The 57671-nt window shown below is 59.7% G+C and carries 54 protein-coding genes, 2 tRNA genes and 1 riboswitch (1 of these 57 running past the window's edge); of the genes, 36 read left to right on the top strand and 20 right to left on the bottom strand.

Translation table 11 applies throughout. The annotated features are described in order from the left end of the window. The 8 genes from EII30_RS05140 to thrB all read left to right on the top strand — a co-directional run. Positions 1-2611, top strand: the 3' portion of a protein-coding gene (locus tag EII30_RS05140) for an RNA helicase (RefSeq protein ID WP_124886260.1). 47 nt of this gene lie to the left of the window's left edge; the window shows 2611 of its 2658 coding nt (coding positions 48-2658); its start codon lies off the left edge, out of view; its stop codon occupies positions 2609-2611. A 52-nt stretch (positions 2612-2663) separates the two neighbouring features. Further along, positions 2664-3617, top strand: a complete 954-nt coding sequence (locus tag EII30_RS05135) for a Ppx/GppA phosphatase family protein (protein ID WP_124886259.1) — start codon at positions 2664-2666, stop codon at positions 3615-3617. Between the two features lie 125 nt (positions 3618-3742). After that, positions 3743-3817: transfer RNA gene (locus tag EII30_RS05130), tRNA-Gln, on the top strand. Between the two features lie 108 nt (positions 3818-3925). Continuing rightward, a complete protein-coding gene (gene argS, locus EII30_RS05125) occupies positions 3926-5587 on the top strand; it encodes an arginine--tRNA ligase (RefSeq protein WP_124886258.1) in 1662 nt (553 codons plus the stop codon). A 2-nt stretch (positions 5588-5589) separates the two neighbouring features. Continuing rightward, entirely contained in the window at positions 5590-6363 is a 774-nt protein-coding gene (locus EII30_RS05120; RefSeq protein WP_158608666.1) for an LmeA family phospholipid-binding protein, read from the top strand. Beyond that, positions 6360-7787, top strand: coding sequence for a diaminopimelate decarboxylase (gene lysA / locus EII30_RS05115; RefSeq protein WP_124886256.1), 1428 nt, complete (start codon positions 6360-6362; stop codon positions 7785-7787). Before EII30_RS05120 ends, lysA begins: the two co-directional genes overlap by 4 nt. A gap of 57 nt (positions 7788-7844) precedes the next feature. Then, positions 7845-9152: a homoserine dehydrogenase gene (locus EII30_RS05110; protein ID WP_124886347.1), complete on the top strand. Its 1308-nt coding sequence runs from the start codon at positions 7845-7847 to the stop codon at positions 9150-9152. Positions 9153-9254: 102 nt separating this feature from the next. Next, positions 9255-10205: a homoserine kinase gene (gene thrB / locus EII30_RS05105; RefSeq protein ID WP_124886255.1), complete on the top strand. Its 951-nt coding sequence runs from the start codon at positions 9255-9257 to the stop codon at positions 10203-10205. 265 nt (positions 10206-10470) lie between these two features. On the opposite strand, the gene EII30_RS05100 is transcribed toward thrB, so the two are convergent. Further along, positions 10471-11187, bottom strand: coding sequence for a hypothetical protein (locus EII30_RS05100; RefSeq protein ID WP_124886254.1), 717 nt, complete (start codon positions 11185-11187; stop codon positions 10471-10473). 43 nt (positions 11188-11230) lie between these two features. Between EII30_RS05100 and EII30_RS05095 the strand changes: the two genes are divergently transcribed. The 3 genes from EII30_RS05095 to EII30_RS05085 all read left to right on the top strand — a co-directional run bounded on the left by EII30_RS05095 (position 11231) and on the right by EII30_RS05085 (position 14928). After that, positions 11231-12316 carry a hypothetical protein gene (locus tag EII30_RS05095; protein ID WP_124886253.1) on the top strand — a complete coding sequence of 362 codons (1086 nt, stop codon included), beginning with the start codon at positions 11231-11233 and terminating at the stop codon, positions 12314-12316. 32 nt (positions 12317-12348) lie between these two features. Next, a complete protein-coding gene (gene prfA, locus EII30_RS05090) occupies positions 12349-13428 on the top strand; it encodes a peptide chain release factor 1 (protein ID WP_124886252.1) in 1080 nt (359 codons plus the stop codon). 120 nt (positions 13429-13548) lie between these two features. Further along, entirely contained in the window at positions 13549-14928 is a 1380-nt protein-coding gene (locus EII30_RS05085; protein WP_124886251.1) for a nitrate/nitrite transporter, read from the top strand. 122 nt (positions 14929-15050) lie between these two features. Here EII30_RS05085 and epsC read toward each other — a convergent pair whose 3' ends face one another. Beyond that, positions 15051-15614 (bottom strand): serine O-acetyltransferase EpsC, encoded by a 564-nt coding sequence (gene epsC, locus EII30_RS05080; protein WP_233569295.1) that lies wholly within the window; start codon positions 15612-15614, stop codon positions 15051-15053. Between the two features lie 44 nt (positions 15615-15658). After that, complete coding sequence (gene cysK, locus EII30_RS05075) at positions 15659-16594, bottom strand: cysteine synthase A (RefSeq protein WP_124886249.1); 936 nt, start codon at positions 16592-16594, stop codon at positions 15659-15661. A gap of 148 nt (positions 16595-16742) precedes the next feature. Here cysK and EII30_RS05070 point away from each other — a divergent pair, with 148 nt between their 5' ends. The 14 genes from EII30_RS05070 (at position 16743) to EII30_RS05005 (ending at position 29132) form a co-directional block, all read left to right on the top strand. After that, a complete protein-coding gene (locus EII30_RS05070) occupies positions 16743-17744 on the top strand; it encodes a HemK/PrmC family methyltransferase (protein WP_124886248.1) in 1002 nt (333 codons plus the stop codon). A gap of 18 nt (positions 17745-17762) precedes the next feature. Continuing rightward, complete coding sequence (locus EII30_RS05065; protein ID WP_124886247.1) at positions 17763-18452, top strand: L-threonylcarbamoyladenylate synthase; 690 nt, start codon at positions 17763-17765, stop codon at positions 18450-18452. A 3-nt stretch (positions 18453-18455) separates the two neighbouring features. After that, positions 18456-19613: an MraY family glycosyltransferase gene (locus EII30_RS05060; protein WP_124886246.1), complete on the top strand. Its 1158-nt coding sequence runs from the start codon at positions 18456-18458 to the stop codon at positions 19611-19613. Continuing rightward, positions 19610-20131, top strand: coding sequence for a hypothetical protein (locus EII30_RS05055; RefSeq protein ID WP_124886245.1), 522 nt, complete (start codon positions 19610-19612; stop codon positions 20129-20131). Before EII30_RS05060 ends, EII30_RS05055 begins: the two co-directional genes overlap by 4 nt. Before the next feature lie 205 nt (positions 20132-20336). Further along, positions 20337-21149 carry a F0F1 ATP synthase subunit A gene (atpB, locus tag EII30_RS05050; RefSeq protein WP_233569294.1) on the top strand — a complete coding sequence of 271 codons (813 nt, stop codon included), beginning with the start codon at positions 20337-20339 and terminating at the stop codon, positions 21147-21149. Positions 21150-21202: 53 nt separating this feature from the next. Beyond that, positions 21203-21427: an ATP synthase F0 subunit C gene (atpE, locus tag EII30_RS05045; RefSeq protein WP_124886243.1), complete on the top strand. Its 225-nt coding sequence runs from the start codon at positions 21203-21205 to the stop codon at positions 21425-21427. A gap of 39 nt (positions 21428-21466) precedes the next feature. Beyond that, entirely contained in the window at positions 21467-22027 is a 561-nt protein-coding gene (locus EII30_RS05040) for a F0F1 ATP synthase subunit B (protein WP_124886242.1), read from the top strand. Beyond that, positions 22027-22803 (top strand): F0F1 ATP synthase subunit delta, encoded by a 777-nt coding sequence (locus tag EII30_RS05035; protein ID WP_124886241.1) that lies wholly within the window; start codon positions 22027-22029, stop codon positions 22801-22803. Before EII30_RS05040 ends, EII30_RS05035 begins: the two co-directional genes overlap by 1 nt. 49 nt (positions 22804-22852) lie before the next feature. Next, the gene (gene atpA, locus EII30_RS05030) at positions 22853-24481 is read left to right on the top strand and encodes a F0F1 ATP synthase subunit alpha (protein WP_124886240.1); all 1629 of its coding nucleotides are present in this window, start codon (positions 22853-22855) and stop codon (positions 24479-24481) included. A 74-nt stretch (positions 24482-24555) separates the two neighbouring features. Continuing rightward, positions 24556-25440: a F0F1 ATP synthase subunit gamma gene (locus EII30_RS05025; RefSeq protein WP_124886239.1), complete on the top strand. Its 885-nt coding sequence runs from the start codon at positions 24556-24558 to the stop codon at positions 25438-25440. Positions 25441-25462: 22 nt separating this feature from the next. Further along, entirely contained in the window at positions 25463-26911 is a 1449-nt protein-coding gene (gene atpD / locus EII30_RS05020; protein ID WP_124886238.1) for a F0F1 ATP synthase subunit beta, read from the top strand. A 2-nt stretch (positions 26912-26913) separates the two neighbouring features. Continuing rightward, entirely contained in the window at positions 26914-27174 is a 261-nt protein-coding gene (locus EII30_RS05015; RefSeq protein WP_124886237.1) for a F0F1 ATP synthase subunit epsilon, read from the top strand. A gap of 70 nt (positions 27175-27244) precedes the next feature. Further along, positions 27245-28039, top strand: coding sequence for a YaaA family protein (locus tag EII30_RS05010; RefSeq protein WP_158608665.1), 795 nt, complete (start codon positions 27245-27247; stop codon positions 28037-28039). A 208-nt stretch (positions 28040-28247) separates the two neighbouring features. Continuing rightward, positions 28248-29132 (top strand): PP2C family serine/threonine-protein phosphatase, encoded by an 885-nt coding sequence (locus EII30_RS05005; RefSeq protein ID WP_124886235.1) that lies wholly within the window; start codon positions 28248-28250, stop codon positions 29130-29132. A 41-nt stretch (positions 29133-29173) separates the two neighbouring features. Here EII30_RS05005 and EII30_RS05000 read toward each other — a convergent pair whose 3' ends face one another. Both EII30_RS05000 and EII30_RS04995 read right to left on the bottom strand, forming a co-directional pair. Further along, positions 29174-30193 (bottom strand): asparaginase, encoded by a 1020-nt coding sequence (locus EII30_RS05000; protein WP_233569293.1) that lies wholly within the window; start codon positions 30191-30193, stop codon positions 29174-29176. 3 nt (positions 30194-30196) lie between these two features. Continuing rightward, positions 30197-31540, bottom strand: a complete 1344-nt coding sequence (locus tag EII30_RS04995) for an aminotransferase class III-fold pyridoxal phosphate-dependent enzyme (protein ID WP_124886234.1) — start codon at positions 31538-31540, stop codon at positions 30197-30199. A 146-nt stretch (positions 31541-31686) separates the two neighbouring features. Between EII30_RS04995 and metG the strand changes: the two genes are divergently transcribed. The 5 genes from metG to EII30_RS04970 all read left to right on the top strand — a co-directional run bounded on the left by metG (position 31687) and on the right by EII30_RS04970 (position 37541). Next, complete coding sequence (gene metG, locus EII30_RS04990; RefSeq protein WP_124886233.1) at positions 31687-33264, top strand: methionine--tRNA ligase; 1578 nt, start codon at positions 31687-31689, stop codon at positions 33262-33264. 6 nt (positions 33265-33270) lie between these two features. After that, a complete protein-coding gene (locus EII30_RS04985) occupies positions 33271-34173 on the top strand; it encodes a TatD family hydrolase (RefSeq protein ID WP_199731576.1) in 903 nt (300 codons plus the stop codon). Beyond that, complete coding sequence (rsmA, locus tag EII30_RS04980; protein WP_124886232.1) at positions 34166-35122, top strand: 16S rRNA (adenine(1518)-N(6)/adenine(1519)-N(6))-dimethyltransferase RsmA; 957 nt, start codon at positions 34166-34168, stop codon at positions 35120-35122. The genes EII30_RS04985 and rsmA overlap by 8 nt, the downstream gene beginning before the upstream one ends. A 104-nt stretch (positions 35123-35226) precedes the next feature. Continuing rightward, complete coding sequence (locus EII30_RS04975; RefSeq protein WP_124886231.1) at positions 35227-35889, top strand: SDR family oxidoreductase; 663 nt, start codon at positions 35227-35229, stop codon at positions 35887-35889. A 119-nt stretch (positions 35890-36008) separates the two neighbouring features. Further along, positions 36009-37541 carry an APC family permease gene (locus EII30_RS04970; RefSeq protein WP_124886230.1) on the top strand — a complete coding sequence of 511 codons (1533 nt, stop codon included), beginning with the start codon at positions 36009-36011 and terminating at the stop codon, positions 37539-37541. Between the two features lie 102 nt (positions 37542-37643). Here the strand turns inward: EII30_RS04970 and EII30_RS04965 are convergent, their stop codons facing one another. After that, positions 37644-38078: a DUF3054 domain-containing protein gene (locus tag EII30_RS04965; RefSeq protein ID WP_124886229.1), complete on the bottom strand. Its 435-nt coding sequence runs from the start codon at positions 38076-38078 to the stop codon at positions 37644-37646. Then, complete coding sequence (locus tag EII30_RS04960) at positions 38075-38977, bottom strand: inositol monophosphatase family protein (protein ID WP_124886228.1); 903 nt, start codon at positions 38975-38977, stop codon at positions 38075-38077. The genes EII30_RS04965 and EII30_RS04960 overlap by 4 nt, the downstream gene beginning before the upstream one ends. Positions 38978-39095: 118 nt before the next feature. Here EII30_RS04960 and EII30_RS04955 point away from each other — a divergent pair. Further along, a tRNA-Lys gene (locus tag EII30_RS04955) sits at positions 39096-39171 on the top strand. A 13-nt stretch (positions 39172-39184) separates the two neighbouring features. On the opposite strand, the gene EII30_RS04950 is transcribed toward EII30_RS04955, so the two are convergent. The 13 genes from EII30_RS04950 to purU form a co-directional block, all read right to left on the bottom strand. Then, positions 39185-40141 carry a hypothetical protein gene (locus EII30_RS04950; protein WP_124886227.1) on the bottom strand — a complete coding sequence of 319 codons (957 nt, stop codon included), beginning with the start codon at positions 40139-40141 and terminating at the stop codon, positions 39185-39187. 219 nt (positions 40142-40360) lie between these two features. After that, a complete protein-coding gene (locus tag EII30_RS04945) occupies positions 40361-41245 on the bottom strand; it encodes a metal ABC transporter permease (protein ID WP_124886226.1) in 885 nt (294 codons plus the stop codon). Positions 41246-41252: 7 nt separating this feature from the next. Beyond that, complete coding sequence (locus tag EII30_RS04940) at positions 41253-42176, bottom strand: metal ABC transporter permease (RefSeq protein ID WP_124886225.1); 924 nt, start codon at positions 42174-42176, stop codon at positions 41253-41255. Further along, the gene (locus EII30_RS04935) at positions 42173-42928 is read right to left on the bottom strand and encodes a metal ABC transporter ATP-binding protein (protein ID WP_124886224.1); all 756 of its coding nucleotides are present in this window, start codon (positions 42926-42928) and stop codon (positions 42173-42175) included. The genes EII30_RS04940 and EII30_RS04935 overlap by 4 nt, the downstream gene beginning before the upstream one ends. 43 nt (positions 42929-42971) lie before the next feature. Continuing rightward, positions 42972-43889, bottom strand: a complete 918-nt coding sequence (locus EII30_RS04930) for a metal ABC transporter substrate-binding protein (RefSeq protein WP_233569292.1) — start codon at positions 43887-43889, stop codon at positions 42972-42974. A 143-nt stretch (positions 43890-44032) separates the two neighbouring features. Then, entirely contained in the window at positions 44033-44713 is a 681-nt protein-coding gene (locus EII30_RS04925) for a metal-dependent transcriptional regulator (protein ID WP_124886222.1), read from the bottom strand. 84 nt (positions 44714-44797) lie between these two features. Continuing rightward, positions 44798-46708: an ABC-F family ATP-binding cassette domain-containing protein gene (locus tag EII30_RS04920; RefSeq protein WP_124886221.1), complete on the bottom strand. Its 1911-nt coding sequence runs from the start codon at positions 46706-46708 to the stop codon at positions 44798-44800. Between the two features lie 136 nt (positions 46709-46844). Then, positions 46845-47453, bottom strand: a complete 609-nt coding sequence (locus tag EII30_RS04915) for a PepSY domain-containing protein (RefSeq protein WP_124886220.1) — start codon at positions 47451-47453, stop codon at positions 46845-46847. A 228-nt stretch (positions 47454-47681) separates the two neighbouring features. Beyond that, complete coding sequence (gene ppk2, locus EII30_RS04910) at positions 47682-48737, bottom strand: polyphosphate kinase 2 (protein ID WP_199731575.1); 1056 nt, start codon at positions 48735-48737, stop codon at positions 47682-47684. A gap of 185 nt (positions 48738-48922) precedes the next feature. Then, complete coding sequence (gene rarD, locus EII30_RS04905; RefSeq protein WP_124886219.1) at positions 48923-49960, bottom strand: EamA family transporter RarD; 1038 nt, start codon at positions 49958-49960, stop codon at positions 48923-48925. Further along, on the bottom strand, positions 49960-50427 hold the full coding sequence (locus tag EII30_RS04900) for a GNAT family N-acetyltransferase (RefSeq protein ID WP_124886218.1): 468 nt from the start codon (positions 50425-50427) through the stop codon (positions 49960-49962). Before EII30_RS04900 ends, rarD begins: the two co-directional genes overlap by 1 nt. 75 nt (positions 50428-50502) lie before the next feature. Next, a complete protein-coding gene (locus tag EII30_RS04895) occupies positions 50503-50877 on the bottom strand; it encodes a YrdB family protein (protein ID WP_158608664.1) in 375 nt (124 codons plus the stop codon). A gap of 35 nt (positions 50878-50912) precedes the next feature. Continuing rightward, complete coding sequence (purU, locus tag EII30_RS04890) at positions 50913-51773, bottom strand: formyltetrahydrofolate deformylase (protein ID WP_124886216.1); 861 nt, start codon at positions 51771-51773, stop codon at positions 50913-50915. 37 nt (positions 51774-51810) lie between these two features. After that, a riboswitch (ZMP/ZTP riboswitch) is annotated at positions 51811-51912 on the top strand. 32 nt (positions 51913-51944) lie between these two features. On the opposite strand from purU, the gene glyA reads away from it, so the two are divergent. From glyA to tyrS, 5 genes are all read left to right on the top strand, one after another. After that, a complete protein-coding gene (gene glyA, locus EII30_RS04885) occupies positions 51945-53222 on the top strand; it encodes a serine hydroxymethyltransferase (RefSeq protein ID WP_124886215.1) in 1278 nt (425 codons plus the stop codon). A 61-nt stretch (positions 53223-53283) separates the two neighbouring features. Beyond that, a complete protein-coding gene (locus EII30_RS04880) occupies positions 53284-54168 on the top strand; it encodes a bifunctional methylenetetrahydrofolate dehydrogenase/methenyltetrahydrofolate cyclohydrolase (RefSeq protein WP_124886214.1) in 885 nt (294 codons plus the stop codon). Positions 54169-54254: 86 nt separating this feature from the next. Beyond that, positions 54255-54779 (top strand): adenine phosphoribosyltransferase, encoded by a 525-nt coding sequence (locus tag EII30_RS04875; protein WP_255409818.1) that lies wholly within the window; start codon positions 54255-54257, stop codon positions 54777-54779. Positions 54780-54900: 121 nt separating this feature from the next. Further along, positions 54901-55740 carry a mycothiol synthase gene (mshD, locus tag EII30_RS04870; protein WP_158608663.1) on the top strand — a complete coding sequence of 280 codons (840 nt, stop codon included), beginning with the start codon at positions 54901-54903 and terminating at the stop codon, positions 55738-55740. Between the two features lie 21 nt (positions 55741-55761). Next, positions 55762-57075 (top strand): tyrosine--tRNA ligase, encoded by a 1314-nt coding sequence (gene tyrS / locus EII30_RS04865; protein ID WP_124886212.1) that lies wholly within the window; start codon positions 55762-55764, stop codon positions 57073-57075. Positions 57076-57671 lie beyond the last annotated feature (596 nt).

Raw genomic sequence — 57671 nt, 5'->3', positions numbered from 1 at the left:
AACCGAACAGCTCTTCGGGTTTCTTGAGTGGGTTAGCGAGATCCGCGGGCTTGAGCCATACCCGGCGCAGGAGAGCGCGCTAACCTCCCTCGCCCAGGGTAACAACGTTATCCTCGCAACCCCGACCGGCAGCGGTAAATCACTCGTCGCGCTCGGTGTCCACTTTTACGCGATGGTGAGAGGGGAACGCGGCGTCTACACCGCGCCAATTAAAGCGCTGGTGAGCGAGAAGTTCTTTGAGCTGGTCGCACAGTTCGGTGCCGCAAACGTCGGCATGGTGACGGGTGACAGCGCCATCAACCCGGACGCACCGATTATCTGCTGCACCGCCGAGATTCTCGCCCACTACGCGCTCGCCGATGAGGCCGCGCACGGCTTCACCCACATTGTGATGGACGAGTTCCACTACTACGGTGACTACGATCGCGGCTGGGCGTGGCAGGTGCCGCTGCTTTTGGCGAACCGTGCACAGTTCCTGCTGCTGTCGGCAACGCTCGGAGACACAACCGAGCTCGCCGCCGACCTGCGGCAGCGCACAGGGCGTGAAACCGAGCTGATCGGCGGTATGCAGCGACCGGTTCCGCTCAGCTACAGCTACAGTGTTAAACCCGTTGACGAGGCAATAAAAGAGGCGATCGCAGAGCATAAAGCACCTATCTATGTGGTGCACTTTAGCCAGCTGCAGGCGATCAGCAGGGCGAAGGAGCTCGCGAAACAGCTGGGTAGCACGCTGGTTAGCGGATCCACCCAGGACGGCACAGAACGCGCTGCGGCGCTGAAGCAGGAACTGTCGCAGTTTAGGTTTGCGAAGGGCTTTGGGCAGACGCTGCAATCGCTGCTTTTGAAGGGCATTGCCGTGCACCACGCCGGGCTGCTGCCGAAGTATCGCAGGCTGGTTGAGCGGCTCGCACAGCAGGGGCTGCTCCGGGTTATCTGCGGCACAGACACCCTCGGGATCGGCATTAACGTCCCGATCAGAACAGTTTTCTTCACCGATTTGGCGAAGTTTAGGGGCGGGAAGGCGCACCGGCTATCCGTTAGGGAGTTTCAGCAGATCGCTGGCCGGGCGGGCCGGGCCGGGTTTGACACCGCCGGTGATGTTATCGTCAGCGCGCCCGAGTATGTGATCGAGAACGCGCAGGCGGCGGCGAAGCGGGCCGCGCAGCTCGCGAAAAACCCGAAGAAAAAGATCAAGGTTGTCACCAAGAGCGCCCCCGCCGGAGCGATTAAGTGGAGTGAAAAAACCGTTGAAAACCTGAAAAGCGGTGAACCGGAGACGCTGCGCTCGCGGTTTAAGATAACACACAGTATTCTGCTCAGCATTCTCAGCCGCGGTGAGACGCGCGAGGGTGAGCTGCTGCGGTTTGTGCGCGGGTTCATTTTTAACTCGCACGAGCCCGAAGCATCCCGCTTCGACCACGCCAGAACCGCGATTGCGATCTATAAAACCCTGCGTGAGGCGGGCATTTTGCGGATCGAAACAACCACCTCCGGCAGGCTGCTGCGGCTCAGCGATGCCGCAGGCAGTCAGTTCGGTAGTGCGCTCGCACTCAACCAGCCGCTCGCGCCGTTTGCGGTTAGCGCGATTATGCAGCTTGACCGGGATGATCCGCAGCACGCACTCGACACGGTGTCGATTATTGAGGCGGTGCTGGAGGATCCACGCCAGGTGCTGAACGCGCAGCGGGATTTGCTCGTGAAACAGCTGCTGGCGGAGTTGAAAGCCGACGGAGCCGAGTATCATGAGCGGATGGCGCAGATCGGTGAGGTGACGCACCCGCAGCCGCTGCGAGACGAGCTGGAGGAGCTGTTTAGCGAGTATGTGAAAGAGTCGCCGTGGGCGGCGGAGCACAGCCTCAGCCCCAAGTCGATTGTCCGTGACATGCTCGAAAACGCCTACAACTACCGCGACCTGATCAACCACTACTCGCTCGCGAACTCCGAGGGTGTTGTGCTGAGGTATCTCAGCGACGCCTATAAAACACTGCTGCGCACCGTTCCCGAGGGCGCGAAAACCCAGCAGCTGCGCGAAATAATCGACTGGCTGGGGGAGATGATTAAGCAGATCGACTCCAGCCTGATCGCCGAGTGGTCGACAATGCAGGCGCTTGAGTCGGGTGAGTTGAACCCGGATGCCGCGTCCGATGCGTTGGCAGCCCCGCCGGAGACAACAGAGCTCAGCGAGACGCGAGCGTTCTTGGTGATGCTGAGAAACGTCAGTTCTCGGGTGTTGACGGCGGCCGCGTTTGAGCAGACCGAGCTGCTCGTCAGGCTCTCAAACCCGGAAACAGACAGCCGCGTCAGCAACGACCCGAGCCTGCTCGCCCGCGCAACACAGCTTGGCGCGATGGGGCGGCGTGCCTGGGATGAGGCGCTTGATGCTTACTTTGCGGAGTATGACGAGATCCTCATCGACCAGCGCGCGAGAGACCCGAAGCTGCTAACCATAACCCGCGACGGGGAGACGTGGCTTTTACGGCAGACAGTGCCGGATCCGCAGGCAAACAACGATTGGGCAATCTACATCAGCGTTGACATCCCGGCGAGTAACGCGGCGGGGGAGCCGGTTTACACGGTCACCGCGATGACCGACAGCGGCGAGCCCGGCTAGCGTTTTGGCGGGTTTGCAGCCTTTTAGCAAGCAACCCGAGTAGTGTTTAACTATGCGACTTGGCGTTATTGATGTTGGATCAAACACTGTTCACCTGCTCGTTGTTGACGCACACCCCGGTGCAAGCCCCGTGCCGTACCACTCACAGCGTTCACTGCTGCGGCTGATGCGCTACCTTGACGCCGACGGCGCAATCACCGCCGAGGGCACCGAGCTGATTGTTTCGTCAATCGACGAGGCTGTGAAGGCGGCCAATGAGATCGGCGTTGACGACCTGATTTGCACGGCGACCTCCGCGATCCGCGAGGCAAAAAACGGCCAGGAGGTGCTGGAACGGGTTGCGAAGGTGACGGGCGTTGCGCCGCAGGTGCTCTCGGGCGATGACGAGGCGCGGATCACAATGCTCGCCGTGCGACGCTGGCTCGGCTGGTCGGCGGGTGAGATTCTGCTGTTCGACATCGGCGGCGGCTCGTTTGAGATCGCGCAGGGGGCGGACGAGTACCCCGACGCGCAGGTTTCGCTGCCGCTCGGAGCGGGGCGCGCCACGAAGCTCTTTATCCCGGAGGATCCACCCGGTCACGCCGCTGTTTCTGCGCTGCGCAAACACGCCCGCAAGGAGTTTACGCGGGTGCGTGACGAGCTGTTTGCCAAGCGCCCCAAGCCGAACCGGGTGGTCGGCACCTCAAAGACGATCCGCTCACTCGGCAGGCTCGTCGGTGGCACCGCGAAGGCGCAAACCGGTGAGCTCGCCCAGCTGCACTACCAGGATCTAAAGGAGTGGGAGCCGTTTTTACGGGAGATGCCCTCAAACGTGCGCGAGTACCTGCCGGGTGTCACCCCGGAGCGCGGCTACCAGCTGATGGCCGGCGCGGTGCTGCTGCGCACCGCCATGAAGGTGTTTGAGGTTGAAACCCTAAATATCTCACCCTGGGCACTGCGCGAGGGCATTGTGCTGCGCTATATTGACCAGCTCGATGGGCGGGGCGCGGATCCGGTAAACCTGTGACGGTCGGATATTTCCTGCCGTTTCTGGGTCACCGGCGCGCTCGCCGGATTGATTTTGCAAATCCGCAAGACATTCGGTATAGTTAAATTTCGGTAATCCTCCCGGTTAACTCCGGCGAATGCCATTGGGATATGGTGTAATTGGCAACACGGCTGATTCTGGTTCAGTTGTTCTTGGTTCGAGTCCAGGTATCCCAGCCACTTTCTCTAACACTCGCTAACGGGCTGTTTTGTTTAATCCGGCGACTGTTTTCTGCGCCGCTGTACCCGCTAGGCACCGCGCTGTTAAGCAATGTAAAATAGGGTGCTGTGACTCCTGAACAATTAGCCGTTGAAATACACCGCATCATTACAAACATTGCTGAGGCAGCGGACGCTGAGCTGAGCCTAACACCGGAGGCGCTGCAGCCGGAGCGTCCACGCAACCGTGAACACGGTGACTGGGCATCAAACGCGGCAATGAAGTTCGCGAAACCGCTCGGCACGAATCCGCGCCAGCTGGCTGAGCAGATCACCGCTGAGCTGGTGAAACTGCCGGAGGTTGCGGCGGCTGAGATTGCTGGGCCGGGCTTTATTAACGTGACGCTGAACGCGGCAGCCGCGGGGCAGATTGTGCAGACGATCCTCTCCGAGAGAGCAAACTACGGCACCAACCAGCAGCTTGCGGGCAGGTCAATCAACCTGGAGTTTGTGAGCGCGAACCCGACCGGTCCGCTGCACCTCGGCCACACCCGCTGGGCGGCGCTCGGTGACTCACTCGCGAGACTTTTGAAGGCCGCGGGCGCCAACGTTACAAGCGAGTACTACATTAACGACGCGGGCTCGCAGATGCAGAAGTTTGGTCGCTCGGTGCTCGCCGCGGCGCTTGGTCAGCCGGTGCCGGAGGACGGCTACCCGGGCGAGTACATTCAGGTGCTCGGGGCGAAGGTGAGGGAGCTGATCCCGAACCTTGCGGAGCTGGATCCTGCCGAGCAGCTGCACGAGGTGACTGAGCGCGCCTACGAGCTGCAGCTGGAGGAGATTAAGCAGTCGCTTACAAACTTCAACGTGCACTTCGACGTCTGGTTCTCGGAGCGGAGCCTGCACGCTGCGGGTGAGGGCGGATCCGCCAGCAAAATCGCCGAGGCTGTTGAGCAGCTTGACCGGCTCGGGCACGTTTTCGAGGCTGACGGCGCTGTTTGGGTGCGCACATCCAGTTTCGGTGACGATAAAGACCGGGTTGTGACCCGTGGAAACGGCGTTTTCACCTATTTTGCCGCCGACGTTGCCTACTACATTAACAAGTCACAGCGCGGGTTTGACGAGAAGGTTTACCTGCTCGGCGCCGACCACCACGGCTACATTGGCAGGCTCCGCGCGATCGCCAGTGTTTCCGGGGAAAACCCCGATGAGACGCTGAGTACCCCGATCGGGCAGCTGGTTAACCTGAACGGCGCGAGACTTTCGAAGCGCGCTGGCAACATTATTGAGCTTGATGATCTTTTGCAGTGGCTGGGGTCTGACGCGCTGCGTTTCTGGCTTGCGCGCTACCCGGCGGATTCACCACTGTCGCTCGACGGCGAAAAACTGCGCAGCCGCACCAACGACAACCCGGTTTTCTATGTGCAGTATGCGCACGCGAGAACCTGCTCGGTTGATCGGAACGCCGAGGCAGCAGGCCTTGGGCGGGAGCCGTTTGATCCGCAGCTGCTAACCCACGCGAGCGAGACCGAGCTGCTCGGTAAGCTGCAGGAGTATCCGGCGATTGTTGCGGGCGCCGCGAAACTGCGTGAACCGCACCGCATCGCCAGGTATCTGGAGGAGCTCGCGGGCACCTACCACCGCTGGTATGACCAGTGCCGGGTGCTGCCGCAGAGCGGTGAGCCGCTGACGGCGCTGCACTCGACAAGGCTCAGCCTGAACGATGCAACACAGCAGGTTATTCGCAACGGGCTTGCACTGCTCGGCGTTAGCTCACCGGAACGGATGTAATCGTGGCCGCGGCAACCCCCAAACGGAGTAACCGGTTTATTATTGTCACCGGTATTTTGTTGGCGCTGCTGGTGCTGCTGGCAGCCTGCCTGGAGTTTATCGCGAGAACCGTGCTGCCAAACGCCGCGGCGGTTGCGATTAAGGACCAGCTGGATTTGCCGGACACCGCAAAGGTTGAGGTGAAAACCAGCGGCTTCCTGCTGCCGCAGCTGGTTTCGCAGCGGCTAACCAATCTGACGGTGACGGTTCCCGAGTATCCGCTGTCAGACACCGAAACCACAACGGTTATTGCCGAGGTTGGCGCGGTCGCACTAGACCCGACCTCGGCGCCGCTCGACAACACCAGGGTTAGTGCGGAGCTAACAAACAGCCAGCTGCAGGCACAGCTGCTCGCCCAGACCGGGATCAGTGGTGTCACCGAGGTGCTTGACGGCGCGGTGAAGCTTGAAACCACAACAGAGTTCTTCAACCAGCAGCTGGCTATCTCCGCTGTTTTCGGTCTCACCGCAGAAAACAACGCGATCACACTAACAACCCAGGATGTTGCCGCGGTGCCAGACCAGGGCGCTGACAATTTGCTGCAGTTTGTGACGCCGGAGCTGCTTTCTGCCGCGTTGCCAACCCAGCAAATCTGCGTCGCCGAGAGCGTGCCCGCGGGCTTCAGCCTAACCGAGCTGATCACCGACACCGTCGAACAGAAACTGATTGCGACATTCCAGGTGGATCCGCAAATCACCCAGAATGCCAGCCTGCGCGCGAGAGGAAGCTGCCAATGAACGGTGAAGATACACTGCTGACAGGGCTGTTTCCAAACAGCGCAGCGAGGTGCGGGGCGGCGGATCACGCCACCGAGGCGGCTGAGAACACCGACGCGGCTAAGAACACCGGCGAAGCTGAGATCGCGGGCGTGAAACTAACCGAGCTCGCTGAGCAGTACGGCACACCGCTCTACCTGCTCGATGTCGCCGAGCTGAAATCAACCGCCGAGCGCACCGTTGCCGCGCTCACCGGCGAGTTTGCCAGGGTGGGGGCGTCCGCGAAGCTCTATTATGCCTCCAAGGCGCTGCTGAACCAGCCGGTTGCCAGGTGGGTGACCGAGGCGGGTATGCACCTTGACGTGGCAAGCGGCGGGGAGCTCGCGGTTGCGCTCGCGGCCGGGGTTGATCCCGCGCTGATCGGTGTGCACGGCAACAACAAGTCCCGGGAGGAGCTTGCCGCGGCGGTAACCGCGGGGGTTGGTTCGATTGTTGTTGACAGCGCCGAGGAGGTGCGGATCCTGCAGGAGACCTGCTCTGAGATTGGCGGGCGCGCAACCGTGATCCTGCGGGTTAACAGCGGTGTGCACGCGGCAACCCACGGCTATCTTGCGACAAGCCACGAGGATCAAAAGTTTGGTGTGTCAAAATCCCAGGCAGCCGAGCTGGTTGCGGCGATTAACGCCGCCTCGCAGCTTGATTTTCAGGGGATCCACTGCCATATCGGGTCGCAGATTTTTGACACGGCCGGGTTTAAAGAATCCGCCGACAGAATGGTTGAGATCGCTGCTGAGCTGGCGCAGCTGGCTGAGGTCAGTGAGCTGAACCTCGGCGGTGGCTTCGGGATCGCCTACACCCCGGAGGAGCTGCCGCAGGTGCCAGATATTGCGGCTCTCGCGGCGGAGCTAGCGGATATTGTTGCCGCGGCGTGTGAAAAACGCGGACTGAAAATACCCGCTGTTGCGTTTGAACCAGGCCGGTCGATTGTCGGCAAGGCGGGTGTAACCCTCTATCGCGTTGGTGTGACAAAAACGGTTGAGCTGACCGGCAGCGACAGCGAGGCGGATCCGGCAGACCTGGGCTATAAAACCCGACGCTACATCAGCGTTGACGGCGGCATGAGCGACAACGCGAGGCCCGCCCTCTACGGTGCCGACTACACGGCGGTGCTCGCCAACCGGGTCAGTGACTCGCCGCTGACGCTCTCACGCGTTGTCGGCAAACACTGTGAGTCGGGCGATATTGTGATTAACCGGCAGCTTTTGCCAGCAGACATAACCGAGGGTGACCTGCTCGCGGTTGCGGCAACCGGCGCCTACTGTTGGTCGCTCGCGAGCAACTACAACTATCTGCCAAGACCCGCGATTGTCGCCCTGGAGGACGGCTCACACCGGGTGATTGTACGGCCGGTAACGGTTTCTGACCTGGTAATGCTCAGCCAATAAACACCGCCGCTACAGTAAATTTGAACTAGTAAGAATAACGAGATGATCGGAGAGACATTGTCTGAATACCGCCACCTGAGTGTTGCCCTGCTGGGAAGCGGATCCGTTGGATCCCAGGTTGCCAGGCTGCTGCTGGAGGAGCAGCAGGAACTCGCCTCCCGTGTCGGAGCTAAACTCGAGCTGATCGGTATTGCTGTGCGTGACACCGCGGCGAAGCGCGACGTTGAGCTGCCGCAGGAGCTGTACACAACCGACGCCGCCGAGCTGATTAAGAAGGCCGATATTGTTGTCGAGCTGATGGGCGGAATCGAACCGGCAAAGAGTCTGATCCTGGAGGCGCTGGAGCAGGGCGCTGACGTTATCACCGCGAACAAGGCGCTGATCGCCGCTCACGGCCCGGAACTGCACGCCGCAGCCCGCCGCGTTGGCGCGCAGCTCAGCTACGAGGCCGCCGTTGCTGGCGCGATCCCGATTCTTCGTCCGCTGCAGGAGAGCCTCGCGGGCGACAATGTGAAGCGTGTGATGGGTATTGTCAACGGCTCCACCAACTACATTCTTGACCGGATGGATCGCTTCGGCGACACCCCGGAGGCGGCAATGCAGGTGGCGAGCGACCTCGGCTATCTGGAGGCGGATCCAACCCTCGACGTTGAGGGCTATGACGCGGCCTCAAAGGCTGGGATTCTCGCGCGGATCGCGTTCCACACCGATCTGCCTGAGGGTGCCGTCTACCGTGAGGGCATCACCGCTATCACCGCGGACGATGTGGCAACCGCGAAGGCCGCAAACCAGGTGATTAAACTGCTCGCCGTTGTTGAGCAGGCAACCGGCGCGGACGGCGCAGCTGGCGTTTCCGCGCGCGTCACTCCGGTGCTGATCTCCCGCGAGCACCCGCTCGCTGCTGTGCACGGCGGCAAGAACGCAATCTTTGTTGAGGCTGAGGCAGCCGGTGAGCTGATGTTCTACGGCGCCGGCGCTGGCGGTGTTGAAACCGCCTCCGCTGTTCTCGGTGACCTTGTTTCGGCTGCGCGCCGTCACGTTGCCGGCGGCCCGGGCCTGACAACCCCGAGCTACGCAGACCTGCGGGTGCTGCCGATTAGCGAGGCAGAGACCGCCTACCAGATTATTCTTAACGCGGTTGATCAGCCGGGTGTGCTCGCCGCGATTGCTCGGGTGTTTGCCGATAATCAGGTGTCGGTTGCCGCGATCCATCAGAGTCTGCCGGAGGAGCTTTCGGGCCTCGCCAAACTGGTTATCACAACCGCTGAGGCGCGTGAGGAGGCGCTGCAGACAACCGTTGCGGAGCTGCGCGCGCTCGACGTGGTGAGTGAGATCGTTAGCATTCTGCGGGTTTTGCACGCCTAAACAGCGGGGTGCCAGCGGCGGTTAGTTATCGCAGATCGCTAACCGCCGAGGGCCGAAACAGCAGACCGGCACAGACAGAAAGACCGATACAGGCAGAAAAACATGACGCAGACAGATTTGGCTAAAAACCCTGCACACTTCCGGGTGCACGTGCGGGTTCCGGCGACCAGCGCCAACCTCGGCCCGGGCTTTGACACGCTCGGGCTCGCGCTCGCCTACGGTGACGAGATCACCGCCGAGCTGACCGACACGCCCGGGATCCGGGTTAACGTCAGCGGGGTTGGCGAGGGAGAGGTGCCGGGCGACGAGTCGAACCTGGTCGCAAAATCGCTGCTGCATGTCTTTCAGAGCCTGCGGGTGGATCCGCCAACCGGCCTGCTGCTAAACGCCACCAACCGGATTCCCCACGGCCGCGGCATGGGCTCATCGGGCGCGGCGATTGTCGCGGGTGTGAAACTCGCGGAGGGGCTGCTGAAACTGCTCCATGGGAAGCAGCTGACCGAACAGCAGCTGCTCGAGTTCGCAACCGAACTGGAGGGGCACCCCGACAATGTGGCGCCGGGGCTGTCCGGTGGGCTAACCATTGCCTGGATGAGCGGATCCACCCCGCGCTCTAAAAAACTCGCCGTTCACCGCGGTGTTTCGCCGCTTGTGCTGGTGCCGAACTTCCGGGTTTCGACCGAGCACGCGCGCAGTCTGCAGCCGGAGGCGGTGCCGCACTCGGACGCTGTGTTTAACGTCTCCCGATCGGCGCTTTTGATTGCGGCGCTGACGCAGAGCCCGGAGCTGCTGCTGGAGGCAACCGAGGATAAACTCCACCAGGACTACCGCGCGGAGGCAATGCCTCAAACCCGGCAGCTGATTGAGCAGCTGCGGCAGGTAGGCTTTGCGGCGGTTGTTTCGGGGGCTGGCCCGTCAGTGCTGGTGCTCGCTGACGGACCGGCGAAACGGGCCGAGGCTGCGGACTTCGTAGCTGAGAATGCGCCTGATTGGCAGCGGAAAATACTGGCTGTTGACATCGAAGGTGCTACAGTAGAGATTAGCCCTGTTTAAACAGCACACGAACACTGCTCAGTAATCGCAGCTGTCTCGGGCAACAGTTGTTAAATTTCGCGTCGCGAGAGAACACAGCTGATCTTTAAAGCAAATCGCTTAACCTTGCACGCTCGTGCAGTTAGCGCGTGAACCCTCAAGCTGAGGTAGTTTTTCACGCGACAATCTTATGAGAGGACTTCAATAATGGAGCAAAACGAAAACACAACCGCTGAGAAGGGCGAATCAGTAGCCCCGAAGCGTCGCCGCGTTGGCCGTCGCGCAATCAGCGCAACCGTGCCATCATCAATCCCGCAGACAGCGCCGCTGGTTCCGCCAGCCGTTGGTGACGGCGAGCCGGAGGCTGCTCCGGCGCCGCGTCGTCGTGGTCGCCCACGTAAGAATCCAAGAATCCGCTGCCGGAGGAGACCGCTGCGGCGACCGAGGCGAAAGTAGAGACCGCCGCAACCGGCGCTGCTGCTGAGACCCCTGCCGCTGAGGCGGAGGTTGCTCCGGCGGCTCCGGCGCCTCGTCGTCGTGGTCGCCCTCGCAAGAATCCGCTGCCGGAGGAGACCGCTGCGGCGACCGAGGCGAAAGCAGAGACCGCAGCAACCGGTACAGCCGCTGCAACAGCAGCAGCGGGCGCAACCGGCGCAGCTGCTGAGACCCCTGCCGCTGAGGCGGAGGCTGCTCCGGCGCCGCGTCGTCGTGGTCGTCCTCGCAAGAATCCGCTGCCTGAAACAGCCGCAGCGGCTGACAGCAGCGCAGCAAGCACCGAGGCGGCAGCGGCCGCTGTCGGTAAGGAGCTCGCTGAGGCAGTAGCAGCCGCAGCCGCGGGAGCAGCCGGTGCAGCGGGATCCACCGCAGAAACAGCCGAGGGCGCATACGCAAAAACCGAGACCAAAGCAGCCGAGGCCAAGAGCGAGAGCCGTTCCGACTCACGCGCTGACGCGAAGAACGACAGCCGGTCACGCCAGCGCACCCGCCAGCGTGAGCGCAACAAGCGCCGCACCGCGGACGAGATTGAGGAGCTGACCGAGGACGATGTGCTGCTCCCGGTTGCCGGTATCCTCGACGTGCTCGACAACTACGCCTTTGTGCGCACCAGCGGCTACCTGCCGGGTGTTAGTGACATCTATGTTTCACTCAGCCAGGTGAAGCGTCACGGGCTGCGCAAGGGTGACGCGGTTGTTGGTGCGATCCGCCAACCACGCGACGGCGAGGGCAACGGCCGCCAGAAATACAACGCGCTGGTGAAGCTCGACAGTGTTAACGGCACCGCCGCAACCGAGGTACAGGAGCGCGTAGAGTTTGAGAAACTGACAGCGGTTGCAGTCGACACCCACGTTGCCGTTGCTGAGAACGCGGGCCCAATCGGCCGGGCAATCGGTGCGCTAACCCCGCTCGCACTCGGCCAGCGCGGACTTGTTACCGCCTACTCACCGCACCTCGCAGCGGGCGTGCTGCGCGAGATCGGTGCCGCGTTCGCGGAAAACTCACCAGAGACACACCTGATGTACGTGCAGGTTGGTGGCCGCCCAGAGCTTGTTACCGAGCTCAGCCGCTCATTCAGCGGTGAGGTTATCGCCGCCGCAGCAGACCGCAGCGCGGAGGACCAGCTGACCGTTGTTGAGCTCGCCTTCGAGCGCGCAAAGCGCCTGGTAGAGCTCGGACACGACGTGGTTGTGCTGCTCGACTCACTAACCGCCTACGGTGACGCAATCTCCGCGGTTAGCCCACTGCAGAAGGGCAGCATCATCGGCTACGAGCCAGCAACCGCTCGCGCCCTCAGCACCCTGCTCGCGCAGGCTCGCAACGTCGAAAACGGCGGATCCCTCGCGATCTACGCCGCAGTGGACCAGCTCAGCACCGCAAACGATCGGGAGCAGGAGCGCGTTGCCAACTGGCTTTACACAACCGATATCACCGTTGAGGGTGTCTGCCCAGAACCAGGAATCGACGTGATCAGCAGTTTCGCGCTGAACACCGCCGAGCTGGTTGGTGAGCAGGCGGCAAACGCTGTTAGGCAGCTGCGGCAGGCAGTGCAGAGCGGTGAGCTAGACTCAATCGAGCTGAACAAGCAGATCGCTGCGACTAAATCAGTCCACGCAGTGCTGCAGCTCGCTAAATAATTCGGCCGCTGTAACCAGCTAGGAAAACAGACATGTTTGAACAAGTAGATGCGCTGCTTGCTGAGCACGCCGATCTGCAAGAGCAGCTTGCGGATCCGGCGCTGCACTCAGAACCGGCGAGGGCGAAGAAGGTCAACCAGCGTTACGCGGAACTGAGCAAAATCAAGGCCGCCCACGAAAACTGGGTGCAGCTCGGTGAGGATTTGAGCGCCGCTAAGGAGCTCGCCCGTGAGGACGAGAGCTTCGCGGACGAGGTGCCAGCGCTGGAGACAGAGCTCGCCGCCGCACAGGAGAAGGTGCGCCGCCTTTTGATCCCGCGCGATCCAGACGACGCCCGCGATGTTATCCTCGAGATCAAGGGCGGTGAGGGCGGCGCCGAGTCCGCGCTGTTCGCCGCCGACCTGCTGCGGATGTACAGCTACTACGCTGAGTCGAAGGGCTGGAAAACCGAGATCCTGGAGAGCGACGAGAGCGACCTGGGCGGTTACAAGAACGTGCAGGTTGCGATTAAAGCCAACGCAACGGATCCGTCACAGGGCGCCTGGGCGCACCTGAAATACGAGGGCGGTGTGCACCGTGTGCAGCGCGTGCCGGTCACCGAGTCGCAGGGGCGGATCCACACTTCAACAACCGGTGTGCTCGTCTACCCGGAGGTTGATGAGCCGGAGGAGGTGGAGATCAATCAGAACGACCTGAAGATTGATGTCTACCGTTCCAGCGGCCCGGGCGGTCAGTCGGTTAACACAACCGATTCGGCTGTGCGGATCACCCACCTCCCGAGCGGTATCGTCGTTGCGATGCAGAACGAGAAGAGCCAGCTGCAGAACCGTGAGGCTGCGATGCGTGTTTTGCGCGCCCGCCTGCTCGCGAAACAGCAGGAGGAAGCTGAGGCGGAGGCCAGCGCGCACCGCAAGAGCCAGATCCGCACAATGGATCGTTCTGAGCGGATCCGCACCTACAACTTCCCGGAGAACCGCATCGCCGACCACCGCACCGGTTTTAAAGCCTACAACCTTGACCAGGTTATGAACGGCGCACTCGGCCCGGTGATTGACTCGTGTATCCACGCGGATGAGGAGTCGCGGCTGGCTGAGCTCGGCCAAGAGTCGTAACCAGTTCGGGTTAGAATCGTAATCAGCTCGGAAAGAGTCGCAGCTGCGGCTCGGGCTGTTACAATCAGCACTGAAAACAGGATAAACACAACAGAACACAGGGAACGGGATATATAGGGAATGGGACTGTCGCACCGAATGCCGCGTCTTGTCTGGCTTGTCTGGACCTTCGGGGTGCTCGGGTACGTGGTTGCGGTGATTAACCGCACCTCCCTGTCAACCCTCGGCGAGATCGCACAGCACCACTTCCACATTGAAGCAACCGCGCTGTCGATCTTCGTTTTCACCCAGATCCTGGTTTATTCGCTGTGCCAGATACCGGTCGGGATCCTGCTCGACCGGTTCGGCGCAATCAGGGTTATGACCGGTGGTTTGCTGATTATGGCAACCGGTCAAACGGCGATGGCGTTCGCGCCCGATATGCTCTGGGCGGTTATCGCCAGGGTCTGTTTGGGAATCGGAGACGCGGGTATTTTCATCTCGCTGATTCGCATCGTGGGGGAGTGGTTCCCGGTTCGGATGCTGCCGATTATGGGTCAGCTGACCGGTCTAATCGGTCAGGCGGGACAGCTGGTAGCGGTTGTGCCGCTGGCAACGCTTGTGATCACACAGGGCTGGACCGCGGGCTTTTTGACACTCGCGATTGTGTCGCTGCTGTCGCTCACAACAATCGTCTGTTTTGTGCAAAACAAGCCCGGTGAGCAGACGATTCTGCAGCAGCTTTTGAAGCGTCCCGCCCGGCAGTTAACGATCTCAGACGGCCCCGGAGCCTCCAAGGGCGGGTTCGGGGATCTCGCCCCCGTCACCGAGGCAATCCCGGTTTTCGGCCCGGAGGGCAGCGGTGTTAAACTCGCGCTCAGGCAGCTGCTGCGCCGACCTGGTGTGCGGCTTGGTTTCTGGATCCACTTCGTCACCGCCTCATCGCTGCACAGCTTCCTGCTGCTGTGGGGTGCGCCGTTCTTAATGGGCGGTATGATGCTCGACCGGCAGACCGCAAGTTTTGTGCTGTCACTGGCTGTTTTGTCGACAATGATCGGCGGGCTTGTGCTCGGACCTATCGCCTCGCGCTGGGCTCACCACCGGATCAACATTGTGCTCGGTGTTGTTGCCGCGATTGTTATCTGCTGGAGCACGGTGCTGCTGCTGCCAGAACCCGCGCCGGTGTGGCTGCTCGCTGTGCTCGCGATTGTGACCGCGCTCGGTGGCCCAACCTCGATGATCGCGTTCGATGTTGTGCGCACGCACACCCACACCAACCAGCTGGGGATCGGCACCGGCATTATCAACTCTGGTGCTTTTGTTGCCGCGCTGTTGATTATTATCGGGATTGGTCTGCTGCTCGATCTGCAGGGCGCGGGAACACCGCACACCTACTCAACCGAGGCGTTTAAGCTGGCGATGTGCTGCCAGTATGTGATCTGGACGTTGGGCATCACGATGATCCTGATTGAGCTGCCGAAAGCGAAACGACAGATCAGAAAGCGCCGCACGCAACGGTAGTGAAGCGCACTGCGCCGCACACAGAGGTAGACGCGCACTGCGGCGCACGCAGCGGTAGACGTGCACAGTAGCGCCGATAGCGGCGCAAGAAAACGGCTAAAAAGCCTGCCGCCGCACAGAGGCTAGATTACGTAAAAGTCTGCGTGGTCGGGACTCTCAATCGCGGGCGCGCCTCGCCTGGGGCGCTGCACCGCCGGAATCCCGAGCATTGTGGTCCACTCTGGCGCGCTGTTAACCACCACGGCGTTTGAGCCGATTGCGGAGTCCGCGCCGATTGTGATGTTGCCGAGCACCTTAGCTCCGGCGCCGATCACAACCCTGTCTCCGATGGTTGGGTGGCGTTTACCGGTGTCGTGCCCTGTACCACCGAGGGTTACCTGGTGGTACAGGTGCACATCGTCACCGATGACTGAGGTCTCGCCGATTACAACACCCATTCCGTGATCTATAAACAGTCGCTTGCCAATGCTGGCTCCGGGGTGGATTTCCACGCCCGTGAACGCCCTCACCAGCTGTGAGATCGCGCGCGGCGCAAACCGTAGCCCCCGCTGCCACAGGCGGTGTGACACACGATGCCACCACACCGCGTGCAGCCCGGGGTAGAGAAAGAACACCTCGGCTGCGGTGCGCGCTGCCGGATCCTTCGCCTGCGCTGCTGCGATATCTTCACGAACTGTTTTGAACACGATTCTGCTAAGACCTCAGGTCAGTTGTTTCCTAACTTTAGGGTTTAAACATCGAGGTGCTCGTAGAGCGCGGTTGAGAAGTAGCGCTCACCGAAGTCTGGCACGATCACCACGATCTTTTTACCGGCGTTCTCTGGGCGGTTAGCCACCTCAATGGCTGCAGACACTGCAGCACCGCCTGAGATACCGGCGAGGATTCCCTCTTTGGTGCCGAGCTCGCGACCCACCCGAATGGCGTTCTCAAGCTCAACGTCAATAACCTCATCATAGACCTCACGGTCCAGAATCGGTGGCACAAAGTTCGCGCCGAGTCCCTGAATCTTGTGCGGGCCTGCCTTGCCCTCGGTCAAAAGCGGTGAATCCTTCGGCTCAACCGCGATCACCTCGAGGTCTGGCTTCTTCTCCTTCAGCGCGTTACCAACGCCGGTGACGGTGCCGCCGGTGCCGATGCCCGCGATGAAGATGTCGATGTCACCGTCGGTGTCTGCCCAGATCTCAGCAGCGGTGGTTTTGCGGTGGATCTCAGGGTTCGCCTGGTTAGCGAACTGACGCGCCAGAATAGCGCCAGGGGTGTTTGCGACGATCTCCTCAGCCTTCGCAACCGCGCCCTTCATACCCGCTGGTCCCTCGGTGAGCACAATCTCAGCACCGTAGGCAGCGAGCAGCTTGCGGCGCTCAATGCTCATTGTCTCTGGCATGGTGAGGATCACGCGGTAGCCACGTGCTGCGCCGGCAAACGCCAGGGCAATTCCGGTGTTACCGCTTGTTCCCTCAACGATTGTGCCGCCCGGCTGTAGGTCACCCGATGCCTCAGCGGCATCGAGGATTGCGATACCGATGCGGTCCTTCACGCTGCCCGCTGGGTTGTAGAATTCAAGCTTTGCGTAAACCTCTGCTGCTGCGTCACCCGTGACACGGTTGAGCTTCACAAGCGGTGTGTTACCGAACGCCTCGGTAATGTTTGCGTAAATTTTTGCCATGTTTCCTGCTTTCTAAGGATTGGTTGCGCCTAGGTTGGACGCGGTTGACTGGAGCGCCGTTCGAGCACCAGATAACTATACCAAAAAATTATCTGTCATATAAATATTGGTTATGTATCGGTGTTTTTAACTTGCTAGACTCTTAGGTGTGCAAACATTCAACGCAGACAACGGCGACGACGGAGCAGTAACACTGAAACAGCTGCGCGCACAGCTTATCTCGTCCCTAACAGACGCGGGCATTGAGACCGCCGAGGCAGACACAGAGTGGATTATCTGCGAGGTGCTCTCGCTCAGCAGGGGAGCGCTGCGCCTCCCAACCACGCTAGAGGCACCGGTCAGCGCGATTTTTGAGGGGCGGATCCGCGCCCACGCCGCCGATCGCGCCACCAGGAAACCGCTGCAGTATGTGCTCGGCTCAGCGCCGTTTCGCAACCTGGAACTGAGCGTCGGGGAGGGTGTGTTTATTCCGCGCCCCGAAACCGAGTGGGTGACGCAGCTGGGAATTGACGCGCTGTGCAGGCGGGATCCGCTGCGAAATAGCATCTCGCAGCCGACCGGCCAGGGAGCTCACGGGTTGCGACAGCAAGAGGGGCAGCCGCTTGACCCGCTGGTGCTTGAGCTGTGCACCGGCAGCGGGGCGATTGCCCTGGCGATTGCAACCGAAACCGACTCGCTCGTTTGGACCTACGAAAAATCGGTTGCCGCAGCCCGCTGGGCGGCCAAGAACATCGCCAAATACCCGACCGGGCGCGTCCAACTGGTGCGGGAGGACATCGCGCAGCTGCTGCACACCCCGCAGCTGCCAGCGCTGGGCGGCGCTCAGCCACAGCCGGGCAGTATCGACCTGGTGATAACCAACCCGCCGTATGTGCCAAGCGGTGAGATCCCCGAACAGCCCGAGGTGCGCGACTACGACCCCGAGATGGCGCTCTACTCCGGGGCTGACGGCCTCGACCTGATCCGCACAATCGCCGTTATCGCCGAGCGCTGGTTGCGGCCGGGCGGTGCCGTTGTCATCGAACACACCGAGCAGCAGGGGAGCAGGGTGCGTGAAATCCTGCAACAGGCGGGGCTTATGGATCCGCACACCCACCGTGATCTGACAAATCGCGAACGCGCATCCACCGCGCATAAACCAGCTGATTAGCGGTAGAATTAAACAATTATGGCTGAACACTTTGATGGCTCTGAATATTTTGATTGTTCAGACAGCTCGCAGTTACTCGCCGCCTCCCGGGCTGCCCGGCAGGCGCTGGGGCGCGGCGAACTGGTTGTGCTCCCAACCGACACGGTTTACGGGGTTGGTGCTGACGCCTTCGACAGCGCCGCCGTTGCGAAACTGCTGGCGGCAAAGGGCAGGGGCAGAACCTCGCCGCCACCGGTGCTAATTCCGGGAACAGCGACGATGCAGGCGCTCGCCGCCGAGGTGACCCAGCCGGTGAAGAAACTGGCGGACGCCTTCTGGCCCGGTCCGCTGACGATGGTTATGTTTGCGCAGCCGTCGCTGGTTTGGGACCTCGGTGAGACACAGGGCACGGTGGCGTTGCGGATCCCGAACCACCCGCTAACTCTGGAGTTGCTGCGTGAAACCGGCCCGCTCGCGGTCTCGTCGGCAAACATCACCGGTCAGCCAGCAGCTAAAAGCGCGATCGAGGCGCAGCGGATGCTAACAGACAGCGTCGCTGTTTATCTCGACGCCGGTGAGGTTTCGGGGGAGGGAACCCCGTCCACAATTCTTGATGTGACAGAGCTGAATAGCCCGACTGGCAAGCTCAGGGTGCTGCGGCTCGGCGCGATCAGCGTCGCAGAAATAACCGCGGTTTTGCCGGACGCAGAGGTTATTACAGAGGAATAGCCCTTGCATTTCCTGCTGATCATCCTCGTCTCCGCGGCCAGCTGCGGGGCTGTTTCCTGGTTTGTACTGCGGTTCGCGCTGAAGCACGGGCTCTACGCTGAGCCGCGCAGTCGTGACGTGCACAGCAAACCAACGCCGAGACTCGGCGGCGTTGCGATGTTCAGCGGGATTGTTGCGGCGACCGGGTTTGCAATCGCGCTGCCGGTGTTTGATCCGCTGTTTGTTGACAAGAAACGCTTTCTCGCGATGGCCGCGGCCGTTCTGTTAATCGCCGTCGTCGGTGTTTTAGATGACCTCTTCGACCTCGACTGGATGATTAAGCTCGGCGCGCAGCTGGCAGCAGCGGGACTCCTCGCCTGGCAGGGTGTGCAGGTGCTGTCGGTGCCGTTCGGCGACACACTGGTGCTTGTTTCCCCGGCGATGAACATGGTGCTAACCGTGTTCCTGATAGTGCTGGTGATGAACGCGATCAACTTCGTCGACGGCATGGACGGCCTGGTTGTTGGTGTCGCGCTAATCGCCTCGGCGGTGTTCCTCATCTACACGCTGCTGCTCGCGATGGAAACCGGCAACAGCGGCGCAATTATGCTCGCGAGCCTGCTGGCGGCGATGACCGTCGGCGTCTGTATCGGCTTCCTGCCCTACAACTGGCACCGCGCAAAAATGTTTATGGGCGACACCGGTGCCCTGCTGATCGGGCTTTTAATGGCGGTTTCAACGATCTCCGTAACCGGGCAGCTAAACCCCGGCGCGCTAAACCAGAAGCTCGTGCTGGCAAGCTACATCCCGATTATTTTGCCGGTTGCGGTGCTGGCGATGCCCCTCGCCGATTTCAGCCTCGCGGTGCTGCGGCGGATCCGCGCGGGCCAGAGCCCCTTCGCTGCAGACCGGAAACACCTCCACCACAGGCTGCTCGACTACGGTCACTCGCCTGTGCAGGTGGTTGCGATCTTCTATCTTTGGACGCTCACCATCTCGCTCGCCTGCCTGCTGGTTTTCACAACCCAGAGCTATGTTGTGCCGCTGATCGTGATGGTTGCCGGGGGACTGCTCTGTCTGCTGGTGACGATTGTGCCGTTCGCGGTGTTTAAGGATGCGCTGGTGCGGCGAGGCTTGCTAGTTTTGAATACAAAGACTAAACACCGATCGGAGCAGCAGTGACCGAACAATTCCCGGACGCATCAAAATCGCAGCAGCAGGCTGGTGTGGATCCTCAATCCCACGCTGGAGCACAGCCTCCCGTGCAGCTGCCCGCCTCGCAGCCAATTCTGCTGCGTCTGGTAAAACTCGGATCCGTGATAACCGTTGTGCTCGCGGTGCTTGGCGGCATTTTCGGCTACTTGGTCTCCGGTATGCCGGGGCTTTTGGGCGGTGTTCTGGGTGCGCTCGTCGGCGGCGTCTGCATGGGTATCTCGGCGGCAAACATCGCGGTTGTTAACCGCTTTATCGGCAGCCCGCTGTACGTGCAGATCTTTTTTGGATCCATCCTCGGCCAGCTGCTGATTAAGATCGTGCTCTTCCTAGTGACGGCGCTGCTGTTGAAGGATCAGCCGTGGCTCAACTCGAAGGTGTTCTTCATCGCCGTCGTTATCGGCGTAATTGTTTCGCTAATTCTCGACCTGGTCGTTATCCTGCGCAGCAAAATCCCGTACGCGAGCGACACCCAACTGCCCGGCTAGAGCGGCAATAAACCAGGCGCCACAAGGTTTTTGGACAAAACTGCTAAGTCAAGGTGCATAAAACTGAATATCTTGCTAAAATTACTTTAAGATTAACCACGACAAGTGGCGTTCTGTAGCGCGCAATTTGTACGGGGAATAAAGTTCAAAACTGCGATCCCACCGGTCGCTATCGAGACAGGAGAAGGCACTGTTAGCTAGTACTGTGCAGCTCGCAAGTAACCTTTTTGTCGCCGCTGATGATCACAGCGAGGGCGGGTTCCATGCCCCGAGCCTTGATGAATTCTTCCCCGAGGCGTTCCTTTTTGCGGGAACACCTTTTGAGATCAACCGGATCATGATGATCCGAATCCTGATGACGATCCTCGTCGTCCTGGTGTTCTGGCTCGGAACTCGTAATCTTCGTCTTATCCCAACTCGCGGCCAGTCCCTGATTGAGATGGGTCTGGACTTTGTGCGAGTAAACATTGCTGAAGAGATGCTCGGCAAGGTTGACGGCAAACGCTTCCTGCCGCTGCTCACCTCAATGTTCTTTATGATCTTCGCGTTCAACATCACCGGTATTATCCCGGGTCTGAACATCGCGGGATCCTCTGTTATCGGTCTGCCGCTTGTGCTAGCGGTTGTTGCCTACGTCGCCTTCATCTACGCGGGTGTGAAAAAAGCCCCGGTTGGCTTCTTCCGCAACGCGCTGTTCCCACCGGGTGTTCCGGTGTGGCTCTACCCAATCGTTGCACCGATTGAGTTCCTCTCAACCTTCGTGATTCGCCCAGTGACGCTGACACTCCGTTTGCTTATGAACATGGTTGTTGGCCACCTCCTGCTGGTGCTGATGTTTGCTGCAACCCACTTCTTTATCGTGCAGGGCGCAGGCGCTATTAAGGCGCTCGGTGCAGCAACCCTGTTGTTTGGTCTCGCGTTCACACTCTTCGAGATTCTCGTTGCTGTGCTGCAGGCCTACGTATTTACAGTTTTGTCCGCAGTCTACATCCAGCTCGCGCTGGCTGAAGAGCACTAAACCTAAAGATTCGACAACCGTCGTATCTGTTAACCCGGAAGGAAACACATAACGTGTCAGTTCTAGCTGAAATCTCAGGCAATATCTCAACTGTTGGATACGGCCTTGCTGCAATTGGTCCTGCTATTGGTGTAGGTATCATCGCTGGTAAAACCGTTGAAGCTATGGCTCGCCAGCCAGAGATGGCAGGTCGTCTGCAGGTGACAATGTTCATCGGTATTGCGTTTGCTGAGGCGCTTGCGTTCATCGGTATCGCAACCCACTTCATCTTCCAGTAAGCGATAACCAATTACTACTTGGTCTCGAAAGGGACATGAATGAGTTACACACTAAACGCGACCCTAGTAGCCAGCGAGCAGTCTGATCCGCTCAAGCTGGTGCTGCCCGCGGACTACGATATTATCTGGTCTGCGGTCTGCTTCGCGGTTATCCTGTTCGTCTTTTGGAGGTTCGTGCTCCCAAAGATGCAGCGGTTGCTCGACGAGCGTGCTGCTGCGATTGAGGGTAACATCGTGAAAGCTGATGAGGCACAGGCTAAAGCCGAGGCTGCTCTGCAGGAGTACACCGCGCAGCTCGCAAACGCTCGTCAGGAAGCTGGCGAGATCCGCGAGAACGCTCGGGTAGACGCAAACAAGATTATTGCGAAGGCTAAAGAAGACGCTGTTATCGAGCAGAATCGTATCGCTCAGACAGCTCAGGCACAGATCGAAGCAGAGCGTCAGAGCGCGGTTGTTTCACTTCGTCAAGAGGTTGGAACTCTCGCAATCGATCTCGCATCGGGTGTGGTTGGCGAGTCATTGAAGGATGACGCTAAAGCTAACGCGCTCGTTGATCGATTCCTTGAGCAGCTGGAGCAGAGCGAGGCGGCAGCACGATAATGGGTAGCGCATCACGCGAGGCACTCGCAAGAACAGCAAAACTGCTTGAGGGGCCAATCGCCGCAAACGTTGGTCTGCAGCTGCTAGAGGTTGCTCAGCACGCTTCTGAGCAGCCGCAACTGGCTGCTGCTTTAAGTGATCCAGCCGCCTCCGAGTCAGCGAAAGCAGCGCTTGTTGCCAAGGCTTTCGGTGGTATCACTCAGGGAGCACGCACAGTGCTAACCGAAGCCGCTGTTAACCGCTGGTCAAGCCAGCAGGAGTTTGTTTCAGGCATTGAGGAGCTTGGGATCCGCGCCACAGCCGCAACCTCGGTTGCGCTGGATGACGAGCTGCTGCAGGTTGCCGCACTCGTTGACAGCAACCACGAGCTTGAACTAACCCTCGGCAGCAAGCTGGTTAACCCGGCTCACAAGGCAGAGGTTTTGCAGAAGCTGCTGAGCGGAAAGGTATCTGACGCCACCGCAGCTGTTGCAACCCACCTGGTTAGTTACCCGCGTGGCCGGCGCTTTAGCACCTCACTGCGTGATGCAGCACGAGTTGCAGCTGATCAGCTCGGTAACACCCTTGCGCAGGTGACAACAGCGGCTCCGCTCGACGGCACTCGCACAGAGCGGCTGCGCCAGGCACTGAGCAAGATTGCTGGACGCTCCGTAAAGATTACGACCAGCACTGATCCATCACTCGTTGGTGGAATCCGTGTGCAGATCGCTGATGAGGTTATCGACGGCAGCGTTCGCACTCGACTAGAAGATCTAAGACTCCAGCTGGCCGGATAGTCAGCACAACCCTGATCCGGTACACACCGGTGAGACATGAGGAAACGAAATGGCAGAACTTTCCATCAGCCCTGATGAGATTCGTGACGCGCTGAAGGACTTCGCCGCGTCATACGAACCAGCTGCGGCAGAAAAGACCGAGATTGGTACAGTTGTTGACGCAGCTGACGGCATCGCCCACGTTGAGGGTCTGCCGAACGTTATGGCAAACGAGCTTGTTCGCTTTGCAGACGGCACCTTGGGTCTTGCACAGAACCTTGAAGAAAACGAGCTCGGTGTTGTAGTGCTCGGTGACTTCACCGGTATTGAAGAGGGACAGCAGGTTACCCGCACAGGCGAGGTGCTCTCTGTTCCAGTGGGCGAGGGCTACCTCGGACGCGTAGTTGATCCACTCGGTAACCCAATCGACGGCCTCGGTGAGATCACCGGTATTGAGGGTCGCCGTGCGCTTGAGCTGCAGGCACCCGGTGTTATGCAGCGTAAGAGCGTGCACGAGCCACTGCAGACCGGTATCAAAGCGATTGACGCGATGATCCCGGTTGGTCGCGGTCAGCGTCAGCTGATTATTGGTGACCGTCAGACCGGTAAAACCGCGCTTGTAATCGACACCATCATCAACCAGAAAGCAAACTGGGAGACCGGTGACCCAAGCAAGCAGGTTCGCTGCATCTACGTTGCTATCGGCCAGAAGGGTTCAACCATTGCCTCTGTAAAGGGTGCTCTTGAAGAGGCTGGCGCGATGGAGTACACAACCATCGTCGCTTCACCAGCCTCTGACCCAGCAGGCTTCAAGTACCTCGCGCCATACACCGGTTCAGCAATCGGTCAGCACTGGATGTACGACGGCAAGCACGTGCTCATCGTCTTCGACGACCTGTCAAAGCAGGCTGAGGCATACCGTGCGGTATCACTGTTGCTGCGCCGCCCACCAGGACGTGAGGCATACCCGGGTGATGTGTTCTACCTGCACTCCCGCCTGCTTGAGCGCTGCGCTAAGCTGTCAGACGACCTTGGTGCTGGATCCATGACCGGTCTGCCGATCATTGAGACCAAGGCAAACGACGTTTCTGCCTACATTCCAACCAACGTTATCTCAATCACTGACGGCCAGATCTTCCTACAGTCAGACCTGTTCAACTCAAACCAGCGCCCAGCTGTTGATGTGGGTATCTCCGTGTCACGTGTTGGTGGTGACGCACAGGTTAAGTCAATCAAGAAGGTTTCAGGTACCCTCAAGCTGGAGCTTGCGCAGTACCGTGCTCTAGAGGCGTTCGCCATGTTTGCGAGCGACCTTGACGCAGCAAGCCGCCGTCAGCTCGAGCGTGGCGCACGTCTCACCGAGCTGCTGAAGCAGCCACAGTACTCACCATACTCTGTAGAAGAGCAGGTTGTGTCAATCTGGGCTGGCACTAACGGCAAGCTTGACGATGTGCCGGTTGAAGACATTCTGCGCTTCGAGCGTGAATTCCTTGACTACCTCGAGCGCAACTCAAACGCGCTCGCAACCCTGCGCGAGACCAACGTCCTCGACGATGACACCGTTGCAGAGATCAACAGCAAGATCGATAACTTCAAGGGCGAGTTCCGCACCTCAGTGGGCCAGACCCTCAACGAGCAGTTCGACGCAATCGACAGCGAAGAGATCGATCAGGAACAGCTGGTAGTTAAAAAGAATTAGTTGCGAAACCGGGGGTTGATAAGATCCAACCCCCGGTAGACAACTAACAGGAACAGATTTAGCACAGGAGAGACATGGGAGCGCAACTTCGGGTCTATCGGCAGAAGATCAAGTCTGCCCAGACGACCAAGAAGATCACCCGTGCGATGGAACTGATCGCGGCCTCTCGCATCCAAAAGGCAAAAGCACGTGTTGAAGCGTCTAACCCTTACAACGATGCGATAACCCGCGCTGTTTCCGCCGTAGCCACTCACTCAAAACTGGATCATCCTCTGGTCACCGAAGCAGAGAACATCCAGCGTGCCGCAGTTGTTATTTTCACCTCGGATCGCGGTCTAGCGGGTGCTTTTAACAGCCAGGTGCTGCGCGAGGCTGAGGAGCTCAACGAGCTGCTCATCGAGGAGGGCAAAGAGGTTAAGTTCTACTTAATCGGTCGCAAAGCGCAAGGGTACTTTAACTTCCGTAACCGCCCATCAGAGCGAGCATGGATCGGTGACACCGAGAACCCAACCTTTGAGACCGCAAAAGAGATCAGCGACGCGGTTCTTGGCGCGTACGAAACACCGGCCGAAGAGGGCGGTGTGCAAGAGATCCACCTGGTCTACAACAAGCTCGTCAGTATGGTTTCTCAGGTGCCGCTTGTGAAGCGCCTGCTGCCGCTCGAGGTTGTTGAGGGTGTTGCTGAGTCTAGCGATCTTGAACCGCTCTACGAGTTCGAGCCGGATCCAGACACCGTGCTAGATACACTCTTGCCTGCCTACATCGAATCACGTATCTTCAACGCCCTGCTGGAGTCCGCAGCCGCTAAACACGCTGCAACCCAGAAGGCGATGAAGTCCGCGAGCGATAACGCGGATGCCCTGATTCGTGACTACACCCGACTTGCAAACAATGCTCGTCAGGCAGAAATTACACAGCAGATTTCAGAGATTGTCGGCGGCGCTGACGCGCTGTCATAAGCCAAACTAAGAAAGAGAACAGATGACTACAACTGCAGAGCAGAAAAAGGTAGTAGGGCGGATTGCCCGCGTTACCGGTCCCGTCGTCGACATCGAATTCCCGCACGACGCAATTCCCGCTGTTTACAACGCGCTTGAGACAGAGGTATCACTCGGTGAGGGCCAGGACAAGTTCAAGCTTGTTCTCGAGGTTGCCCAGCACCTCGGTGACAACCTGGTGCGCGCTATCGCACTGAAGCCAACCGACGGTCTGGTTCGCGGTCAAGAGGTTGTTGACACCGGTGACTCAATCACCGTACCGGTTGGTGACGTTACCAAGGGTAAGGTTTTCAACGTAACCGGTGACGTGCTCAACCTGCCAGACGGTGAAACCTTCGAAGCAACAGAGCGCTGGAGCATCCACCGCGAACCACCTGCCTTCGACCAGCTTGAGTCAAAGACCCAGCTGTTTGAGACAGGCATCAAGTCAATCGACCTTCTCACCCCTTACGTACAGGGTGGAAAGATTGGTCTGTTCGGTGGTGCTGGCGTTGGTAAAACAGTGCTTATCCAGGAGATGATTCAGCGTGTAGCGCAGGATCACGGTGGTGTGTCTGTTTTCGCCGGTGTGGGTGAGCGTACCCGTGAGGGTAACGACCTGATCCACGAGATGGAAGACGCAGGCGTGTTCGACAAGACCGCGCTCGTGTTCGGCCAGATGGACGAGCCTCCTGGAACCCGTCTACGTGTTGCGCTGTCTGCGCTGACCATGGCGGAGTACTTCCGTGACGTTCAGAAGCAGGACGTGCTGTTGTTCATCGACAACATCTTCCGTTTCACCCAGGCAGGTTCAGAGGTATCAACCCTGCTCGGCCGTATGCCATCAGCTGTGGGTTACCAGCCTAACCTCGCAGACGAAATGGGTATCCTGCAGGAGCGCATTACCTCAACCCGCGGTCACTCAATTACCTCGCTGCAGGCGATCTACGTGCCTGCTGACGACTACACCGACCCGGCACCTGCAACAACCTTCGCTCACCTCGACGCAACCACCGAGCTGTCACGTGAGATCGCATCGAAGGGTCTGTACCCAGCGATCGATCCGCTGACCTCAACCTCACGTATTCTCGACCCACGCTACTTGGGTGAGGATCACTACCGTGTTGCAACCACCGTTAAGCAGATCCTGCAGAAGAACAAGGAGCTGCAGGAGATCATCGCGATTCTCGGTGTTGACGAGCTCTCTGAGGAAGACAAGATCACCGTTGCACGCGCACGTCGTATCGAGCAGTTCCTCTCACAGAACACCTACATGGCGAAGAAGTTCACCGGTGTTGAGGGTTCAACCGTGCCGCTGAAAGACACCATCGAGTCATTCGACGCGATCTGCAAGGGCGAGTTCGACCACGTTGCTGAGCAGGCCTTCTTCAACGTTGGACCAATCTCCGACGTTGAAGAGAAGTGGGCTAAGATCCAGAAAGAGAACGGCTAATCATGACACTCAACGTCAGTGTAGTATCTGCAGAGCGCGAAATCTGGTCAGGCGAGGCCACACAGGTTTCAGCCAAAACCAGCGAGGGCGAGATCGGTATCCTCACCGGTCACGAGCCCGTGCTCGCGCTGCTGGCTAACGGTGAAGTAAGAGTTACAACACCAGAGGGTGAAAAGATCACAGTTGACGCTGAGGGTGGATTCTTCTCTGTGGATCACGATTCGGTGCAGGTCGTTGCCGGTAAGGCAACACTCGTAGCCTAAACTCAAAAATGCTGCCACGTATCAATAACTGATGCGTGGCAGCATTTTGCCATCAGAAAGTGTATCGAAAATGCTGGTGCTGCTACCTCCCTCCGAAACCAAACACCAGGGCGGAGCCGACAAAACCCTGCAGCTAGACACACTCAGCTTCGCCGACGCGCTACAGCAGACCAGGGAGCGGGTGCTAACCGCGCTGCAGGAACTCTCGCCGGCAGCCGCGAGCGAGGGCGATGCAGCGGCCGCCTTCCTGAAGGCGCTAAAACTGAAACCCGGCAGCACCGCGGAGCAGGCGCTCACCAACAACCAGGAGCTTTTAACAGCGCCGGTTCTGCCCGCGATTAGACGCTACACCGGCGTCCTCTACGACGCACTAGACTACGATGCGTTAAACGACACCGCAAAAGCCTGGGTTAACTCCCACGTCGCCGTGCAGTCAGCGCTGTTCGGTCTTGTCACGGCAGCGGATCTGATCCCCGCCTACCGGCTTTCTGGCGGCAGCACCCTCCCAGGCCTAAAACCGGCTCTGAAACAGCAGTGGCAAAAAGCCCACGACAGCATCGACTGGGCGGCCAGCGGTTTTGTGCTCGATCTGCGTTCAAAAGACTATGTCAAACTCGCAGCTCTGCCTGCGGGCGCAAACACCGCGTGGCTGAGCGTCGAACAGCAGGCTGCTGACGGATCCGTGCGGGCACTAAACCACTTCAACAAGGCCGCAAAGGGCGAACTGGTCTCGCTGCTCGCAAACAGCGGCTGTGAGGCCAAAAACGCGGACGAGTTCTGTGAGTGGGCTGCTGGGCAGGGCCTTAACATCAGCCCTGACCCGTCAGCGGACGGGGTGCTCCGCTACATCCTGCCGGAGCGATAGGGCGGCGAGCAGCCTAGCGGGGCGGATCCCGGATCCACCCGAGAAATTAGGCTGCGGCCCCGTAGCCCCGGCTAGCTGATGATACTGAGCCGGAACTAACCACTAAAACACAGCAGCGTCCACTAGAGTTATTAACTGTGCCGTTTAAATAACCCGTGTTGCGCAGTCTGTCGGGTAAACTAGGCAAGGATTTTGATAGGAGCGTAAAATGACTGGAAGAGGCGAGAACGCCAAAAGGCGTCGTTTGCGCTACCACGACAGCGGTGACGTCACCGTGGAGCTGTCTTGGCACGGCATCACACACGTCGGTAACCGCCGTGAAAACAATCAAGACAGCTATGTGCTCGCGCCGCCGCTGTTCGCCGTCGCTGACGGTATGGGCGGTCACGCGGGCGGTGAGGTTGCCGCGTCCGCCGTTACCAGGCGGCTGGAGGAGTTCTCCGGTGCGACAACGATCACCAGCGGCCAGATCGCAGAGAAACTGCAGCAGGCTGTTTCAGACATTGCCGAGGAGCTGGGGGAGGCCGCACAGGGAGCGGGCACAACCGTCACCGGTGTGACCTTCAGCAGCGACACTGAGGTGCCGTCGTGGACGGTTTTCAACATCGGCGACTCTCGTGTGTACCAGTTCTTTAAGGGCTCCCTCACCCAGATCACAACCGACCACTCGGTTGTGCAGCACCTGGTTGACAGCGGTGCAATCACACCCGATGAGGCGGATGTGCACCCGCACGCCAACGTTATCACCCGCGCGGTCGGGTTAAACGAGGCGCCCGACCCTGACACGGTTGAGCTCGCGCTCGTTCCCGGTCAGCGCCTGCTGCTCTGCTCAGACGGCCTCACCAAGGAACTCACCGATCTCGGGCTGCAGCACTTCCTCGCACAGGCTGAAACCGTGCAGGAGGCCGCCGAGATGCTGATCTCACAGTCGCTCGGCAACGCCGGTCGCGACAATGTGACGGTGATTGTTATCGAGGTGCACGCGGTGAGCGACGACAGCGACACCTTCGACATTAACGGCCAGGTAACCAGCGACGAGGTGAGCGACAACACGGATCCGTGCACGGTTCCGGTTGCGCTCGCGCGCAAATAAGCTCACGGGGTGGATCCGCGCACGGCGTGGATCGGGATCCGCTACTGGTTTAGCAGCGCGGGGATAGACACCCGGATGTCGCCGACAACGCTGCCGCCACCGTAAATCTGCATCGGCAGGCGCTTTAGCACCTCCGTGAACTCTTCACGGCTGACCGCACCCACATAGGTGAGCAGTGACAGCGCAACAGCGCGTGAGGCGCGGGGTGAACCGTCAAGGATTTTCACTACTGTGACGGTGCCGTCCGGCGCGGCCATCGCGCTGATGCCCTCGGCGCCGTACTTCGCAAAAACGCTGGTGTTTTGCATAACCACGGTGTCATGCTCACCCGGGCCCTCAACGAGCTCGGGGTGCTTCTTTGCGGCGCCGAGCAGCTGTGCCGGGATACGATTCTGGGGGAAGGGGGAGTTTGGATCCGCCGTCGCCATTCTGCGGTAACCGCGCGCGAGAGCGTGCAGCGACATGCCCAGAACGGGGGCGCCGCAGCCGTCAACGGTTATCGGGCTCGGGGTTTCACCGGTGTAGCGCTGCACCGTCTCAGCGATGTGCTGCTGCAGCGGATGCTCCGGGTGTGTGTAGTGTTTGGTTGGCCAGCCGGCTGCAACACAGGTGCTGAGCATTGCCGCGTGTTTACCGGAGCAGCCCATTGTGATGCGGGAGGGCTTAGCGCCCTTGCGGATCAGGTGATTGCGCGCTGCTTTGTCAACCGGGTAGCTTTCCGGGCAGAGCAGATTCGCCTCGCTTAGATTGGCGGCCGCGAGCACCCGCTCAACGGTTTCAACGTGGGCGGGGGTGCCGGTGTGGCTGGCTAAAGAAATAGCCCGTTCAGCGTCATCCACGAGTTGCAGCCCGGCGGTGTGCATTGCCAGGGACTGCAGCGGTTTGAGCGCTGAACGGGTTAAAAAGGTTGCATCAGGGTTCCCCAGGCGGAGCAGTTGCTCCCCCGAGGGGGCCAGGACTATCGCTGATCCAGCGTGGCGAGATTCGATAAAGTCGCCGCGTGTTGTAACCGCAAGTTCAACAGCCTCTGAAACAGCGAAAGTGCCTGGCATCTGACTCATCGGTTAGGCACCGGCCTCGTTGAATGCCTCATCAAGCACGGTCAGAACCTCAGAGATCAGTTCGTCAGTGAGCTTGATTGATGGCAGGAAGCGGAGCACGTTGTCGTAGAGACCAGCGTTCAGCAGCAGCACACCGTTCTGTGCAGCGTAGCCGATAACCGCCTTGGTGAGCTCTGCGTCTGGCTCCAGGCTGCCTGGCTTGGTGATCTCGATAGCGAGCATCGCACCGAGGCCACGCACCTCAGCGATTGCAGGGTGCTTCTCTTTCAGCTCGCGCAGTCCGCCGCCGAACACCTTCTCGATGCGCTTTGCCTCGTCGAGCAGGTTGTCTGACTCGATCTGCTCGAAAACAGAGATCGCAGCGGCACAGGCGATTGGGTTACCTGCGAAGGTGCCGCCGAGGGTGCCCGGAGGGCAGCTGTCCATGATCTCGGCGCGGCCGGTTACAGCAGACAGTGGGAAACCGCCAGCGATACCCTTAGCGGTTGTTACCATGTCTGGTTTGATGCCGAGCTGCTCTGAAGCGTAAACGGTGCCGGTGCGGACGATACCTGACTGTACCTCGTCAGCGATTACCAGCACGCCGTTCTCGCGACACCACTTGCCGAGGGTCTCCCAGTAGCCGTCAGCCGGCACAATGAAGCCACCCTCACCCTGCACAGGCTCCGCGATAACACACGCGAGGTCGCCAGCGCTAACGGTCTTCTCCAGGAACTTGATGGTGCGCTTTGCTGCCTCTTCACCGGTTAGGCCGTCGTGCAGCGGGTATGAGTTGGGTGCGCGGTAGATGTCGCTCGCGCGTGAACCGAAGCCGGCGGTGTAAGGAACAGCCTTGTGGTTCATGGTTGCGGTCAGCATGGTGCGACCGTGGTAGCCGCACTCGAGCACGGCAACGCCTGGGCGGCCGGTGTAGCGGCGAGCGATCTTGATTGCGTTCTCAACCGCCTCAGCGCCGGAGTTAACCAGCATAGACTTAACAGGGCCCTCAACAGGGGTGTATTTTGCCAGGTACTCGGCAACCTTGACATAAGACTCGTAGGGGGTGACCGTGATGAGGCTGTGGGTGAGCTTCTGAGCCTGGGCGATAGCTGCCTCAAGCACCTTCTCATCGGTGTGGCCAATGGTTGTTACACCGATTCCTGAACCGCAGTCAATGAACTGGTTGCCGTCAACATCACGCAGAATCGCGCCGTGCGCTTCCTCGATGTAAACGGGCAAAGCAGTTCCGATACCGGTTGAAACAACCTTGTTGCGACGCTCGTGCAACGCAACAGACTTAGGGCCTGGAACCTCGGTGACAATTTTGCGCTCTTGCGAGACGCTCTGTGTATTAGTTGATTCGCTCATATCACGATGTTACACCCGGATTCAGCCTAAATTCCAACTTGCCACATACAAAATATTTTTTCTTCGCCAGCCGAATGCATTTTGTTAGCGGATCCACGCCCCGGGTCGGTTATATTCACCGCCTCATCTGCCCTAGAATAGTAGTTATGTCTTCACGCTCATCGCTTTATCTTACGACCCCAATCTTCTATGTAAACGACGCCCCGCACATCGGGCACGCCTACACAGAAGTGGCTTCTGATGTGCTGGTTCGCTGGAGCCGCCAGTGCGGTGCTGACACCTGGTTTTTAACCGGCACAGACGAGCACGGCCAGAAGATCCTGCGCACCGCCAGCGCAAACGGTGTTGCGCCAAAGGAGTGGGCAGACAAGCTGGTTGCTGAGTCGTGGAAGCCGCTGCTCGACCTGATCAACATCTCAAACGACGACTTCATTAGAACAACCGATGAGCGTCACGAAACCGGTGTGCAGAAGTTCCTGCAGAAACTCTACGACGACGGTCACATCTACGACGGCGAGTTTGAGGCACTCTACTGCGTCGGCTGTGAAGAGTTCAAACCAAAGAGCGAGATTGTTGACGGATCCGGTGCCTTCGAGGGTGAGAAGGTTTGTAAGATCCACTCAAAACCGCTGGAGCTCCTGCAGGAGAAGAACTACTTCTTCAAGATGAGCGCGTTCCAGGATCGACTGCTGAAGCTCTACGAGGAGCGACCAGATTTTGTGCAGCCCGCGAGCGCCCGCAACGAGGTTATCGCGTTTGTGCAGCAGGGGCTTGAGGATCTGTCAATCTCCCGCACCAGCTTCGACTGGGGTATCCCAATCCCGTGGAACAGCAGCCACGTCACCTACGTCTGGTTTGACGCGCTGCTCAACTACCTCACCGCCGCCGGTTACGGTAACGACCCCGAGAAGCTGGAGCGGCTGTGGCCAGCAACCCACATCGTCGGTAAGGATATTCTGCGGTTCCACGCGGTTATCTGGCCGGCGATGCTGATGGCCGCGGGGCTCTCTGTGCCAGAGCATGTTTACGCGCACGGTTGGCTGCTGGTGGGCGGCGAGAAAATGTCAAAATCGAAGTTGACCGGTATCGCACCAAACGAGATCACCGACACCTTCGGTGCCGACGCCTTCCGCTACTACTTCATGCGCGCGATCAACTTCGGCCAGGACGGTTCATTCAGCTGGGAGGATCTGCGCGCCCGCTACCACGCTGAGCTCGCAAACGGTTTCGGCAACCTGGTCAGCCGCACAATCGGCATGAACAACAAATACTTTGGTGGCGTAAAGCCCGAGCAGGGTGAGCTGCTCGCCGCCGACACCGCGATTGTGGATCTCGTTGCCAGCGCCGCAGCAAAGGCTGAGGAGCAGATGCTGAAGTTCCAGATCCACGAGGCTATTGCGAGCATCTGGGAGATTGTGGACGCGCTCAACGGCTACATCACCGAGCAGGAGCCGTGGGTTTTGGCTAAGCAAGAAGAGCAGCTGCCGCGGCTCGGCACCGTGCTCGCGACCGTCACCGAGGGACTGCGCGCGCTCGCCGTGCTGCTGCACCCGGTTATGCCCGACGCCACCGAGAAGCTGTGGATCGCGCTCGGCGCAGACCAGGCGATTGGCGCGCTTGCGGATCAGACCATCGCCGAGGCTGCAACCTGGAACCAGCTGCCGGCTGGCACCGAACTGCAGCCGCTGCCGGTGCTGTTCCCGCGGATTGAGGAAGAAGCCTAACCGCCTGTGTGTGACAGCCAGCTGACCCAGATCAGGTTCTGGGGAGATGACGAGCGAAAGTGGGAGTGGCCCGCGCTGCCGGATCCACTGCCCGCGCCGGTGATTGACAACCACTGCCATCTCGATTTTGCGGCCGGACCTAACGCCCCAACCCCGCTTGCTGCGCTGGATAAGGCGGCGAGCGTCGGGGTGAGCCGGATTGTGCAGGTTGGCACAGACCTGGAGACGAGTATCTGGTCGGCAAAGTTTGCGGCGCAGGATCCGCGGGTGCTCGCGGCTGTTGCGCTCCACCCGAACGACGCACCGGAGGTTGCCGAGCAGGGTAACCTCGACTGGCAGCTTGCGGAGCTGGACCGGCTCGCCAAGCAGCCACGGGTGCGCGCAATCGGGGAGACTGGGCTCGATTTCTTCCGCACCGAGGAGGCGCGGCGCGGCTTCCAGCTGGAGTCTTTTGAGGCGCACATTGAGCTGGCGAAACGGCACGGGGTTGCGCTGCAGATTCACGACCGTGACGCGCACGACGAGGTTGTTGCAACGCTGAAGCGTGTTGGCGCGCCCGAGCGAACGGTTTTCCACTGTTTCTCCGGCGACACTGAGCTGGCGCGCGTCTGCAACGATAACGGCTGGTACATGTCGTTTAGCGGCACCTCGACGTTTAAGAACGCGCCGTACCTGCGGGAGGCGATGCAGCTGGCGGATCCGCGGCTGTTGCTGGTGGAAACAGACTCACCGTTTTTGACACCCGAGCCGGTGCGCGGCAGGCCGAATGCGCCGTATCTGATGGTGCACACGGTGCGGCGGATGGCGGAAACGTTCGGCCGCGATGTTGCTGAGCTAGCGAACAGCCTAACCGCGAACACCGAGGCGGTTTACGGCAGCTGGGAGACCGGGCTTGACGGCGATGCCTGAAAACACCCTGCCTGAGAACACCCCGTCCGAGGGTGCTGTGCCTGCGGGTGACTCCGCGGTGAATCCGGCGGGGGAGGGTAGCGCGGATAACACCCCGCCGCGGCTGCTCGGCCCGGCGCAGGTGCGCAGCCTCGCGGAGCGCCTGGGCGTCACCCCGACCAAGAAACTCGGCCAGAACTTTGTGCACGACCCCAATACGGTGCGCAAGATCATCCGCCTCGCTGATGTTAAAGCCGGTCAGAACGTGTTAGAAATCGGCCCGGGCCTGGGCTCACTAACCCTCGGCCTCACCGAGGTGGGCGCGCGCGTCACCGCGGTTGAGATCGACGACCGGCTCGCCAGTTGGCTGCCTGAGACGGTCGCCCACCACCAGCCTGACGCCCAGCTCAGCGTTGTGCACTCTGACGCGCTCGCGGTTGAGAGCCTGCCAACCCCGCCTGAGCTGCTCGTTGCAAACCTGCCATACAATGTTTCGGTGCCGATTCTGATGCACCTGCTTGAGAGTTTCCCGTCGATAACCGGCGGTCTGGTGATGGTGCAGCAGGAGGTTGGCGAGCGGATCCAGGCAGCCCCGAACAGTAAAATCTACGGCGCCCCGAGTGCTAAGGCGGCATGGTACGGCAGGTGGACGATTGCCGGATCCGTTAGCCGGAAAATATTTTGGCCGGTGCCGGGCGTCGATTCGGTGCTTGTTGGGTTTCAGAAATACGAGCAGCCGCTCGGCAGCGAAGAGGAGCGGCAGTTAACCTTCGAGCTAATCAACGCGGCATTCGCGAACCGACGGAAGATGCTGCGGCAGTCGCTGCAGACCGCCGTTTCGCCCGAGCACAGTTCAACCGAGCGGGTAACCGAGCTGCTCAAGCGGACGAACATCGCGGAGACTGCGCGCGCAGAAAATCTGAATGTTACAGAGTATCTTGCGATCGCCAGGGCGATTCTGGAACACTAGCTAGGTAGCTAGACACGTTAGCTAGGTAGTTTAGACACACCAGCTAGGAACTTAGACATACTAGCTAGATTAGACACCGATTCGGCAAACCTGGGGGTTAAAGCATGACAGAGAAGATCGCGGTTGTTACCGGCGCGGCCGGCGGCATGGGCGTTGAAATCGTAAAAGAGCTGGCAAAAGACCACACCGTTTACGCGATCAGCCGCCGCGAGATTGAGTCGCAGCCGGGTGTTGTCTGGGTGCAGGCCGATATTCGTGAGCCGCTGCAGCTGGAGCTGCCACGGGTTGACGTGCTCGTGCACGGCGCTGCGGTGATGCAGGACGCAACACTGCCGGAGACCGACTGGCAGGACTGGCAGAACAGTTTCCTCGTTAACGTCACCGCGCCGGCGATGCTGACAAAACAGTTCCTGCCGGGGCTGCGGGAGGCAGCGGGCCGCGTTATCTTCATCAACTCGGGTGCCGGATCCCACGCGCACGCAGGTAAGTCTGTTTATGTTGCAACCAAGCACGCGCTTAGGGGTCTCGCCGACACGCTGCGGCTTGAGGAGGAGCTGCGGGTGACAACGCTCAGCCCCGGCCCAACCGACACCGCGATGCACCGCGACAGCTACCTCGAGAAGGGGCTGGAGTATCGTGCTGACTGGGCGATTGCGCCGATTGAGATTGCCAGGGCGATCCGCTTCGTGGTTTCCGCGGGCGAGTCAACCCAGATCACAAACCTCGATGTGCGGCCACGACTGGAACTGAATCGACGCCCGAAATAACCGATCAGAGCTGAGTTCTCGCCCAGAATCGAGAAGAGTCTGTGGCGCGCTGTTGCTTCGCAGTGTAAGATGACAGCGTTAGGTAAATCTCCTTACTCTGACCAGAACGGGGCACCGCAATGACGCAACAGCAGCGACACACACTGAAAAACGCAACCGATACCGGCCATATTCATGTTGGCAAGGGTCTGCACAGCGGTGCCATCGGGGTTGTTGGATCCACCGTCATCGGACTGGCATCGACGGCCCCGCTCTACTCGCTCGCCGCAACCCTCGGTTATGTGATCGTCGCGGTTGGTGCGCAGGCGCCGATCGTCTTTATTGTCGCCTGTGTGCCAATGATTTTTGCGGCGCTCGCCTACAACGAGCTGAACAAGGACATGCCCGACTGCGGCACAGCGTTCGTTTGGGGTGCTAAAGCCTTCGGGCCGATAACCGGCTGGATGGGCGGCTGGGCGGTCGCGGTTTCGGCGGTTATGGTGATGGCGAACGTCGGTGAGATCACCGGCAAATACTTCTGGCTGCTGCTCGGTAACGAGGCCTTCGCCTCCGACCGCACGGTTGTTGTGATAACCTCCGTTGTGTTTATCGCGATTATGACGATTGTCAGCACAATCGGTGTGCAGCTCGGTGAGCGGATGCAGATGGTGCTGATGACGATCCAGCTCACCGCGATGGTGCTGTTCGCGGTTTTCGCGGTCGTTGGCAGCCTGAACGGCAGCAACGAGGCATCAACGAGCTTCAACCCGGAGTGGTTCGACATAACCCAGATAACCAGCTTCAGCGGTTTTATGGAGGCGGTGCTGCTCGCGCTGTTCATCTACTGGGGTTGGGATAGCTGCCTCGCGCTCAACGAGGAAACCAAAAACCCGCGCAAAACCCCAGGCCAGGCCGCGCTTTTGAGTATTGCACTGCTGATTGTGCTGTACGTAGGGGTGTCGGTTGCGGCGATGATGTTCGCGGGCTTTGGCAGCGAGGGAACAGGCCTAACCAACGAGAGCAACCTTGAAGACGTGTTCAGCGTCCTCAGCGGCGCACTGTTCGGGCCGTGGGGCTGGTTCCTGATCCTCGCGGTTATGGTGTCGGCAGCCTCGTCCACCCAGACAACGATTCTGCCAACCGCGCGAGGCACCCTGTCAATGGCTGTCTACCGTGCCCTGCCTGCGAAGTTCGCGGAGGTGCACCCGCGGTTCAAGACCCCGTGGTTCTCAACCACGGTTATGGGCGTCGCCTCTATTGCGTACTACGTGATTATGTCGATTGTGTCGGAGAACATGCTCGCCGACTCGCTCTCCTCAATGGGTCTCGCGGTTGCGCTCTACTACGCGATTGTGTCGTTCGCCTGCGTCTGGTACTACCGTAAAACTCTCCGGGACAGCGCCCGCAACATGATTATGCGGGGTATTCTGCCGTTACTCGGCGGTATCCTGCTCGGTTACGCTTTCGTCTACAGCGCCATCGACATGATCAACCCTGAATACGGCTACACAGTGTTCTGGGGCATCGGCGGTGTGTTCGTGATCGGCGTTGGCGCGCTCGCAATCGGTTTCGTGCTGATGGGTATTTGGGCCTTCTTCCCGGGCGCTAAACCGTTCTTTAGGGGCGAGAGCCTCAACAAAGATACCCCGGTGCTGGTCCCTGACGAGGGATAGCGACCGGGGTACCGGGGGAGGGTGAGCAGCTGGCACGCTGTAGCTTACTAGGCGGCGCTGGTGGATCCGCCCACGCAGCCGATTATGCTGCCAGCTCGATGCTTAGTTGCTGCGCGGGGTTTTGTTCAGCTGCCTAAAACCGAGCGCGATCAGCCTGATGCCGACGAGGAACACCAGCAGCACAATCACGCTGACGATCAGGAACGCAACCGAGAAGCTGTTGGTTGTGAAGAAGCGCAGCAGCTGCCCAACCGCGACGGTGGCAACCCAGATGATGAGGCCGGTTGTGAGGGCGGTCGGTTTGATCCACACGCGGCTGATCAGCCACCCGAGCAGCAGGCCGACAAGGAACGGCCAGGCGCTCTGGAAAACACCGGGGATGCTCTGCTCAAGCCCGTGGTTGGCGCGGCCGATCGCCGAGAAAACCAAAACCAGTACTGCGTCGAGCACCAGCACTGTGGCGAGCAGCAGCCCCGACCGGTTTGCTGGGGAGGCGCCGCCCTGGTCGGCGCGCTGCGGTGTTGTGTGACTGTTCATTCTCTCTCCTTGTCTTGCCCGTGCAGGCTGGTGATGATGCTGCTGTGCAGCGGACCGTTTGATGCTAAACAGGATCCGGTTTCAATACTGTCTTTACCCCAGTAGTCTGTGATTTTGCCGCCCGCCTCGCGCACAATCGTGATGTGCGCCGCGAGGTCGTAGGGTTTAACATCAAACTCTCCGACGATATCGATCAGTCCCTCGGCGAGCAGCATATATGACCAGGCGTCACCGTAGGCGCGGTCACGCCACACCTGCCTCCGCAGGCTGAGCAGCGTGTCAAGCTCGCCCGCCTCCTCCCACTGCTGGATCGACTGGAAGCTCAGCGAGGCATCCGCGAGCTCGGTGATCTGGGAGGTGTGGATTTGTTCGGCGGGGGCGGATCCGATCTGCTTAAAGGCACCCTGACCCTTTAGCGCCCACCAAACGGTGTTGAGCGCGGGCATCGCAACCACGCCGAGCTGCGCTTCGCCGTTGACGACGAGGGCGATCAGGGTTGCCCAGTTGGGGACACCGCGCAGGAAGTTTGAGGTGCCGTCAATCGGGTCGACAATCCACTGGCGGGCGGCGGCAGCGGTTTTACCGGTTTCTTCGCCGTAAAACGAGTCGCCGGGGCGCTGGGCAAGGATTTCGTCGCGGATCGCGGCCTCAACCGCCTGATCGGCGTCGGTGACGAAGGTACGATCCGGTTTTGTGGAAACCCTGAGGTCTGCGGCGCGGAACCGAGGTAGCGCTATCTCAGCTGCGATCTCGGCCAGGCGCAGCGCGAGCTCCAGATCGGCGGGGGTCGCGGATCCTGCGCCCGCTGCGGTGGTTGATTCCGCGCTCGCGGGGGTTGCGGATCCGCCCACCGGAGCCGCTGACAAAACGCCCCCCTCGGTGTGTTCCTGATCTGACATCGGGTGCCTTTCTGCTTGATTTTTCAGTAGTTTTCGGACACGAAACGCGGCGGTTAGATTTGGTTTTGCGCGGGTGACATTTTGTGTGTTATATTAGTTCAGTTGTCAAAAACAATCTGCGCCTCTAGCTCAATTGGCAGAGCAGCTGACTCTTAATCAGCGGGTTCCGGGTTCGAGTCCCGGGGGGCGTACCACATCTCGTAACACTTACTGTTTTCTCACCCACGGAACACCAAAGTTGTGTCCGGTAAACAGCAGCTCCTGATCCGGGTTGTTGTTGATGTAGTCCATAATCAACTGGAGCTCAGAGTACTCATCAAAACCGGGCAGGTATCTGATCTGACTCGGGTTGACCTCGTCTGCTTTAGCGCAGTAGTAGAAAGCAAACCCGCCGGCGGCCAGGGGCTCACCGGTTGCGGCAAGGGCAACCGGCCGGGCACTAAAGCAGCCACCCAGTAGTTTTTCAGCGGCTCCAGGCTCGGTGTTCACAGGCTCCTCCTGCATAATAAAGCCCTCGCTGCGATCCTGGTCAGACTGCCAGTGAACCGGCCAGTCAATGTTGAGGCAGTGCATCGTTTCACCGCTTGGCAGTTTCGGGTAGCCGGGGATCTCTGCCTGGCACCAGGTGCCGTTGATCTTGGTTGGATCCAGGGCAGCCTTCTGCACGGACACACCGTTATCGCTGGCCTGCTGCGCTTTTACGCCCTCGCTCACCTCATCGTTTATCTCGCTGAGCTCGGTGCTTGCCTCGTCAAGCTTCCTGGTTTCGCTTTTTAGCCGGGTTTGCAGCTTTTGGATCTGCGCAACCCGCATCTCTTTCACCTTGTCGTCGCTGGGGAGGTTAATCTTGGACAGGTCAGTGCAGCTGTCAAGTTTCTGCTGCAGCTGCAGCGCGGAGTTGTTCAGCTCCTTGGTCATCGAGCTGGTCGGGTGTTTTTCTTGGATCTTAGAGTAGGCGTCATAGGTGTCGTTCGCCGCCTCAATAGTCGCCTGCAGCTTATCCCAGCTGGTGTTGTAGTCCTTTTTCGCGGACTTATACTGTTGAAAGGCCTCGTTGCGCGCCTGCTGCGTGTTGTGCTCACAAACGAGCAAGAAAACAACGGCGCCGATCACGCAGACAAGCGTGACCGCAATGGCGATTATCAGGGGTTTCTTGTTTTTCATGCGCCTGCTCCGTTCGCTGGTCGGTTAGCGTCATCCGCTAGCGTGATCCGCTCGCCCGCGCTGGTGCAGGCTGTTTGCGCGTTGCTATTAAGTCTAGTTGGTTACCGGCTGTTCTTGGCTAGAAAGCGCCGTAATCAGCCAATGTTGTTGAGCCAGAACGCACTGTCTGGCCAGACAGTTGCAAGCCAGAAAGAACCGCAATACCTCGCCGTTGTCGGGCTAGCTGGCGGCGGCGCTAACCGCTGCGCGCTGCGAGTTGTTAGCGCGGCGCCCGGTTTTGCTGATGATCAGGCTGAGCGTGAACAGCAGCGCGAACACGAGCGCAACCGCGGGGCTGGTCGGCTGGTCGAGATAGTAGGCGCTCCAGAACCCGGTAACCGATCCGAGCGCCGCAAAACCGACCGTAAATAGCAGCATGTGGGTGAGCTTCTTAACGAGCATAATTCCCGCCGCAACCGGCATAATCAGCATCGCCGGGGTGAGGATCGCGCCGGCCGAGTGGAACGCGCCGGTGACGGTTATCGCAACCGACAGCATCAGCGCCCAGCGGACAGCACCGGTTTTAATGCCGATGCTTTTCGCGTACGCGGGATCAAAGGTTGTGACCTTCAGGCGTGGATAAAGCAGCCAAACGAACAGCAGGTTCAACACGAAAATGCTCAGCACCGTGTAGAGGTAGCGCGGGCCGAGGGAGAGGCCGAAAACCTCCAGTTGCTCGAACGCCGCCAGGTTGGTGTCGCCGACGAGCACGGCGTGTGTGTCCAGGTGAACGTTTGTGAACTTTGTGCTCAGCAGCATCACGCCGATGCTAAACAGCGCGGGAAACACCAGTCCGATCGGTGTTCCGGTGCTGAGCAGCCCCGATTTTTTCAGCAGCTCCGTCGCCAGAACAACCAGCAGCGCTGCAAGCGCCGCACCGATTAACAGCAGCGGGCTCTGCAGATCCGCCGTGAAAAGATAGCCGATAATAATGCCGGGCAGAACCGAGTGAGCGATTGCGTCAACCAGCATCGAGTCTTGCCGCAGCACAATAAAGATACCCGGCACCGCGCAGGCGAGCGCGGTAACCAGCGTGATCAGGAATGCACCCGTTGTGAAGTCCATAACAGCCCTACCTTTTCACCGGTTCGTTTTCGAGGTTTGCCAGCTGGATCCGCTTACCGCGCAGCTTCGCGATGAGACCCCGACGCGGGGCCAGGAAGAGCGAGAGCAGCACAACAACGAACAGGATCAGCACGATTACCGGGCCGGTGGGAATGTTTCCGTACTGCACCGACAGGTATGAGCCGAGGCTGGCGGATCCGCCCCCGATCGCCGCCGCTAAAATCACCATGCCGCGCAACGATCTGGTCCACTGGCGGGCCGCCGCCGCGGGGGAGATGACGAAGGCGATCATCAGGATCAAGCCGACGGCTTTCACACCGATAACGATTGCGGTGACTACGGTTGTGAACAGCAGCCCGTCAAGCAGCTGCCGTTTGAAGCCGGAGGCGCTTGCGTAGTTGATGTCGAAGCTTGCGAGCTTGAGTTCTTTCCAGAACAGCAGCATGCCGATGAGTGCGATGGTTGTGATCACCGCGGTGATTATCAGGTCGGACTGTGTTAGCGTTGAGGCGTTGCCGAAGAGGTAGTTTTGGATGCCGCCCTTCTCGGGGAAATCGCCCTGTGTGATAATGTTCAGCAGTAGCATACCGACTGAGAAGTAGGCGACAAGTGAGACGGACATGGCGGCGTCCGGTTTCAGTTTGGTTTTTGCGATCAGCCACTGGGTTGTGAACGCGGCGAGGCTGCCGGTGATCAGGGAGCCGGCGGCGAGACCGATTAGGTTTCTGCCGTTGATGCCGTGAATAACGCTCGCCAGCAGGAAGAACGCCATCGCGCCCGGCAGCGCCGAGTGTGAGACAACGTCGGCGATCAGCGTCTGTTTCCGCAGATAGGTGAAGCAGCCGAGAGCACCGGCGGTGACGCCGACAACAACTGTTCCGATCAGTACCGTGCGGAAGGTGTGGTCGCTAAAGAAGTCGATTATGGTCACAGCGTCAACCCCAGGCTTTGCAGGTCGAGCGGTGCGTTAAAGGTTTTGGCGATGTTTTCGGCGGTGAACGCCTCAGCGACGGTGCCGGCGGCAACCACGGTGCCGTTTAACAGCAGCACCCTGTCGCACAGCTCCGGCACGGTTTTTAGGTCGTGGTGCACCATCACAACGGTTTTGCCGCTGTCGCGCAGCTCCTGCAAAACCGCGATAATCGCTTGCTGGCTCGACTTGTCAATGCCCTGGAACGGCTCGTCGAGGATCAGCAGGTCGGGGTTCTGTGCCAGACAGCGTGCCAAGAACACGCGCTGTTTTTGCCCGCCGCTAAGCTCACCGATCTGCCGTTTGGCGAGGTCTGTGATGTCGGTTTGGGCGAGTGCAGCGGCGGTGAGCTGACGTTGCTTCTTGCCCGGGCGGATCCCCCAACCGAGAGACCCGTAGGTTCCCATCTCCACAATCTCGCGCACGGTTGCCGGGAAATCCCAGTCAACCGAGCGTGACTGCGGCATGTAGCCGACCCGTGAACGGGCCGTTTTTAATGGTCCGCCAAAGAACTCAGCTGTTCCGGATAGCGGCTTCAGCAGCTCCAGCATAGCTTTAATAAGCGTTGACTTCCCTGCGCCGTTTGGCCCGATAATCCCCGTAATCGTGCCAGCGGGAGCAGCAAAATTAACGTTTAACAGCACCGGATTTTCATTGTAGGCAACGGATACGCCGTGAGCCGCGCAGCTGAGTTCTTTGGCGGAGGTCTTCATATTTCTTCCGTGATTATGTTGAGGGGGGGAAGGAAGCGGGGGTTTACTGGTTGCTGAGCGCCTGCGAAACAGCCTCAGCGTTGTGCTTCAGCACACCCAGGTAGGTGTCTACCGGGGCTTCTGCGCCGAGCGAGTCAGCAAACAGCTCCTCGTTAGCGATTTTCACATCCCAGCCGCGAGACTTAACAGCCTCCTGCAGGCTTGTGATCGCCTGCGGGGATGCCTGGTTGTCGAGGAAGATAGCAGGAACCTGCTTCTCGGCAATCAGATCCGCCAGCTCGCTAATCTGGCTCGCGCTCAGCTGCGCCTCGGTTGAAACGAAGTCGGTTGCGTGCACCTCAAGGTTGTAGACCTTACCGAAGTAGTTGAAGGCGTCGTGACCGCTGATCAAAACGCGCGGTTCGCCAACCGTGCTGATCAGTTCCTCAACCTCAGCTGAGGTCTCAGCGATCTGCTTGTTGTACGCTACCGCGTTGTCTTTGTAGGTTTCGGCGTTGTCTTTGTCAAGTTTTGCCAGGTGGTCGGCAACCGCGGTAACCACCTGCTGCCAGATTTCCGGTGAGTTCCAGATGTGTGGATCGTGCAGCGGGTTGCCCTCGTCGTCGGTCTCTGGCCAGTCGAGCAGCTCAGCCTCGTCAATGCCTTCACCAACCGCGAGCTGTTTATCGCCGAGCGACTGCAGCTCGTCGATCATCTGTGCTTCCAGGTGCAGACCATTCCACACAACAGCGTCTGAGTCACGCATCTTCTCGATGTCTTTGGTGGTTGGCTGGTAGGTGTGCGGATCGCCTCCCGGCCCAACCATCGTGGTGATCTCAGCATCGGGGGCAATGTTCTTCACAGCGTCAGCGAGGTAGCCGGTTGTTGCATAAACCTGCAGCGAGTCTGACTGGGCGGCGCTGTCGCCGTCAGTGCTGTTGCTCGCCTGGCAACCAGCTAGGAGGGTGGCTGCGGCAAGCACGCTTGTCGCAGCAATCGCTGTTCGTTTTAGTAACGCTTACATGATTACCTTTCATTTCTCTGAGGTGAGGGGAGAAACAATTTGTTCCGCAAAACTAATACTAATGTTAGGTTTACCGAACTTGCAATCTGCTGTGTGGCGTTTTATTTAGTTTTTACCGGGCTAACCCAGATGGACTGCTGGGCTAAACTACCCAAAAGCACCTTCCCACCGGTCTCATTTGTGAGAGTGAGCGACTCCGAGAAGGGGCTCTCAGCGGACACCCTCGCAACGGTGTCAACGCTAAATCCGTTCTCGGCGAGATACTGCAGCAGCCGGTTATCAACATCGGAGATGCGCTCGATCCGCACGCTATCTTCGTTACGGGCAGACAGCAGCAGTTTCGCCTGCGGGATGACGATGGATCCGTCAGCCTGGGGGATGGGATCCCCGTGCGGGTCACGGCTCGGATGGTCTAGTTTTTCGCTGATCCGCTCAATCAAAAGATCGCTAACCGCGTGCTCCAGATGCTCGGCCTCGTCGTGCACCTCATCCCAGGAATAGCCGAGCTCCTCAACCAGGTACGTCTCAAGCAGCCGATGTCGCCGGATCATCGCAACAGCGTGACTGCGGCCCTCCTCGGTGAGCGTGATCGTGCCGTATCGACTGTGCGAAACAAATCCCTGGTTGTTCAGCTTTTTTATCGCATCAGAGACCGTTGACGGTCGCACGCCGAGGTAGCTGGCGAGCGACGACGAGGCAACTGGTTTATCGTCCCACTCCTGCAGCGCCCAAATCGCCTTCAGGTAGTTTTGGGTGCTGGTTGTAAGCTCAGAAACAGACATAGACCGAGGTTAGCAGACCCCGCTGAGCGTCCGGTTAGGATTGCCGGGGTGATTTTCTGAGCGGATCCAGGTCCCGCCGCAGGGCTACCCCTCCAGCGCGGCTGAGACCTCCAGCCACTCCTCCTCAAGCGAGTCAATCTCGGCGGTGACAGCGTCAAGCTCAGCGCTCAGCTCGGTTAAGCGGCTGTAGTCCTGTGGTGAACACTCGGCGAGCCGCTTGTGAGCCTCCGTCCTCGCCAGCTGCAACTTTGCGAGCTTACGGTCAATCGCAGAGAGCTGCTTCCGCGCGGCGTGCTCAGCAGCCCCGGTGAGCTGCGGTTTTGCGGCGGGGTCTGCGACGACGGATCCAGATGCTCCGGCGGTTGCGGATCCACCCCCGGCGGCGGCTGTAGCGGCGGCGGGCTGGCTGGCTACGGTGCTTGCGGATCCACCCCGCTGGGATTGCGTGGGCGAACCGGCAGGCGAACCGGCGGTTGCGGGCGAGGCGCTGGTCAGCTGCTTGCTGAGCCGGAGATACTCCTCGATGCCGCCGGGCAGGTGGCGGAGGGAGCCGTGGAAGATTGCGTACTGCTGGTCGGTGACCCGCTCCAGCAGGTAGCGGTCGTGGGAGACAACGATCAGGGTGCCGGGCCAGCTGTCGAGCAGGTCCTCAAGCGCTGTCAGCATCTCCGAGTCGACGTCGTTGGTTGGCTCGTCCAGAATCAGAACGTTCGGCTGCTGCAGCAGGATTAGAAGCAGCTGCAACCGGCGTTTTTGGCCGCCGCTGAGATCCGCAACCGGGGTTGAGAGCTGCTCTCGCCTAAAGCCGAGACGCTCCAAAAGCTGTGACGGCGTGAGCTCTTTGCCGTCAATCTCGAAGCTGAACTTGGTGCGCGCGAGCACATCGCGGACACGGTCGTTAGCGATCTCCTGCAGCTGCGAGAACCGCTGATCAAGCACTGCGATCTGCACGGTTTTACCGTGTTTCACGGAGCCCGAGGTGGGGCTGACAGTGCCAGCGATCAAACCCAGCAGTGTTGACTTGCCGGCACCGTTGGCGCCGAGGATGCCGGTGCGCTCGCCGGGCGCAATATCCCAGGTGATGCCGTTAAGGATCACCCGCTCGTTGTAGTTGACGCCCGCGTTCTTCAGCCGCACAACGTCCTTACCGAGCCGGTTAACCGCGAGCCGCTGCAGTTTCACCGAGTCGCGCAGCGGCGGCACATCCGCAATCAGGGCGTTGGCGGCGGCGATTCGAAACTTTGGTTTGCTGGTTCGCGCGGGGGCTCCGCGCCGCAGCCAGGCGAGCTCCTTCTGCAGCAGGTTCTGCCGTTTCTGCTCCCGTGCGGCGGCGATTCTGTCGCGCTCAACCCGCTGCAGCACATAGGCGGCGTATCCACCCTCGAAGGGTTCAACGATTCCGTTGTGCACCTCCCAGGTTGTTTCGCTGACCTCGTCCAGGAACCAGCGGTCGTGGGTGACCACGAGCAGCGCCCCCTGCCCCTTCGGCCAGCGCTGTTTCAGATGGCGCGCAAGCCACGCAATGCCCTCTATATCAAGGTGGTTGGTTGGCTCGTCAAGCGCCAAAATATCCCAGTCAGCGGTTAATAGCTGGGCGAGTGCAACGCGGCGTCTTTCACCGCCGCTGAGGTTTTTTACCGGGGTGTCCCAATCGAGGTCAGAAACCAGGCCGCTAATTACGTCCCTGATGCGTGCGTCACCAGCCCAAACGTGCTCCGGGGTGTCTCCAACAATGTTGGCGCCGATGCTGAGCTCGTCGTCGAGATCGTCATCCTGTTTCAGGATCCCAAAGCTGATATCTTTTCTGCGTGTCACCTGTCCAGCGTCAGGCGCGAGATTGCCCGCGAGCATTGCGAGCAGACTGGACTTGCCGTCGCCGTTGCGGCCGACGATGCCGATTCGGTCACCCTCTGCAATACCGAGGGTGATACCGTCAAACACAACCCTTGTCGGGTATTCAAGTTTTAGATTCTCTGCGCCTAGTAAATGAGCCATGATAGTAATAAAGCTTACCGGCGTAACGTGCACAACCAGGCGCAGAGAATGGATGGATAGATAAAAAAAAGGTTTTTGTTTCAGACAGTAATAACCGGCAGCGACCAGCTGCGGTCACTGCCGGTTAGAAAAGCCGCTAGATAACCTGGCCGCTGTTGATGTCAACAAGCACAACCTCAGCAGCGCGGCTGGCGTCGGTCACAACCTTAACCTCCCAGCGCGGGGTGCCGGCGATGGTCTCGAGTGAGATCTCGTCGATCAGGCCCGCACGGTAGTTTAGCGCTGCCTTCGCTGCGTCAATCAGCTCTACGGTTGCGGCGTTCAGCTCGGCGATGTCGTCAAAGTCTGAGTCGTCATCAACCTCGGTGCTGAGCACATTCAGTGTGTTGGCGTCGATCAGCAGGTCAGTCTCAACGTTGCCGCTGTAAACCTTTACCTCCCAGCTCTGACCCTTCCAGTCGAGGTCGTAGAGGCGTGAACCGGGAACGGTCTCAAGCGCCTTAGCTACGGCTGCTTCTGCAGACTCTAGGGTGCCACCGCGGTTGTTGCTGGTGGTAGCTGATGAACCAGAGCTGTTGTTGCTGTTTGTAGAAGAGTTGCTGCTTGAGCCGTTCTGCTGCTGTTGCTGCTGCTGGGTGTTTGAACCTGCAGAGTTGTTTGGGGTGCCTTGGTTACCACACCCGGTAAGCAGAGAAGAGGCGATGCCCATAGTTGCGATTGCTGTTAGACCAATGATTTTTTTCATAAGCAATAATCTATCTTCGGGTGCTGTGTCAGAGCTATAAGCAAGCTGCAGGTTAGCTGACTCTGGGCTGTATAGTTCGGGGGAATACACGATAAACTCAGAAAACGTTTACCGCGGTCAAAACAAAAAAGTGCTGGCCCGAAAGATAGGAGTCGGGCCAGCACAGCTTTTAGTTTAGCGTAAACGGTGGCTGCGAGTAAGAGCCTCGCAGCCAGCCGCACCAGGGGTTTAGCCGGTTACCTTAGGGAACACTCCGGCTGGGTTTTCACCCTGGTCGTAAACATCAGCGGGGTTGCCGATGATCTTCTCGTCCGGGGTGCCAACAACCGAGTGATCCTTACCGGTGTACTCAAACTTTGAGAGCACCCAGCGCATCGCCTCAAGCCGAGCGCGCTTCTTGTCGTTTGACTTTACAACCGTCCACGGAGCGTGCGGGGTGTCTGTGTAGAAGAACATTGCCTCACGAGCCTCGGTGTAGGCATCCCACTTGTCGAGTGATGCCAGGTCGGTTGGGGAGAGCTTCCACTGTTTAACCGGGTCGGTTGAGCGGGAGAGGAAGCGTGAACGCTGCTCTGCTTTACCGACCGAGAACCAGAACTTAATCAGGTGGATACCAGACTGTGTCAGCATGCTCTCAAACTCTGGTGCGGAGCGGGTGAACTCCAGGTACTCCTGCGGGGTGCAGTAACCCATAACGCGCTCAACACCGGCGCGGTTGTACCAGGAGCGGTCAAACAGCACAATCTCGCCGCCGGTTGGCAGGTGCTGGACGTAGCGCTGGAAGAACCACTGCTTCTGCTCCCGCTCGGTTGGCTTCTCAAGCGCGACGGTGCGAGCGCCACGGGGGTTGAGGTGCTCCATAAACCGCTTAATCGCGCCACCCTTACCGGCTGCGTCACGACCCTCGAAGATAATAACAACCTTCTCACCGGTCTCTTTCACCCAAGCCTGGAACTTCAGCAGCTCGATCTGCAGCTTCCGCTTCTCTTTTTCATACTGTTTGCGGCTGATCTTGGTGTCGTACGGGTAGCCCTGGCGCCAGGCGTTTGGATCCGGTGACTCAGCGTCCGGGTTCAGCTGGTGCTCAAGCTCCGCGATCTCGTCAATCTCGGGGGTTACGTCAACCTGATCGGTTGCAGCCATCTCGAACTGATCGCCAGCGTCACTGGTTGCGATCTGCTCCGCGGTCTGCTGCTCAGCTGCATCCTGACCGGCAGAAAAACCTGACTGCGCCTCGGCTGCTGCCTCTGCAAAAGCTGTTTCTGGCTTGTTTTCTTGCTGCATATAACCCTCGTTTTCTAGTGGATTTCGTAAAATACCCCACTTCTATCAATTATACAGCTGATTCTCAGATTGTAGAGAATTAAAGCGGCCGCCAAACTCGCCGCAGCTGGTGGGCTCGGCGTTCCTGATTTAGTGGGTGGATCCAGGGACCCAGCGGCCTATTTCGGTTCAGCTTCCCAGCTGGTTCAGCGCTCCTGAATAATCGGGATACTGCCGGTAACCGGCACAACCGAGTCGAAGTCGCTGTCGCCAGCGGGTCCCTTGCTGCGCGGTGCCTGAGCGGATCCACCAACCAGCTGTTTCGCCGCTCGCCGCTGCCGCAGTGCCGTCAGCGTGCCACCGGTGAGGATCACCAGAATCGCGAGCGTCACAGCCGCGTAAACCGGTATCTCTGCGGTGGTTAGCAGCTCACCGGAGAAGAACGCGGCGGCGGCGAGGAACACCGGCTCGAAGTAGGAGAGCAGGCCGAAGATTGACATCGGCAGAAGCTTCGATGACAGGATCCAGATCACCAGCACACTCGAACCAAACACGGAGACGAGCAGCCCGTAAATCCACAGCTCTGGGCGTGCGACCATAACCGGGTCAGCGAACGCGAAGTAGGGGATTAGCAGCAGTGCGGCGGGCAGCATCGCCAGCTGCTCCCACATCATTCCGCCGAGGTGGGCTGTGCCGTTGGCGCGCCGCACAACAAAGTAGAGCGGGTAGCCGAGCGCGACAACCAGCGTCTCCCACGAGAATGAGCCAACCCGCACAACCTCAAAGCCGACACCGATTGCGGCGAAGAGCACCGCGATCCAGTGCCACCACTGCATTCTGTCTTTATAGAGGAACCTGCCGATAATCACAAGCACCAGCGGCATCAAAAAATAGCCTAGTGCAACCGGCAGGCCGCGGCCGTGCAGCGGACCCCAGGCGAACATCCACAGCTGCAGCGAAAGCAGCATACCGCTGAAGATAACGGTGATAATGCGCAGCGGTTTTTCGCGAATAAACCGCCAGGTTTCGCTCACCAGTTTTGTCTGTTTGGTGACCGCGAAAAGCACATAGAGCGCCAGAATACAGGTGATGATCCGCAGCGTCAGAATTGCTTCCGCGGGCATCGGGTGCAAAAGCGGTGTGAGATAGAACATCACACCGAAGCCCACGGATGAGCTGAGTAGCAGCAGTGATCCCTTACCGACTCTGTGCCCCTGTGCAGCAGCCCCCGCAGCCGCTGCCATTAGGCGTTTTGTGCGTTAATTACGTGGGTTGCAATAACCTCGCCGTACTCGGTTTCGCCGGTTGGTACAAAGCCCATGTGGTTGAAGAACTCTTCAGGGCTTGCGTCACCGAGTTCGTAGAGCACGGTTAGCTCGGTAACACCGCGCGATTTTGCCTCGGCGATCAGCTGCTGCACCGCGAAGGTGCCGACACCAGTGCCCTGCTCGGCGGCGTCAACATTGATCCGCCACAGCGCAGCCCGGAACTCTTCACGGCTCGCCTCCGGATCAAAGTTGGCGTGAATAAACCCAACAACCTTGTCTCCGCGCAGGATCACGCGCTGCCAGGCGGTTTCAGCCGGTGTCACAGCGAGGGCCGCGGAGTAGGATACGGGCGTAATGAACTGTTCCTGCCCAGGCTTCAAACTCAGGGAGTTAACGGCGACGATGGTTGCCGCTGATAGTTCTTCAAGTCGCAGATCAGTCATAACGTAAACTCTATAGGCTTTACCGTGTGAATTCCATGAGTTTCACAGCGCGTGAGACACAATTCGTCATAAAACCTAGCCCACGTGCTTAACCTGCGGTTTGGTGCGCAAAACCAGCTCAGTGTAGTTGAGGGTTGCGGCAACCAGCGTGAACAGTAGCACCGCGTACCACGGGAATCCGAGCTTCAGCATCGCCGCGCAGCCGGCCGCGAGAAACAGCAAAGACACCAGTCCGCGTGCGTATCCGTCAACCGCGAGAACCGGTTTGGGGGAGAGGAACAGCGCCCACACCAGCACGCTGACAAAGAAGGTCACAAAGCCGATAATGATGCCCGGCAGGGGAAGCTGCCAGCTGAGGAAACCCCAGGCGGTGAGCGCCGACACGACGGTCAGCTCAACCAGGCTTCTAATCAGCGCCAAAACTGCGATACTGCGTCTACGGTTTGCCATGCCTTCTAGCATACCCGGTCTGCCAGCGGGGGAGGCTACTGGAAGATAACGGTGCGGTTGCCGTCCAACAGCACCCGGTTTTCGGCGAACCAGCCAACCGCGCGCCGGAGGGTTTGCGCCTCCCTGTCCTGACCGATCTGCTGCAGCTTCTCGGGGGAGGAAGCGTGATCCACCCGCACAACATCCTGCTCAATAATGGGACCTTCATCGAGGTCGGTTGTCACAAAGTGGGCGGTTGCGCCGATCAGTTTAACGCCGCGCGCGTGCGCTTGCCGGTAGGGGTTAGCGCCCTTAAAGCCGGGAAGGAATGAGTGGTGGATGTTGATTGCCCGACCCGCGAGTTTTTCGCAGAGCGCGGGTGAGAGGATCTGCATGTAGCGGGCGAGCACAACCAGCTCGATGTCGTGCTCCTCAACCACCTCGAGGATACGATCCTCAAAGCGCTGCTTCGACTCCTGATCAACAACCGGGATGTGCTCAAACGGCACACCGTAGAAGGCCGCGAGATCGCTCGCAACAGTGTGGTTAGACAGCACCAGCGGTACGTCGATTGGCAGCTGCTCGTTCCGCTGCCGGTAGAGCAGATCGTTAACACAGTGGGTTGCTTTCGAGGCAAGCAGCAGGGTGCGGAGTTTGTGGCCTGACTCTGTGAGGCTCCACTGCATGCTGTAGCGGTTAACAACCGGCATCAGACACTCTTTAAAACGAGCCTCGAAGGTCTCCGGCTGAGCGACGGCGGTCACCTCGATCCGCATAAAAAAGCTGCCGGTGTCGAGAGAGGCGAACTGCTGGCTCTCCTCAATGTTGCCGCCCGCGGCAACCAGCGCACCGCTCACCGCGTGCACAATACCAGGCCCGTCAACGCATTTTAGAGTTAGCACCCAAGACTTTTGCATAACAGGTTATGTTACTCGCAGATGCTGAGATAAACTAGAACAGTGTCGCGACTGGCGTGCAGATGGGTGACCATCGGGGAGCGACAACGTAAGTATTTGTTTACTTCACAAACTAAGGCCGCTCGCCTGGGTCGCTGTAATTGAAATCACCCAAAATTACTGGAGGAATCTATGTCAGACCAGTCATTCTTTAACGAGCCACTGAGCGTAGTCGATCCTGAGATCGCCGATGTGCTCACCGCCGAGCTAGCCCGGCAGCGAGACACTCTGGAGATGATCGCGAGCGAGAACTTTGTGCCGCGCGCGGTGCTGGAGACAGTCGGCAGCGTGCTCACCAACAAGTACGCTGAGGGCTACCCGGGACGCCGCTACTACGGCGGTTGTGAAGCCGTTGACGTTGCGGAGGAGCTCGCCCGCGAGCGCGCCAAGTCACTGTTCGGCGCCAAGTACGCAAACGTGCAGCCACACTCCGGTGCTTCCGCAAACGCCGCTGTGCTCGCCGCAATCGCTGAGCCGGGCGACACCATTATGGGTCTTGAGCTGTCACACGGCGGCCACCTCACCCACGGTATGAAACTCAACTTCTCTGGCAAGCTCTACAAAGTTGTTAGCTACGGTGTGAACCCAGAGACCATGCTGCTTGACATGGACGAGGTGCGCCGCATCGCCCTCGAAAACAAGCCAAAGGTGCTGATCGCAGGCTGGTCAGCTTACCCGCGCACAATCGACTTCGCTAAGTTCCGTGAGATCGCTGACGAGGTTGGCGCAACCCTCTGGGTTGACATGGCTCACTTCGCAGGTCTGGTTGCTGCGGGTCTCTACCCGAGCCCGGTTCCGCACGCACACGTTGTTAGCTCAACCGTGCACAAGACCATTGGCGGACCACGCTCCGGCTTCATTCTCACCAACGATCTTGAGATCCACAAGAAGATCAACAGCAACGTCTTCCCAGGCCAGCAGGGCGGCCCGCTGATGCACGTTATCGCCGGTAAAGCCGTTGCTTTCAAACTCGCTGCAACTGAGGAGTTCGCAGACCGCCAGCAGCGCACCATCCGCGGTGCCAAGCTTGTCGCTGAGGCACTCACCTCTGACGCAGCACGCGCGGCCGGAATTGATGTGCTCACCGGCGGCACCGATGTGCACCTGGTGCTCGCTGACCTCCGCAAGTCAGAGCTTGATGGCCAGCAGGCTGAGGACGCGCTGCACGAGGTTGGCATCACCGTAAACCGTAACGCTGTGCCTTTCGACCCACGCCCACCAATGGTGACAAGTGGTCTGCGCATCGGCACCCCGGCGCTCGCAACCCGCGGTTTCGGCGACGAGGATTTTGCAGAGGTTGCTGACGTTATCGCACAAACTCTGCAGGGTGCGGATCGCGCTGAGCAGCGCCGCCGGACAGCTGCGCTCGCCGCTAAATACCCACTCTACCCAGGCCTTGAGCAGTGGTAAAACACTGTGCAAAACACAGTGTTAGTGAGTGGTAGAGAGCGCCAGCTAGGGGGTTAAAACTGTGACAGCACAACTCTTGGACGGCAACAAAGCCGCCGCCGCGATTAAGGCGGATCTGTCCGAGCGTGTTTCTGCGCTGAAGGAACGCGGCATCAGCTGCGGACTTGCGACGGTTCTGGTTGGCAGCGACCCGGGCTCGCAGTGGTACGTTGCCGGTAAGCACCGTGACTGTGCCGAGGTGGGGATTGATTCGATCCGCCGCGACCTGCCGGAGGATGTCACCCAGCAGGAACTGGAGGAGGTGCTGGCGGAGCTTAACGCCAACCCGGACTGCACCGGTTATATTGTGCAGCTGCCGCTGCCCGCGCACCTCGACACTGACCGGGTGCTGGAGCTGATCGACCCGGCGAAGGACGCGGACGGGCTCCACCCGACCAACCTTGGCAAACTGGTTTTGAACGTCAACGGCGAGATTACAACGCCGCTGCCGTGCACACCGCGTGGGGTTATTGAGCTCGTCGAGTTTGCTGGCCTTGACTGGGCGGGTAAGCACGTTGTGGTTGTTGGTCGCGGGGTGACAGTCGGCCGGCCGATCGGCCCGCTGCTGACCCGCCGCGTCCACAACGCAACCGTGACGCTCACCCACACTGGCACCAAGAATCTCTCCGAGCTGCTGCGGCAGGCGGACGTGATCGTTGCCGCGTCCGGCGTCGCCGGCATTATTCAAGCGGATCACGTGAAACCGGGTGCGATTGTGCTCGACGTGGGTGTTTCACGGCAGACGGATCCGGAAACCGGCAAATCCCGGGTTGTTGGCGATGTTGACAACGCGGTGCGCGAGGTTGCCGGCTGGGTTTCGCCAAACCCGGGCGGTGTGGGTCCGATGACCAGGGCACTCCTGTTAAAGAACGTGGTTGAGATGGCGGAGCGCGGCGCTGCAGCATAGCAGGCTGTTCGGCTCCGCTAACGGGGCAGGGCCGTGCTGCACCGCCGCGGCCGCGCGACCGTGATCGCAGGCTATTAAGGAGAAGAGTGAGAAGCGATTTAGACAGGGCTCTTGAGCTTGCCCGGATGATTCCAGACTATCCAGAACCCGGTGTGCTGTTTCGCGACCTCGCCCCTGTTTTAGCTGACGGCCAAGCGCTGAAAGCAATCACCACCGACATCGCGGATCGCTTCAGCGACGCGCCAGGCTTCGACGTTGTCGCGGGGATTGAGGCCAGGGGCTTCATCCTCGCGGGCGCCGTCGCCGTGCACAGCGGCTGCGGCGCGGTTTCTGTTCGCAAAGCGGGTAAGCTGCCGGCTCCCGCCGCGAGCGCCAGCTACGATCTCGAATACGGCAGCGCAACCGTTGAGGTGCAGGCCGATGTGCAGCCGGGCGCGCGCGTGCTGATTATCGACGACGTGCTCGCAACCGGCGGCACCGCGCTCGCCGCAAAACAGGTTATTGAGGCAATCGGCGGTGAGGTTGTCGGGGTTGCGGTGCTCTGCGAGGTGCCGGAGCTTGGCGGCAGGCAGGCGCTCTCAGGTCTTGACCTGCACATCGTGTTTGAATAGTTACGTCGCCCAGTGCCTACTCGAAAGTGCGGCGCGCACCGCCTAACCCGCGGCGCGCCACCCATTAACCGCCCGGCGCGACACCACCGTCTAACCTCCCGCTCGCCTGATTGGAGTTAGTGTGTTAACCACCGCAGCGATTACCGAGTTTGCTGAAACCGTCACAGCCCACGACGGCGTCCCACCGTTTAACGAGGCGACGCTGTTAAACCTCGACAGCAGAGAACAGCGGGCCGTGTTTGCGGATCTCGAAACCCCCGTCGCTTTGGCGCTCGGGCAACAGCTGGCTGACGGCCGAAGCGAGTGGGAGTTCGCGGTGCTGCCCGAGTATCGCGGGCGCGGTTACGGCGCTGAATTCTTGCAGCAGCTGCGTGATCCGGCGGGATTCGTGGTTTGGGCGCACGGCGACCTACCTGCCGCCCGCGCCCTCGCTGCCGAGCAGGGCCTGACAAAAACCAGAACGCTGTTCCGGCTGCTTGCCTCGCTCGGTGAGTATGACGCCGAGGAGATTAACGCGAAACTTCGTCAGGCGGGGTTGCGGATCCGCGCCTTAGACCCGGAGCGTGACAGCGAGGCCTGGGTGAGCCTCAACGCCCGCGTGTTTGCGAGTCACCCGGAGCAGGGGAGCCTCACAACCCGTGACCTGGAGGCGAGGCTGGCGCAGCCGTGGGCGGATCCATCCGCGTTCCTCGTGCTTGAAACCCCGGCGGGTGAGCTGGTTGGGTACAACTGGCTGAAGCTCGCGGGTGATACCGCCGAGATTTATGTGCTCGGAGTCAGCCCCGACTACGCGGGCAAGGGGCTTGGGAAGCTGCTCATGTTTGCTGGCCTGAATGAGCTTGTGACCAGGGGTTTTCGTGAGGTGGAGCTGTATGTTGACGGCGATAACACCGCCGCGGTTAGCCTCTACCGCTCGCTCGGATTTGAAACAGCCGCCGTCGATTCGCAGTACGCGGGGTAATGCTAAGCTACGATAGGTTGCATGACCACAGTAGATGAACGCGCGCAGATTCTCGCAGCGCAGAGCAATGATTCTAGCTTTGACTCCCTGTTTGATGAGCTGACCTGGCGGGGGCTGATCTCAACCTCCACCAACCCGGAGCTGTTAAAAGGGGCGCTCTCAGGCAGCATCACCTATTACTGTGGTTTTGATCCGACAGCTGCGAGCCTGCATCTTGGCCACCTGGTGCAGCTGCTGTTTATGCGGCGACTGCAGCTTGCGGGCCACAAGCCGCTCGCGCTGGTTGGTGGCTCAACCGGGTTGATTGGGGATCCGCGCCCCACCTCGGAGCGCACCCTCAACTCGAAAGAGACCGTGGCTGAGTGGGTTTCGGCCCTGCAGGCACAGGTGTCTAAGTACCTGAGCTTCGAGGGGGAGAACGCGGCCCGCCTGGTTAACAACCTCGACTGGACCGAGTCGCTCAGCGCGCTCGATTTCCTGCGCGATATTGGTAAGCACTTCCGTGTTGGCACGATGATCAAGAAGGAGGCGGTTGCCGCGCGCCTCGCCTCCGATGAGGGCATCAGCTACACCGAGTTCAGCTACCAGATTCTGCAGGCGTACGACTTCCTGCAGCTGTTCCGGGAGCACGGCTGCACGCTGCAGTCGGGTGGGCAGGACCAGTGGGGCAATCTGACGGCCGGAACCGATCTGATCCGCCGTGTCACCGGTGAGAGCGTGCACGCGGTCGGCACCCCGATTATCGCGAACTCTGATGGCACCAAGTTTGGTAAGAGCGAGGGCAACGCGATCTGGCTGGATCCTAAGCTGTGCACACCGTTCGCGTTCTACCAGTTCTGGCTCAACCAGGCGGACGCCGATGTGGCCGAGCGGTTGAAGGTTTTCACCTTCCTAACCCGCGACGAGATCGCCGAGTACGAGCGCCAGGTTGCGAGCGAGCCTCACCTGCGTGCCGCCCAGAAGCGCCTTGCCTTCGAGGTTACCGCGCTGGTTCACGGGCCCGCCGCGGCTCAGGCCGCTGAAGCTGCCGCAAAGGCGCTGTTCGGGGGTGGATCCTACAAATCCGTGCCCGAGGAGGTGCTGCGCCAGGCAACCGCTGAGCTGCCGAGCGCTGAGGTGAGCGTCGACACAACCGTTGCTGAGGCGCTCGTTAAGACCGGGCTGGTTAGGTCGCTGTCTGAGGCGCGTCGCACAATCGCTCAGGGCGGGGCCTCCGTTGACGGTGAGCGGGTTTCCGCTGAGGACACAACCCTCGCAGAGTTTGCCTTTGACCGCACACTGCTTGTGCTTGGCCGCGGTAAGAAGCAGAAGGCTGCGCTAACCATCACGCAGTAGCTGCGCGGGTGGATCCGGTTACCCGCGGCTCACGCCCCGGCTCACGCCCCGGCTCACGCCCCGGTTCCCACCCCGGTTCCCACCCTGTTTAGCGGGTGGATCACGCTGGTAGCGGCCGTGACACGCCCAACAGGAAATTCAGACGGTGCTCGGTGAAAATCTCACCGGGCACCGTTGTTTTATGCGCTGACCGCGCTTTTTCTTTCTAACGGTGGAATCCGACACGCCGTGTGGGTGTGTGGGATTTGCGTAACGCTTTGGAACTCGTGTAATGTTTTCATCTGTTGGCAGCGCGCCGATCGGGTCGGGAAACCGGGTCGGGGGAGCGGGGTGCTGGCAGGGGTTTAAGACCAGATGAAGGCCGGTTGGTTTTTTCAAGTTCTTAACCCTCTATATTATTCTTCTTTTCTAAACAATGCGATTGTTTGTTTGTTTGCTTTCGCTCTGTTGTTTGTGTTAGAGTGGTTGTTTGCAGGCGATACGGTTTTGTGTTGTTTGTGCTAGTACTGTTCGGGTGCGGCGGGCCTTGTTTTTGGGTTTGTTGTTACGGGTGGTGTCTGGTCTTTGAGAACTCAATAGTGTGCACTTGATTGTCA

The organism is Leucobacter sp. OH1287, from assembly GCF_003859945.1.
Lineage (GTDB): Bacteria > Actinomycetota > Actinomycetes > Actinomycetales > Microbacteriaceae > Canibacter.
This window is presented reverse-complemented; position numbering and strand designations above follow the sequence as displayed.

What these genes read in the sequence shown, in the direction of transcription:
- thrB (WP_124886255.1), top strand. Translation starts at nt 9,255, where the DNA reads ATGACGCAGACAGATTTGGCTAAAAACCCTGCACACTTCCGGGTGCAC.
- EII30_RS04975 (WP_124886231.1), top strand. Translation starts at nt 35,227, where the DNA reads ATGACAGAGAAGATCGCGGTTGTTACCGGCGCGGCCGGCGGCATGGGC.
- EII30_RS04995 (WP_124886234.1), bottom strand. Translation starts at nt 31,540, where the DNA reads ATGAGCGAATCAACTAATACACAGAGCGTCTCGCAAGAGCGCAAAATT.
- ppk2 (WP_199731575.1), bottom strand. Translation starts at nt 48,737, where the DNA reads ATGCAGCAAGAAAACAAGCCAGAAACAGCTTTTGCAGAGGCAGCAGCC.
- EII30_RS05085 (WP_124886251.1), top strand. Translation starts at nt 13,549, where the DNA reads ATGGGACTGTCGCACCGAATGCCGCGTCTTGTCTGGCTTGTCTGGACC.
- EII30_RS05005 (WP_124886235.1), top strand. Translation starts at nt 28,248, where the DNA reads ATGACTGGAAGAGGCGAGAACGCCAAAAGGCGTCGTTTGCGCTACCAC.
- glyA (WP_124886215.1), top strand. Translation starts at nt 51,945, where the DNA reads ATGTCAGACCAGTCATTCTTTAACGAGCCACTGAGCGTAGTCGATCCT.
- EII30_RS04965 (WP_124886229.1), bottom strand. Translation starts at nt 38,078, where the DNA reads ATGAACAGTCACACAACACCGCAGCGCGCCGACCAGGGCGGCGCCTCC.
- EII30_RS04900 (WP_124886218.1), bottom strand. Translation starts at nt 50,427, where the DNA reads ATGACTGATCTGCGACTTGAAGAACTATCAGCGGCAACCATCGTCGCC.
- EII30_RS05035 (WP_124886241.1), top strand. Translation starts at nt 22,027, where the DNA reads ATGGGTAGCGCATCACGCGAGGCACTCGCAAGAACAGCAAAACTGCTT.
- EII30_RS04960 (WP_124886228.1), bottom strand. Translation starts at nt 38,977, where the DNA reads ATGTCAGATCAGGAACACACCGAGGGGGGCGTTTTGTCAGCGGCTCCG.
- EII30_RS04950 (WP_124886227.1), bottom strand. Translation starts at nt 40,141, where the DNA reads ATGAAAAACAAGAAACCCCTGATAATCGCCATTGCGGTCACGCTTGTC.
- lysA (WP_124886256.1), top strand. Translation starts at nt 6,360, where the DNA reads ATGAACGGTGAAGATACACTGCTGACAGGGCTGTTTCCAAACAGCGCA.
- EII30_RS05135 (WP_124886259.1), top strand. Translation starts at nt 2,664, where the DNA reads ATGCGACTTGGCGTTATTGATGTTGGATCAAACACTGTTCACCTGCTC.
- EII30_RS04895 (WP_158608664.1), bottom strand. Translation starts at nt 50,877, where the DNA reads ATGGCAAACCGTAGACGCAGTATCGCAGTTTTGGCGCTGATTAGAAGC.
- EII30_RS05000 (WP_233569293.1), bottom strand. Translation starts at nt 30,193, where the DNA reads ATGAGTCAGATGCCAGGCACTTTCGCTGTTTCAGAGGCTGTTGAACTT.
- prfA (WP_124886252.1), top strand. Translation starts at nt 12,349, where the DNA reads ATGTTTGAACAAGTAGATGCGCTGCTTGCTGAGCACGCCGATCTGCAA.
- EII30_RS04935 (WP_124886224.1), bottom strand. Translation starts at nt 42,928, where the DNA reads ATGAAGACCTCCGCCAAAGAACTCAGCTGCGCGGCTCACGGCGTATCC.
- rsmA (WP_124886232.1), top strand. Translation starts at nt 34,166, where the DNA reads ATGCCTGAAAACACCCTGCCTGAGAACACCCCGTCCGAGGGTGCTGTG.
- EII30_RS04925 (WP_124886222.1), bottom strand. Translation starts at nt 44,713, where the DNA reads ATGTCTGTTTCTGAGCTTACAACCAGCACCCAAAACTACCTGAAGGCG.
- atpA (WP_124886240.1), top strand. Translation starts at nt 22,853, where the DNA reads ATGGCAGAACTTTCCATCAGCCCTGATGAGATTCGTGACGCGCTGAAG.
- EII30_RS05065 (WP_124886247.1), top strand. Translation starts at nt 17,763, where the DNA reads ATGGCTGAACACTTTGATGGCTCTGAATATTTTGATTGTTCAGACAGC.
- rarD (WP_124886219.1), bottom strand. Translation starts at nt 49,960, where the DNA reads ATGGCAGCGGCTGCGGGGGCTGCTGCACAGGGGCACAGAGTCGGTAAG.
- purU (WP_124886216.1), bottom strand. Translation starts at nt 51,773, where the DNA reads ATGCAAAAGTCTTGGGTGCTAACTCTAAAATGCGTTGACGGGCCTGGT.
- cysK (WP_124886249.1), bottom strand. Translation starts at nt 16,594, where the DNA reads ATGGCAAAAATTTACGCAAACATTACCGAGGCGTTCGGTAACACACCG.
- EII30_RS05015 (WP_124886237.1), top strand. Translation starts at nt 26,914, where the DNA reads ATGACACTCAACGTCAGTGTAGTATCTGCAGAGCGCGAAATCTGGTCA.
- EII30_RS04920 (WP_124886221.1), bottom strand. Translation starts at nt 46,708, where the DNA reads ATGGCTCATTTACTAGGCGCAGAGAATCTAAAACTTGAATACCCGACA.
- EII30_RS05040 (WP_124886242.1), top strand. Translation starts at nt 21,467, where the DNA reads ATGAGTTACACACTAAACGCGACCCTAGTAGCCAGCGAGCAGTCTGAT.
- EII30_RS04970 (WP_124886230.1), top strand. Translation starts at nt 36,009, where the DNA reads ATGACGCAACAGCAGCGACACACACTGAAAAACGCAACCGATACCGGC.
- EII30_RS04915 (WP_124886220.1), bottom strand. Translation starts at nt 47,453, where the DNA reads ATGAAAAAAATCATTGGTCTAACAGCAATCGCAACTATGGGCATCGCC.
- metG (WP_124886233.1), top strand. Translation starts at nt 31,687, where the DNA reads ATGTCTTCACGCTCATCGCTTTATCTTACGACCCCAATCTTCTATGTA.
- tyrS (WP_124886212.1), top strand. Translation starts at nt 55,762, where the DNA reads ATGACCACAGTAGATGAACGCGCGCAGATTCTCGCAGCGCAGAGCAAT.
- EII30_RS04945 (WP_124886226.1), bottom strand. Translation starts at nt 41,245, where the DNA reads ATGGACTTCACAACGGGTGCATTCCTGATCACGCTGGTTACCGCGCTC.
- atpD (WP_124886238.1), top strand. Translation starts at nt 25,463, where the DNA reads ATGACTACAACTGCAGAGCAGAAAAAGGTAGTAGGGCGGATTGCCCGC.
- EII30_RS05010 (WP_158608665.1), top strand. Translation starts at nt 27,245, where the DNA reads ATGCTGGTGCTGCTACCTCCCTCCGAAACCAAACACCAGGGCGGAGCC.
- EII30_RS05025 (WP_124886239.1), top strand. Translation starts at nt 24,556, where the DNA reads ATGGGAGCGCAACTTCGGGTCTATCGGCAGAAGATCAAGTCTGCCCAG.